This is a genomic window from Streptomyces hokutonensis, from assembly GCF_000376565.1.
In the GTDB taxonomy this organism is placed as follows: Bacteria; Actinomycetota; Actinomycetes; order Streptomycetales; family Streptomycetaceae; genus Streptomyces; species Streptomyces hokutonensis.
This window is the reverse complement of sequence record NZ_BARG01000038.1, coordinates 55,526-109,710: the sequence shown is the minus strand read 5'-3', so window position 1 is coordinate 109,710 and position 54,185 is coordinate 55,526. Positions and strand designations below refer to the sequence as shown.

Sequence of the window (54,185 nt, the reverse complement as noted above, 5' to 3'; positions counted from 1 at the left end):
AAGGTGTGGACGAGCCTGGCCCAATTCGCCGCCCGCTGCGTCCTGTTGACCCGCACCGCACCCGGTCACAACGGGATCACCGCGTTCTTCGTCGACATGGACACCCCCGGCATCACCGTCCGGCCGCTGCGCACGATGCACGGAGTGGACGAGTTCGCCGAGGTGTTCTTCGACGACGTGATCGTGCCCGCCGAGCGGATGCTCGGCCAACCCGGCGACGGCTGGCGTCTGGCGATGGACCTGCTCCCGCACGAGCGCTCCACCTGCTTCTGGCATCGGATCGCCCATCTCTACACCCGACTTGACCGCCTCATGGCCGAGACGAACATCCCCGAAGACGCCGAACTCGGCGCCGCCTACCTGGCGTTGCACACCGTCCGCTGCCGCTCCCACGCCACGCAGCGACGGCTGGCCGAGGGTGAGCGGCTGGGCGCGGAGACGTCGGTCGACAAGGTGCTGCTCGCCACCGCCGAGCAACGGCTCTTCGAGACCGTGCGCGATCTGCTGCCCGGCGTACTGGAGTTGACGGACACGCCGTGGCGCTCGGAGTACCTGTACGCGAAGGCGGCGACCATCTACGGCGGTACGGCAGAGATCCAGCGGAACATCATCGCGCGCCGACTGCTCGACCTGGGGAAGGAGTAGCCGTGGACGCGGCCGAACGGGACCTGCTCGCCGAGACGCTCCGCAAGACGATGTCGGCGGCCTCGGGACAGGCACTGGACACCGCCCTGGCCGACCTCGGCTGGGCCGAACTCCTCGCCGAACAGCCGGACATCGCCGCACCGCTCACCTTCCGCCTGCTGGGCGAGACGGGCGCCCACGCGCCCCTCCTCAACGACGTCCTCCTGAACACGATGGGCCGTCCGCTCGGCGGCACACTCCCGCTGCCGTACACCGGCGGTACGTGGGTCGTCTGGGAGCGCGACGACAGTGCGGCAGGGGCGGCCCTGGACGCCGAACTGCCCCTGCGTTCCGTGCCCGCCGGAGCTCCCGTCCCGCTCGCCGCCGGCCGGGTGGCACTCGGCTGGTGGCTGCTCGGGACGGGCCGCGCCCTGCTCGCGCTGGCCCGTCAACACGCCGTGGACCGCGTGCAGTTCGGCCGCCCGCTTGCCTCCTTCCAGGCCGTACGGCACCGGCTCGCCGAGACCCTCGTGGCGCTGGACGGCGCCGAGGCCACCCTCGTGGCCGCCACCGACGATCTGGGCGCGCTGCTGGCCAAGGCCGCGGCCGGACAGGCGGCGCTGACGGCGGCCCGGCACTGTCAGCAGGTCCTGGGCGGGATCGGCTTCACCGCCGAGCACGATCTCCACCGGCATGTGCGGCGGGCCATAGTGCTGGACGGACTCCTGGGCAGCGCACGGGAGTTGACGCGCGAGGCGGGGGCGCTGCTGCGGACCGGCGGCTCTGCGCCACGACTCGTCCACCTGTGATCGACAAGCTCGTCCGCTTGTGATCGACCGAGGAGTGACATCAGTGACCGATCTATGGAGCGACCTGCTCTCTTGCCTGGACCTCGACGCCCGACCCGGTGCCGTGTACGAGGGCCGCAACCAACAACTCGGCTATCACCGCATCTTCGGCGGGCAGTTGCTCGCCCAGAGCGTCCGGGCCGCCCAACTGGCCTGCCCCGACAAGGCGGTCAAGAGCCTGCACGTGCAGTTCGCGCGGGCCGGACGGCCGCAGGAGCCGGTGCGGTACGAGGTGACGCGTCATCACGAGGGCGGTTCCTTCGCCACGTTGACGGTCGTGGCGCGTCAGACGCAGGGTGTCGCGGCCGTGGCGGCCGTGGCGCTGCACTCCCACGAGGAGGGCCCCGACCAGCAGATCGCGTTCCCGATGCCGTCGGTGCCGGGAGCCGAGCACGACGTGGACCTCTCGCTGCTTCCCTGGGACACCCGGGCCACCGTCGACGTGGACTCGCCGAAGTCGGAACCGCCCGAGTACGACCTGTGGATGCGCACACCGGCGGTGGCGTCTGGACTCGCGCCCGCGTTGACGGCGTACGCGAGCGATCTGAGTCTGATCGGTACGGCGCTTCGCCCGCTGGAAGGGGTCACCCAGCACGATTCGGGAACGGCGTTCACGTCCGCCGTCACCGCGCACACGGTGTGGTTCCACCGCCCTTTCACGACGGACGGCTGGCTGCTCCTGCGCCACCGGAGCCCGCTCGTCGCCCACGGCCGCTGCTACGGCCGGGGCGATGTGCTCACCGCGCAGGGGTCTTTGGTCGCCTCGTTCGCGCAGGAGGCTCTGCTGCGCTTCCGTACGGTCGAGTAAGGCCGCCCCCGCTCAGCGCATCACGGTGCCGCCGTCGACGTTGATGACCTGGCCGTTGATCCAGGCTCCCGCGTCGGACATGAGGTGGGCCACCATGGCGGCGATGTCGTCGGCGCGGCCGTGCCGGGTGCTGCGGGTGCGAGCGAGCAGAGCCTCCAGCAGGTCCGGGTCGGCGCCCTCCTGGATGGCCGGGGTCAGGATCAGACCGGGGGCGACCGCGTTGGCCCGGATGCCCTCGCTGCCCCAGCGGGAGGCGACATGGCGGGCGAGGGCGTTGATGCCCGCCTTGGTCGCCGAGTAGGCGGGACGCGCGGCCTCGCCGGTGAAGGCCGCGATGGACGAGGTGTAGACGAGCGCGCCGCCACCCCGGGCGAGGAGTTCGGGAACGGCGTATCGCGTGACGAGCATGTGGCCCCGCAGGTTGACGGCGAAGGTCCGGTCCCAGACCGCGAGGTCCATGTCGACGACGTCGGTGTCCTTGGAGACCGCGCCCATGTCACCCGCGTTGATGTGCACCGCGTCCAGGCCGCCGTACGTCCGCACAGTGGTCGTCACCAGTTCGCCGACCGAGTCCTCGTCGGAGATGTCGAAGCCCGCCGCGACCGCCTCGCCACCGGCGACACCGATGGCCGAGGCGGTCCGCCTGGCGCCCTCGACATCGAGATCGGCGACGACGACCCTGGCGCCCTCGTCCGCGAGCCGCCGGGCCGACGCGGCGCCCAGCCCGGTGGCCGCGCCGGCGACGAGAACGACCTTCTCCTTCAAGCCCTCCACAGCGTTCCCCTCCTCCCTGTACTTGAGCGCTACGGCGCCGGCACCTCGATGACCGTGGCCGAGCCCATGCCGCCGCCCGCGCACATCGCGGCGACGCCGATGCCACCGCCCCGGCGGCGCAGTTCGTGCACCAGCGTGACCAGCATCCGGGCACCCGTCGCGGCGACCGGGTGGCCGAGGGAGCAGCCGCTGCCGTTGACGTTCACGCGGTCGGGGTCGAGACCGAGCAGCTTCACCGCGGCGACGGGCACGGCGGCGAAGGCCTCGTTGATCTCGAAGAGGTCGACGTCGGAGGTCGAAAGTCCCGCACGGGCAAGGGCTTTGGGGATGACCTTCACCGGGGTGAGGCCCGTCTCGGCGGGGTCGGCGCCGACCGAGGCCCAGGAGCGGACCACAGCGAGTGCGGGCAGACCGAGCCGGTCGCTGGCCACCACCAGCGCGGCGGCACCGTCGTTGGCGCCGCCCGCGTTGCCCGCCGTGATGGAGAAGCCCTCGATCTCCGGGTGGAGCGGCTTGAGCGAGGCCAGTTTCTCCAGGCTCGTGGTGCGGCGCGGGTGTTCGTCGACGGAGAACAGGCCGTGCGGTGTGTCGATGGGCACCAGCTCGGCGTCGAAACGGCCTTCGTCGATGGCGCGAATCGCGTTCTGGTGCGAGCGCAGCGCCCAGGCGTCCATGTCGGCGCGGCTGAGACCGGCCCGTACGGCGGTGTTCCAGCCGACCGTGATCGACATGTCCAGGTTGGGCGCGTCGGGGCGGTCGGGGTGCGTGGGCGGACTCCACGGCTCGACCCACTCCCCGTCCACGCGGAAACGCTGTTTCGGCGAGGTGGAGGCCGAGTTGACGCCGCCGGCGATGACGAGTTCGTCCATGCCCGCGCGGATGCTGCCCGCCGCGCTCTGCACGGCCGCGAGACCGGCGGCGCAGTGACGGTTGTGGGCGAGGCCGGGTACGGCGGTGAGCCCGACGGTGAGCGCCGCGTGCCGGGCCACGACCCCGCCGCCGTACAGGCCCTCGCCGAGGATGACGTCGTCGACGGCGTCCGGATCGAGCCCGTCCGTGGCGGCAGCGGCGGCGACGATGTGGTGGGCCAGGTCGAACGCGGTGGTGTCGCGCAGGGTGCCCTTGACGGCGGTGCCGACGGGGGTACGCAGGGCGGACACGAGGACTGCTTCAGGCATGGGTGGTCTCCAACTCGGCCAGCAGAATGCGGCGCAGCAGCTTTCCGGTCTCGGTCTTGGGCAGTTCGGCGCGGAAGACGATCGTGTCGGGGGTCTTGGAGGAGCGCAGCCGGTCCCTGACCCACTGGCGGACCTCCGCCGCATCGCCCTCGCCGACCACGACGGCCACGATCCGCTGTCCCCACTCGGGGTCGGGCACACCGATCACCGCGGCCTCCACGATCCCGGGGTGGGCGACGAGAACGTCCTCTATCTCGGCGGGAGCGATGTTCTCGCCGCCGCGAATGATGGTGTCGTCGGCGCGACCCTCGATGAACAGATAGCCGTCGGCGTCCAGACGGCCCCGGTCCCGGGTGGGGAACCAACCGTCCGCGTCGAGTGCGCTGCGTCCCCCGTATTCGCCGGAGATCTGATCGCCGCGCACGAAGACCAGCCCTGTCTCCCCGGCACGTGCCGGCTTCCCGTCGTCATCGCGGATCTCGATCTCGACTCCGGGCAACGGCCGTCCCACGGAGCCGAGTCGATCCCGTACGGCCGGGTCGGCGGATGCCAGCGCCTCGCGGTGGTCGTCAGGCCCCAGGACCGCGACCGAGGAAGCCGTCTCCGTCAGACCGTACGCGTTCACGAACCCCGTGCCGGGGAAGATCTCCAACGCCCGCTCCACCACGGGCCGCGGGGTCCTGGCACCGCCGTAGGCCAGGCTGCGGAGTGTGGGCGTGCCGGCGTCGTCCGCCGGGACCTCGGCGACGATGCGGGCCAGCATGGTGGGCACGACGAGTGCGTGGGTGACCTGCTCGCGGCGCGCGGTCTCCAGCCACTCCCCCGCGTCGAAGGCGGAGAGGTACACCAGGCGGCGGCCGGAGTAGAGGTTCGTCAGCAGGTTCATCAACCCGGCCACGTGGTATGGCGGAACGGCCACCAGAGCCGCGTCGCCCTCCTCGGCGGAGGCGAACTCCTGGGTGTTGAGGACGTAGGCCAGCAGGTGGCGGTGGCGCAGCAGGGCCGCCTTGGGTTCGGCGGTCGTGCCGCTGGTGTAGAGGACCACCGCGACGGAGTCCTGGTCCTGGAGCAACTCCGGTACGGCCGTCTCCTCTTCGCTCAGCAGGGCGTCGAGGTCGGCCGGGCGCAGGACGAGGGCGCCGGGGTGGCGGGCCAGAAGGCGGTTCAACTGGTGTTCGCCGAGGCGGTAGTTGAGGGGGATGAACGGGATGCCCGCCAGAGCGGCTCCGAACAGGGCCACCGGGTAGGCGAGGTGACTGGGGCTCAGATAGAGCACGGCCGGGCGGCCCTGGAAGCGGTGCGCGGCGGCGCGGGCGCGGGCGAGCAGTTCCGAGGCGGTCAGGGAGCGGCCGTTCGCCGTGACCACCGGTCGGTCGCCGCCCGAGGCCACCATCTCGAGAATCATGGTTATATTCATGAGAATGCTATTCTCGTCTCACTAGAGCGCTGTTCGCAAGAGAGGAAATCCTTGATGCAGATCAGTGGGAGCTCCGCGGTCGTCGTCGGCGGGGCGGGCGGCCTGGGCGAGGCCACCGTCCGTCGGCTGCACGCGGCGGGAGCGAAGGTCGTCGTGGCCGATCTGGCCGACGAGAAGGGCAAGGCCCTGGAGCAGGAGCTGGGTGTGCGCTATGTGCGCACCGATGCCACCTCCGAGGACGATGTCCAAGCCGCGCTGGCCGAGGCGGAGTCGGCGGGACCGCTCAGGATCTCGGTGGACGCGCACGGCGGCCCGGCGAGCGGCGGCCGGCTGGTCGGCAAGGACGGCTCTCCCCTCGACCTCGCGGGCTTCCGCACGACGATCGACGTGTACCTCACCGGCGTGTTCAACGTGCTACGCCTGGCCGCCGCCGCGATCGCCCGTCAGGAGCCGCTGGACGGCGGCCGGGGTGTCATCGTCAGCACGGCGTCGATCGCGGCGTACGAGGGCCAGATCGGCCAACTCCCTTACGCGGCGGCCAAGGGCGGGGTCGTCAGCATGACCCTGGTGGCCGCGCGCGACCTGTCCCCGCTCGGCATCCGGGTCGTCACGATCGCGCCAGGCACCTTCAACACGCCGGCCTACGGCAAGGCGGGCGACCAGTTGGAGGCCTACTGGGGGCCGCAGATCCCGTACCCGAAGCGCATGGGGCTGCCGGCCGAGTACGCCGGTCTGGTGCAGCACATCGTGGAGAACGACTATCTCAACGGCGAGGTCGTCCGTCTCGACGGCGCTCTCCGGTTCCCGCCGAAGTAGGGGAAGTGACCGACGTGGGCGGATCGTTGAAGGGCAAGGTCGCGTTCGTCGCGGGCGCCAGCCGTGGCATCGGCCGTACGGTCGCGCTGGCGCTCGCCGAGGCGGGCGCCTCGGTCGCGGTCGCCGCGCGCTCCGAGCGGGAGGGCCGGCTGCCCGGCACGATCCACTCGGTCGCGGACCGGATCGTCGCGGCGGGCGGGAGCGCGCTGCCGGTGCCCTGTGATGTCAGCGACGAGGCGTCGGTCGACGCCGCCGTCGCCGCCACGGTCGCGGAGTTCGGCGGAATCGACATTCTCATCGCCAATGCCGGGGTGCTGTGGCTCGGCCCGGTCGAGTCGACGCCGCTCAAGCGCTGGCAGCTGTGCCTGGACGTCAATCTGACCGGGGTGTTCCTGGTGACCCGGGCCGTGATTCCGCACGTACGCGCCCGTGGCGGTGGGTCGTTGGTGGCCGTGACGACCGGCGGGGTGGGCATGACGGACCGGGGCGCCAACGCGTACTGGGTGTCCAAGGCGGCGGTCGAGCGCCTCTATGCGGGGCTCGCCGCCGACCTGCGGAAGGACAACATCGCCGTCAACTGCCTTGCCCCGTCACGGGTGGTGCTGACGGAGGGATGGCAGGCGGGCGGCGGAGGCCGGGAGATCCCGCCGGAGATGGTGGAGCCGCCGGAGGCGATGGCGAGGGCCGCGGTTCTCCTCGCGGGTCAGGACGCGACCGGCCTCACGGGTACCGTCCAGCGCTCGGAATCCCTTGTCTGAACGGCAGTTGGGCCCGCGCGCGTGATGCGCGGCGGGCACGACTGATCGGCGCCATCGGGGGCACACGGAACGACGAGCCGCCGGGGTCACCGGTGGCTCGTCGTCCATTCGTAGGGGTATTCAGATGCTTGCCTTTGTGGCTGCCGCGCTCTTCGTCATCGCCTTCCTCATCCGAGTCACCGAGACATCGACCCAGCTCGTCTTCACCCCGACGAGCCTCATGCTCCTCGGACTGGCCTTCCTCGCCGCGCACTCGGCCGGCCTGGGGACGGGCTGGTCCGCGCGCCGCAGCGGGCGTCGGCGCTGACGTGGTGCGGCGTCACCGGACCGCCGCACACACCCCACCGTCCACGAGAACGTCGATCCCGGAAACGAAAGCGGCCTCGTCGGACAGCAGGAACGCCACCGCCGCCGCGACGTCCTCGGCCCGCCCCGTCCGGCCGAGCGGCGTCCGTTCCACCAATGCGGCCATCGCGGGCTGGGCCGCTGCCTCCTGCCGCCCCTGAGGGGTGTCGATGACACCCGGCGAGACGGAACACGCGCGAGCGCCGTACGGCCCCAGCCGTACCGCCTCCCGCCGTACGAACCGGTGCACCCCGTGCTTGGCCCACGCGTAGGCGAGCCCGGAGTCCTCGACAGCGGGCCCGAGGGCCTCCCGGAGCCGGTCGAGGAAGTCGTCCCGGAGCGGGTCGTCGAGAATCGCCGCTACGGCGGAATCGGCCTCCAGGTTGCCGAGCAGCGGGGCCATCGAGGCGAAGCACACCAGTGCCGTCCCCTCGGTGGCAAGCGGGCGAAGGGCCTCCGCGAGGCGCGCGGTGCCGACGAGGTCGACCTCGAAGATGCGCCGCCAGTCGGCCATCGTCGGTGAGATCCCGGCGGCGTGGGAGACGGCCCTGAGGGTGCCCAACTCGGCTGTAAGGGAGGCGAGTTGGGCGAGTCCGGCCGGGTCGGTGATGTCGAGGACGAAGGGTTCGACCCTCACCTCCCCGTCGGCGGCCGACAGTTCCTTCGCGGCGGCGGTGACGGCCGGTTCGTCGCGGTCCACCAGCAGCAAGGTGTCCACCAGGTCGGTGAGCCGCCGTGCGCAGGCCAGTCCCATGCCGCGCCCGGCCCCGGTCGCGATGCCCACGGTCGTCATGCGGTCCCTCCTCCGTGGCTCCAGTACTTCTCCAAGCCCGGCCGCGCCACCCGGTCCACGAGTTCCACGAGCAGACCGCTGGGCCCGCGCAGGAAAGCGAAGGGCGCGCCCCCGGAGCCGACCCGGCGCGCCTCGGTCACGAATCCCTGCCGGGTGAGTTCGGCGGCGTCGGCGGCGACATCGTCCGACCAGTAGCCGACGTGGTGCACTCCCCCGCCGGCCACCGGCTCCCACAGAGTGCCCGGCACCCGGCGGACGATCTCCAGTCGAGGGAGTGTCCGGGAGTAGGCGCAGCTGATGTCCAGAACTGCGTCTCCTGTCGGCAGCGCCAGCGGCACCGCTCCCCCGATCTCGGCGCACCACTCGTACCCGAACGCGCCCGAGAGCTCGGCCAGGGTCGCTTCGAAGTCCTCGACTACGAGCCCGAGATGGAACTGGTCCTCGGCTCTCACGACTCCACCACCGTCCCGGAAACGTCATGCTCGCCGAGCCGGGGCGGTGGCCCGTAGTCGGGCTCGTACCCGGCGACCCGGACGGGACTGCGCACCAGTCGGAAGTCCCCGGCCGTGACTACGGCCTCGGGGGTGGCGGCGAGCGCCTGCGGCAGGGTCCGTACGGCAGCGGCGGGCACCCCGAGGGGACGCAGCCGCGCCTCCCAGGACACGGCCGTGTCGCCGGCCAGGGCGTCCGTGACGGCGACGAGTACTTCCTCCCGGCGCTCCGCCCGCTCGGCCATCGTGGGGAATCCCTGGAGGCCGGCCTCGGCTGCGAAGGACTTCCAGAAGCCGTCGTGGGTGATGAAGAGCGCCAAGTGGCCCTCGGCCGTGGGGAAGAGCTGGGCCGGCACGTAGAAGGAGTGCGCGCCGAGCGGCAGTCGGCGCGGTTCGACGCCCTCGTTGAGGTAGGCGGAGGCACGGTAGTTGAGCTGAGACAGCATCACATCCCGTAGCGACACCTCCACTTGGCCGCCGCGCCCGGAGACGATGTGGGCGAGGAGTCCCAACGCGGCTGTCAGACCGGATGAGTTGTCGGCGGAGGAGTAGCCGGGCAGGGTCGGCGGACCGTCCGGGTCGCCGGTGAGGGCGGCTACGCCGGTGGCCGCCTGGACCACGTAGTCGAAGGCGGGTTCGTCGCCCGCCGCCAGCCCGTACCCGGTGAGCGCGACACACACGATCCGCTCGTTCCACTTCCGCAGCACGTCGTACGTCAGCCCTAGCCGGTGGATCGCCGACGGCTTGAGGTTGACGAGCAACGCGTGGGCGTCGGCGACGAGTTCACCGAGACCGGCCTGTCCCTCGGCGGTCGTGAGGTCGAGGCGGACGCTGCGCTTGCCGCGGTTGAGGCTGGCGAAATACGCGTCGCTCACCTGGCGGGAGATGTCCCCGCCGGGCGGCTCGATCTTGGTGACCTCGGCGCCGAGGTCGGCGAGCATCATCGTGGCGTAGGGGCCTGCCAGCATGTGGCCGACCTCCAGGACGCGGATGCCGTCCAGCGGTCCGGCGGTCATCGCAGATCCGCGGCGAGGGCGGCGAGCATGTCGCGGGTGCGGTACTTGGAGGCGACCAGCTCGTCGCGGTTGTCGCCGATGGGCAGCAGCCGTACGGACAGGTCGGTGACCCCGGCATCGGCGAAGCGCTGGAAGCGGGCGGCGATGGCGTTCTCGTCGCCGGCCGCGCACAGGTCGCCGATGTCGCGCGCGTCGCCGTACTCGAGCACCCGTTGGTAGTTGGGCGAGATCTCGGCCTCGCCGAGGATCCGGTTGGCGCGCTCGCGGGCCTCGTCGACGCGGTCGGGTGCGCACAGGCAGACCGGGATGCCCGCGACGATCCGGGGTGCCGGGCGTCCGGCGCTCTCGGCGGCCTTGGTGATGCGGGGTACGACGTGTTCGGCGACCGCGCGTTCGTCGGCCATCCACAGGACGGTTCCGTCGGCCCGTTCCCCTGCGAGGCGCAGCATGACCGGGCCGAGGGCGGCGAGCAGGACCGGCAGCCGGGAGACGGGGGCGAGGGTGAGCGGGTTGTGGACGGTGAAGGTGTCGTTCTCGACGTCGACCATGTCCGTTCCGCCGAACGCGGCGTCGAGGACGTCGAGGTAGTCACGGGTGAGCGCGGCCGGTTTCTCGTACGGCAGCCCGAGCATGTCCTGGATGATCCAGTGGTGGGACGGCCCGAGGCCGAGAGCGAGCCGTCCTCCTGCCGCTGCCTGGGCCGAAATCGCCTGGCGGGCAAGGGCGATGGGGTGCTGGGCCTGCAACGGCACGACGGCGGTGCCCAGTTCGATGCGCTCGGTGCGCACGCCCATGAGCGCGATCGCGGTGAGCGCGTCGAAGTCGGTGGGGATCTGCGGCACCCACACGGTGTCGAAGCCGGCCTTCTCCGCCCATGTCACGTCGTCGATCATCCGTGTGACCTTGCGGACCGAGTCCCCGCGCTCGGGCCCGATCATCACTCCGATGCGCACGCTGCCTCCAGGTTTTCGGGTTGCCGCCGGGTCATGGCGAGGTGACGGATGTCAGGGCGCGCATCTCGGTGACGAGGGTGTCGAGCGGTGTGCCCGTGGGGAAGACCGCGGCGGCTCCGGCCGTGAGCAGTTTCGGTACGTCGGCCGGTGGGATGGTGCCGCCGACCACGACGGCGATGTCCTCGGCGCCCGTGGCGCGCAGGGCCTCGATCACGCGGGTGGTGAGAGCAAGATGTGCGCCGGAGAGAATGCTGAGTCCGACGACGGCGACGTCCTCCTGGACGGCGACGGCCACGATGTCGTCGACGCGCTGCCGGATCCCGGTGAAGATCACCTCGAAGCCCGCGTCGCGCAGGGTCCGCGCGACGATCTTGGCTCCGCGGTCGTGTCCGTCGAGCCCCGGTTTGGCCACCAGTACACGGGAGTTCATCAGAACACCACCGGCTGCTGGAACTCGCCCCAGACCGCCTTGAGCGCGGCCACCATCTCGCCGACCGTGCAGTAGGCGTTGGCGCAGTCGATCAGGATGGGCATGAGGTTGTCGGTACCTTCCGCGGCACGGGCCAGTTCGGCGAGGCGTTGCCGTACGAGAGCTGCGTCGCGGGTGGCCTTGACGTCGGCGAGGCGTTTCAGCTGCCGGTCGCGGCCCTCCGCGTCGAGTTCGTAGGTCGCGAGGTCGGGCGGCGGCTCGTCGGAGACGAAGCGGTTGACGCCGACGACGGGCCGGGTGCCCGCCTCTACCTCGCGGTGCAACTGGTAGGCCTCGTCGGCGATGAGGGTCTGGAGATAGCCGTCCTCGATGGCCCGGACCATGCCGCCGTAGCGCTCCAGGTCGTCCATGATCTCGACGATGCAGGCCTCGGTGGCGTCGGTGAGTGCCTCGACGAAGTACGAGCCGCCGAGCGGGTCCGCGACCCTGGCAACGCCCGTCTCATGGGCGAGAATCTGCTGCGTGCGCAGCGCGAGCGTCGCCGACTCCTCGCTGGGCAGGGCGAAGGGCTCGTCCCAGGCGGCCGTGAACATCGACTGGACGCCGCCGAGGACCGAGGCGAGCGCCTCGTAGGCCACGCGGACGGTGTTGTTCTGCGCCTGGGGTGCGTAGAGGGAGGCGCCTCCGGCGACGCAGCCGAAGCGGAACATGGCCGCCTTGTCGCTGTCCGCGCCGTACCGTTCGCGCACGATGGTGGCCCAACGCCTGCGTCCGGCACGGTACTTGGCGATCTCCTCGAAGAAGTCGCCGTGCGTGTAGAAGAAAAAGGAGACCTGCGGGGCGAACTGATCGATCGTCATACGGCCCCGGGCGAGCACCGTGTCGCAGTAGGTGACCCCGTCGGCGAGGGTGAACGCCATCTCCTGTACGGCGTTGGCGCCGGCGTCGCGAAAGTGCGAGCCGGCGACCGAGATGGCGTTGAAGCGCGGTACTTCGGCGGCGCAGAACTCGATGGTGTCGGCGATGAGCCGAAGGGACGGTTCGGCGGGCCAGATCCAAGTGCCCCTGGAGGCGTACTCCTTGAGGATGTCGTTCTGGATCGTCCCGGTGAGTTTGGCGCGGGGCACGCCCGCCCGTTCGGCGGCGGCTACGTAGAAGGCGAGCAGGATCGCGGCGGTGCCGTTGATGGTGAAGCTGGTGCTGATCCGGTCCAACGGGATGCCCTCGAAGAGGACTTCGGCGTCGGCGAGCGTGTCGACGGCGACGCCGACCCGGCCCACCTCCTCGCCGACTTCGGGGTCGTCGGAGTCGTAGCCGCACTGGGTGGGCAGGTCGAGCGCCACCGAGAGTCCGGTGCCGCCCTGTTGGAGCAGGTAGTGATAGCGGCGGTTGGACGATTCGGCGGTGCCGAAGCCGGAGTACTGGCGCAGGGTCCACAGCCGTCCGCGGTAGCCGGTGGCGTAATTGCCGCGCGTGAAGGGGAAGTTGCCCGGCGCGGGCGGATTTGCCTTCACGTCGTCCGGGCCGTAGACCGGTTTGAGGGGCAGGCCGGACGCGGTCCGGACGGGTTCTTCGCCCTGGGGCGGTGTGGGAGGCGTCATCGCAGGAGGTCCTTCATCACCTTTCCGGTGGCGTTCAGCGGCAGTTCCGTCAGGAACTCCACGGTCCGGGGCACCTTGAACCCGGCCATCCGGCGCCGGCTCCACTCGATCAACTCGTCGGCGGTCAGCGGCTGCCGGAGGACGACGAAAGCCTTGCCGACCTGTCCCATGCGTTCGTCGGGGACGCCGATCACGGCGGCCTGGGCGACCGCCGGGTGTTCCATCAGGAAGCCCTCGATCTCGGCCGGGTAGGCGTTGAAGCCGCCGACGATGAACATGTCCTTCTTGCGGCCGACGATCCTCAGATAGCCGCGGTCGTCGAGCGTGCCGAGGTCCCCGGTGTGCAACCAGCCGTCCTGGTCGATGGCTTCGGCGGTGGCGTCGGGGTCGTTGAAGTAGCCGCGCATCACGCTGTAGCCGCGGACCAGCACCTCGCCGTCGTCGGCGATGTGGACCTCGACGCCGTCGCAGGGGGTGCCGACGGTGGTGGCGATGTCCTCGAAGGAGTCGCCGGGGCGGGTGGCGGTGGCGGTGCCCGCCTCGGTCAGGCCGTAGCCCGTCATGATCGAGGTGAAGGGCAGTTCGGTCATCACCCGGCGGATCAGTTCGACGGGGATGTCGGCGGCTCCGGTCACCGCAACTCGCAGTGAGGACAGGTCTCTTGAGCCACGGTCGGTGAGCAGGGAGTGGTAGAGCGTGGGCGGGCCGGGCAGGACCGTCACCCGCTCACGCTCGACCAGGTCGAGGACGTGGTCCACGTCGAAGACGGGCACGGGGAGGATGGTCATGCCGCGGATCAGCGAGGCGACCATGCCCGCCTTGAAGCCGAAGATGTGGAAGAACGGGTTGACGATCAGATAGCGGTCGCCCTCCCTGACTCCGGCCAGGTCGCACCACTCCGCGTACAGGCGGAGCGTCTGGGTGTGGGTCATCAGGACGCCCTTGGGCCGGCCGGTGGTGCCCGAGGTGAAGACGATGTCGCTGACCTGGTCGCCGGTCACCTTCCGCTCGAAGGGTGAACCGCTCGCCAGGAAGCCGGACTTGAGGTCGATGACCGGCACACCGGGCGGTGTCTTGAAGTCCAGGCCGAGGAAGCCCTCCTGGACGAGAACGGCCTTCGCACCGCTGCGCACGATGATGTCGTGCGCCTCGTCCGCCTTGAAGCGGGTGTTGACGGGCACGACCACACCGCCCGCGGTCATCAGACCGAAGGCGGCGACGATCCACTCGGCGGAGTTGGGCGCCCAGATCGCGACCCGGTCGCCCTGCTCCACCCCGGCCGAGGCGAACGCCCCCGCAGCCACGCGCACCCGCTCGACCAGCTCGGTGAACGTGAGGCGGAGCGGGCCGTCCACCACGGCTTCGGCGTCACCGAAGCGGTCGGCCGCGCTCAGCACCATCTGCGGGATGCTCTCCCAGGTCATACGCCGATCAGGCGGGCGAGATTGCCGCCCATGATCTTGGCCTGGTCGGCCTGCTTCATGCCCTGGATCGCGTCGATGTAGGAGACCGGGTCGGCCAGCCCCTCGGGGTGCGGGTAGTCGGACCCGAACAGGACGCGCTCGACGCCGACGACCTCGGAGAGGGCGGCCATGTCCTCCTCCCAGAACGGGCTGATGTGGATGCGGTTCCTGACCTCTTCGACCGGGTCGCCGAGGAAGCCCTTGGGCTGCTTCTTGTAGGTGCTGGCGAGTTGGTCGAGCAGCGGGAGCAGCCAGGAGGAGCCGTTCTCGATGACCGAGACCTTGAGTTCCGGGAAGCGGAACAGGGCTCCGTGGCAGACCCAGGACGCGACCGCGTCGGTGACCGGGCGCCACTCGGACATCATCCGGAAGACCTGCGCCTGGAACGGCGTCATCTCCTGGCTCTTGCCCTCCCAGTCGCTGGAGTAGCGCGAGTAGCCGCTGTCGGAGGAGTGCATGGCGACCAGCACACCCGCCTCCTCGACGCGCTTCCAGAACGGGTCGAACTCCGGCAGCGCGAAGGAGCGCGAGCCGCCGTAGCCGGGGACAGGGGCCGGCCGGACGAGAATCGCCCGCGCTCCGCGCTCCAGGCACCACTCCAGTTCGGCGATCGCCTTGTCCAGGATCGGCAGGCTGATCACCGGGGTGGTGAAGATGCGGTTCTTGTAGTTGAACTGCCAGGTCTCGTGCAGCCATTGGTTGAGGGCGTGCACGACGACATGGATCAGCTCGGGGTCGTCCCGCATCCGTTCCTCGACGAGGCTGGCGAGGGTCGGGAACATCAGGGTCTGCTGGATGCCCAGGTCGTCCATGAGCGCCAGGCGCGGCGCGGGTTCGCGGAACGCGGGGATCGACCGCATCGGCTCGCCGAACAGCTCCCGGTGGGACTTGCCCTCCGGGTTGCCCTCGCGGAAGTAGTCCTCCCAGGCGCCGGGCCGGGCGACGACCTCGAACGTGGGGTTGGGGATGTAGTCGCTGATCTGACCGCGGATGGCGATCTTCGTACGCCCCTTCACCTGCACGTACTGGATGGCGCTCGCGTACTGCTTGGGCAGGTACCGGGTGAGCGCGTCCTCGGTCTCGTACAGGTGGTTGTCCGCGTCGAACAGCGGATACGGCGGCACACGCGATGGCATGAGATCCTCCTTCGCAGATTGCGAGAATCCTATTCTCACTCTTGATGGGCGGCAATATCCTTGCGGAGAACGAACTTCTGGACCTTGCCGCTGGCGGTGCGCGGGAAGTCGTCGACGACGTGCAGTTCCTCCGGCCACTTCTGGCGGGCCAGGCCTGTCGCGGCGAAGTGGGCACGGAGATCGTCGAGGGTGGGTTCGGGCCGGCCGGGCCGCAGTCGTACGACGGCTGCCGCGTGCTCGCCGAGGCGGGCGTCCGGGGCGGCCACGACCGCGGCCTCGGCGACGGCCGGCAGGGCGAGGAGGACCTCCTCCACCTCCAGCGCGCCTATGTTCTCGCCGCCGCGGATGATGATGTCCGCCTTGCGGTCGGTGATCGTGAGGTAGCCGTCCCCGTCGAGCACGCCGATGTCGCCGGTGCGGTACCAGCCGTCCGCGTCGAAGGCGCGCTCGGTGAGGGCGTCGTCGGTGTAGCCGAGACACAGGTCGGGGCCGCGGCTGAGGATCTCGCCGTCCTCGGCGAGCCGGATCTCCACGCCTGCCAGCGCGTCCCCGTCGGTGTAGAGCCGCTTGTCCTCGGGCGCGGTGTGGCTGGAGGCGGTGATCGAGGGGTGTTCGGTGCTTCCGTAGGCGCGGAAGACCGTGATGCCGAGGTCCGCGAGCCTTCTGGTCACCGCATTGGGGACGGCCGCGCCGCCGAGGCCCGCGTACTTCATGCCTGCCAGGTGGGCGGGGGTGAAGTCGGGGTGGTCGAGGAGGCTCGTCATGTAGTAGGCGGCGCCGCCTCCGACGGTGAGTCCGTCGCGGGCCATCAACTCCAGTGCCTGGCCCGGGTCCCAGGTGTCGGCGAGGTTGACCGGACTGCCGTCGAGGACGGGGATCAGGAAGGCGTTGACCATGCCGATGAAGTGGCCGACGGGTGCGGAGGTGAGCTGGTCGCCGCGGTCGGGCGGGTAGCGGCCGGCCAGTTGGCGGGTCTCGAAGCCCAGGGTGTGGTGGCTGTGCACAACTCCCTTGGGGTCACGGGTCGTTCCTGAGGTGAAGGCGATCAGCGCGGGGCCGGACGGATCCGTCGGTACGACGCCGGGTAGCGGTTCGTCGGCGAGCAGGTCGTCGAAGTCCCGCCCGACGACGCCGACCACGGGGATCTTCGCGCTCAGGTCGGGGTCGTAGGAGAGATGGCCGAACCGGTCGGCGGTGACGAAGACCTTGGGTTCGACCGTGTCCAGGATGTAGCCGACTTCCTTGCGTCCGTAGAAGTGGACGATCGGTACCACGACGGCGCCGAGGAACGCGGAGGCCCAGAAGACGGCGGCGGCCTCCATCCAGTTGGGCAGTTGGAGTGCCACCACGTCGCCGGGGGCGACGCCCCGCTCGCGCAGCCCTGCGGCCAGTCGGCGGGCCGTCAGTTCGACCTCGGCGAAGGTGCCTTCCCAGGGCCGTACCGCCGAGTGCACGCGGAACGCGGCGCCCGGGGCGGCCTCCAGTCCCCGCGCCAGCAGGTCACCGATCGTCTCCCCGGTCCACCACCCCTCCGCCTCGTAGCGCCTGACCAGTTCAGCGGGGACAGTTCGCACGACAGGAACTTCCTCTCGTCATTGAGAATTGCACTCTCTCAGAGCGAGAAGGTAAATTCCATACATGGGACGAGACCACGGGTTCCACCCGGTCCGGATCACCCGGATCATCCAGGAGACGCCCGACACCCGGACGTACGTACTCGACGCGCCCTTCCCGTACCGGGCGGGCCAGTTCGTCACGATCAAGGCCTGTGGCACGCTGCGCAGTTACTCGATGTCCAGTTCGCCGGAGACGGACGCCGAGTTGATGACGACGGTGAAGCGGGTGCCGGGCGGTCTGGTGTCCAACTGGATGCACGACCATCTGAACCCCGGAGACGTCCTCGAAACCACGCTGCCCGCAGGGGTGTTCTGTCTGCGGGAGGGCGAACAGGCGGGCTCCGCCCACGAGTTCGCCGCTCCGGTGGTGGCGTTCTGCGGGGGCAGCGGGATCACTCCGGTGCTCTCGCTCGCCAAGTCCGCGCTGGCCGGCACCGGGCGCCCGGTGCGGGTGCTGTCGGCCAACCGGGACGCGGGTGCCGTCATCTTCGCCTCCGCACTGGGCGAGTTGGAGCGGCGGTACCCCGGACGGTTCGAGATCCGGCACCACCTCGACGACTGGGAGGGCTTCGTCACGGCGGACCAGGTACGGGAGTTCGCCGGCGGCGACACGGACGCGGACTTCTACCTCTGCGGGCCCGCGCCCTTCATGGAGCTGGTGGAGAACGCACTGCTCGCCCATGGAGTCGCCCCGGAGCGGATCTTCGTCGAGCGGTTCGCGCAGGCCGCCGATCCACCACCCGAGGACACCCCTGAGCAGGAGGGGACTCTCACCCTCGTGCTCTCCGGCAAGCGGCACACGCTCGCGCAGCGTTCCGGCGAGACGTTCCTGGAGAGCGCGCGTCGGGCGGGTCTGGCCCCGCCGTTCTCCTGCGAGGCGGGCAACTGCGCCACCTGTATCGCCCAAGTCACCGAAGGCGAGGCCAAGATGCGCGTCAACAACGCGCTCGACGAGGACGAGATCGCCGAGGGCTGGGTCCTGACCTGCCAGGGCGAGCCGACCGCGCCGCACGTCACTGTCGTATACGAGGACTGAGGCCCATGGACGTAGATCTCGAACTCGACGAGGGCCTGGCGGTCATCACCATCGACCGCCCGCAGGCCCGCAACGCCATCGCCCCGACCACGATGGACGAACTCGACAAGGTCCTCGACGCGGCCGCGGGTGCCAAGGCCCTGGTCGTCACGGGCGCGGGCGACAAGGCGTTCGTCTCCGGCGGGGACCTGAAGCAGCTCAGTGCGGTCCGGACCGAGGAGGACGCGATGGCCATGGCCCTGCGGATGCGCGGGATCTGCGATCGCATCGCGAACTTCCCGGGACCGGTGATCGCCGCGTTGAACGGGCACGCGTTCGGCGGCGGTGCCGAGGTCGCGGTGGCCGCCGACATCCGGGTCGCCGCCGACGACATCAGGATCGGCTTCAACCAGGTGGCGCTGGCCATCATGCCGGCGTGGGGCGGCGCCGAGCGCCTTGCCCACCTCGTGGGCAGGGGGCGGGCGTTGATGCTCGCCGGGGCCGGGACCGTACTCGGCGCGGACGAGGCGCAGCGTGTCGGGCTGCTCGATCTGGTGCTGCCCCGTGCCGAGTTCACCGAAGGCTGGCGCACTCTGGCCAGATCGCTGGCGACCAACCCCGCGCGGGAGATCAAGCGCGTGATGAGCGGAGCCGTCCCGGAGGAGGAGGCGGCCCGCGCCTTCGCCCGCCTCTGGGTGTCCGACGAGCACTGGCAGGCAGCGGAGAGGGTGATGTCCCGTGGGTGACGCACGAGTTGGGGCGACCGGAGCGAGTGCCGACCTGGCCGACGTACGAGCGCGTCCGGCTCGGGCGGGGGCCGGCGACGGGCGGGTGCGGGTCGAGTCGAGCCCGGTCGGGCCGATCGTCCGGCCGCCGGACGCGAGCGATCTGGTCATCCTGTATCTGCACGGGGACCGGCAGTTGTCGGGTTCGCCGGAGTCGGCGGTCGATCTGGCCGAGCGGCTCGCCCTGCGCACGGGGGCAGTCGTGGTGTGCCCGCGCTACCGTTCGTCGTTCCCGGGGGCGCTGGACGACGTGCACGCCGTGTACAGCTCGTGCCAGGCCCGTGGTCCGGTGGCGCTGGCCGGTGAGCGGCTCGGGGCCGGGCTCGCGGCCTCGCTGCTGGTGCGGCTGCGGGACATGGGGGCGCAGGAGCCGGACTGCGCGGTGCTGAGTTCGGCGCTGCTCGATCTGACGCTGGACGCGCCGAGTCTGCTGTTCAACGCGGCGGCCGATCCGGGCTTCGACATCGACGAACTCCGGCTACACGCGGCCCGGTTCGCGGCCGGCGCCGACCGGACGAACCCGCTGTTGAGTCCGTTGCACGCCAATCTGCACGGGCTGCCGCCGATTCAGCTGCTGGTGGCGGGGACCGATCCGCTGCTGGACGACTCGCTGTCGTTCGCGGCCCGCGCGGCCCGCTCCGGTGTCACGGTGGATCTGCGGGTACGGCCGGACGCGGTGAGTCTGCATCCCGAGAGCGTGACGGCGATGGCCGATTTCATACAGGCGTGGGCCCGAGCAGCACACCCATCACCTCGCGGATGATCTCGGGGTAGTCGGTCTGCTCCTCGTCGAGCATCCACTGCTGCTGGACCCCGTCGAGCATCGCCACCACGGCGGTGGCGGCTGCTCGCGGGGTCAGGCCGCTGGGTACGCGGTCGCCGTAGAGCGCGGTGAGGTACTCGACGGTGTGCTCCTGGATCGCGCGGTAGTAGTCGTGGCAGAACCGCTGTGCCTCGTCGCTGCCGGTGACGCCCTCGGCGACGAGAACGCTGTGTATCTGGGCGAGACCGGGGTTCTTGTGGTCGTGGGTGATGACCTCGGCGAGCAGCCCGGGCAGGTCCTCGCCGGGGTCCGTGTCGAGGGCGGCCAGGTGTTGGCGGGCGAGGTCCTCACGGAGCGCGACGAGGGCGAGGAGCAGCCGTTTCTTGCTGGGGAAGTAGTGCAGGACGCCCTGTCTGGTCAGACCGGCGCGCTCCGCCACGGCGTCGATGGACGCCTTCCTGTAGCCGCGCTCGGCGAAGACCGCCAGCGCGGCGACAAGGATCTCCTCGTATCGGGCCGTCGTCATTGGGGACCCCTCTCACCGCGGCAACACCGATGTGACACTACGGTTGCCGTGGCGATAGGGCGACCCTTCCGGCCATAGCCGAACCGTTGCTCGTCACCGGCCCCGGGGCGGCATCTCGAAGCCGGACACGATCACGGCGTTGGTGTCGGCCGCGGCCTGCCGCAGCGGCTTCGCGCGCCCGTACGTCTCCGACTCGTACCAGGCGCGTGCCGCTTCGACCGAATCGAATTCGAGGACGACGGTACGGTCACCGTGCCACTCGCCCTCGAGGAGCTGCGGTTGTCCGTCGACCGCCAGGACGGACGCGCCGCCCTCGGCCATCGACGGTCCGGCGGCCCGGCTGTAGGCGTCCATCCCGGCCGGGTCCTTGATGGACTCGGTCAGGATGACGTACCCCTTGGGCATGCGTTCTCCTCAACTCATCGAGCGGCCCGGCTAGTTCACCGTGATGGCGCGCTCGGGGCAGCTGCCCGCCGCCTCCCGGACCTGGGCCTCGTACGCGGTGGGGACCTCGGGGGTCAGTACCTCGGCGTAGCCGTCGTCGGTGAGGTCGAAGACCTCGGGGCAGATCGACCAGCAGATGCCGTGGCCCCGGCAGCGGTCCGTGTCGATGACGGCTTTCATCGGGCGGGCTCCTCGGCGAGCGTGAACTCCAGGTTCAGATGGGTGAGTCCGCGCAGGATGTACGTCGGCAGGTACCGGTAGTTCCGTGCCTCGGCGGGGCCGTGCACGCTCTCCGAGATCCTGATGTCGGTCGTACGGTCGAGGATGCGCTCGACGCCCACCCGGGCCTCGGCGCGGGCCAGCGGGGCGCCGGGACAGGTGTGCGGGCCGCGGCCGAAGGCGAGGTGGTGGCGGGCGTTGGCGCGGGCCGGGTCGAAGGTCTCGGGGTCCTCGAAGTGGCGCGGGTCGCGGTTGGCGGCGCCGTTGAGGACCATGAGGGTGGTGCCGGCCGGGATGTCGACGCCGCCCACCGTGGACGCCACGCGCGACAGCCGGAAGTCGCCCTTGATCGGGCTCTCCGTGCGCAGCGTCTCCTCGATGAAGTTCGGGATGAGGTCGCGCTCGGTGCGCAACAGCCGCTGCAGATCGGGGTCTTCGGCGATCAGCTTCAGGGCGTTGCTCAGCAGCCGGACGGTGGTCTCCTGGCCGGCCGCGAAGAGGTTGGTAGCGACGCGGGCCACGTCGGCGACGTCCGGGGTCGAGCCGTCGGAGAACTTCGCGAGGGCGAGTCCCGTGATCACGTCCTCGCGCGGCTCGCGGCGGCGCTCCTCGACATAGGCCGAGAACTGCGCGTACAGGTACTCCAGCGGCGAGTACGCCAGCTCGCCGTCCGTGCTTCCGACGCCGCCCCGCGGCTGGTGTTCGAGGCCCTCCACGAACGTGTTGCGGTCCTCGTCGGGCACTCCGAGCAGGTCGGCGATGACCCGCAGCGTGAAGGGGCCGGCGAACCCGCTGATGAAGTCGCCCTCGCCGGCGGCGAGATACGCGTCCAGCTGGGCGTCGGCGAGGTGCCACATCGACGCCTCGTTCTCCTTGAGGCGGCGCGGGGTGATCATCCGCATCAGCAGACCCCGGTGGTCCGTGTGCATGGGCGGGTCGAGTGTCGGCAACTGGTCGCTCATCGGGAGCTGGTCGCGGTACTGCTCGATCAGCGCGCTGACGTCGACCTCGCCGTCCAGCGGGACCGGGAACCCGGGGAAGGGGCCGGTCACCGAGAGGCAGGACGAGTACGTGTCGGTGTCGTTGAGGACCTGGATCGCCTCGTCGTAGCCCGTCACCATCGTCACGTCGTGGTGGCTCTCGCGCAGCACGGGGCACTTCCCGCGCAGGGCCGCCAAATAGGGATAGGGGTCCGCGACGACCTCGTCGTCCTGGAAGAAGTCGATCGCCTCGAAGTCCTTCACGGTGTGCACGGTTCCCTTCCGTCACCAGTCTGACGACGAGCGACGATATCAATGTTCTCCACTGGCGAGAAGGTTGTTTCCGTTTTCGTGGAGCGGGAGTTGAGGTGCTGTCCGGCGGCCTTGGCCCATGCGGTCGAGGGCCGCGTCGGCCGCCGCGAGTGCGGTGCCCGCCGTGGCGTCCGCCGACTCGGCGAGGTCGGCCAGGAGTCTCACGTCCTTGCGGAGCAGCGGTCCCGCGCGCTCCGCGAGGGGGTCGAGGGTGCCGCCCGCGGACTTCACGCGGTCGAGGGCGAAGCTCGCTCCGCTGCCGTGGAGCACGGCTTCGGCGAGAGCGCCGCGGTCGATGCCGAACTCCGGTGCCAGCGCCAGCGTATCGGCCGCGGTCGCCAAGTTGGCTGTGAACAATAGGTTGTTGAGCAGTTTGGCGATCTGTCCCGAGCCGAGCGGGCCCATGTGGAGCACGGGGTCGCCGAAGGTCTCGAACACCTTGCGGCAGTAGGCGACGGTGCCGGTCTCGCCGCCCGTCATCACCAGCAGCCGACCCTCGGCGGCGGCTCGTCCGCCGCCGCTGACCGGTGCGTCGACGACGGACACGCCGTGCACCTGGGCCCGTTCGGCCAGCCTTCGGCAGGTGTCGGGGTGGACCGTGCTGTGCACGGCGATGACTCCGCCCCTGCGCAGGCCGGTCAGTACGCCCTGCTCACCCGTGACGACCTGCTCGACGTCGGCGTCGTCGACGACACAGACGCACACCAGGTCGCTGGCCGCGGCGAGTTCGACGGGGGACGCGGCCCGCCGGACGGCCGTGTCCGCGAACGCGGCGAGGGTGGCCGGGCGGCGCGCCCAGAGCGCGGTGTCGAAGCCCGCCTCGACGATCCGGCGCGCCATGGGGGCACCCTGACTGCCCAGCCCGATGAATCCGACGCGCATCAGCGGGCCTCCTGGTCGACCTGCTCGGGGGTGTTGTCGGCCGCCACCGCTTCCACGGCGGGCTCCGGTCGCCAGAAGGTGCCCAGCAGTCCCCCGGTCGCCACCACGGCCGCGCCGAGCGCGATCGCGCCGCCGGTCCAGCCGGTCGGGTCGAGGCCGGCCGCTTGGTCGAGGGACCAACGGCCGGGGCCCAGCACCGCGAGCGCCAGGGCGACGACGGCGAGCGTGAGGACGTACTCGTAGCCGTCCTTGAAGACGAAGAACCCGTTGGGCCGGTGGGCGAGCAGTCCCGCGACCAGCATCACGGAGATCACCGCGGCGCAGGCCAGCGGTGTGAGCAGGCCGAGGATCAGCAGGATGCCCGCGCCGACCTCGGTGAGCACGCTCATCCAGGCCTGCAGCACGCCCTGTCTCAGGCCGAGTCCGGTGAACCAGCGGGCGGTGCCCTCGATCCTGCCGCCACCGCGCCAGTGATTCAGCCCGTGCATGATCATGATCAGTCCTACGACCACTCGTACGAGCAGCAGTACGGCGTTGTCGGCGTCGCTCATCCGGCCCTCCTCGGGAGACGGTCGATCCCGTCGTTCTCCCGGGCGAGAACGCACTCCTCGACGAACGAGAGGATCTTCAGGTGGTATCCGGTCGCGGTGCGCCCGATGCTCAAGTTGTGGCCGCTGTCGGCCTGTTCGTCGGTGACGACCCGCGGGGAGGCGGTGAACAGGCTCGCGATGTCGGCCATGGCCGCGGGCCCGGAACTCCACACGCGTTCGTGGTCGCCGAGCGTGTAGTGCACGGGAATCCTCACGTGGGCCGCGACTTCGGCGAACTCCAGGGGCCAGCGGCGGGCCACGGTGCCTTCGTACGGCGGGCCGGGCGACTGGATGCGGGCGGCGCCGACGACCTCGGCCGGATACAGGCGCGACGGCTCCCACAGCAGGTCGCGCAGTCCGGGTCCTGACCGTCTCGGCACGGCCGGGTCGCGCTGCTTGAAGTCGAGGATCTCGACGGCGGCGGGCGCGTGGTGGCGTCCGGTGCCGGCGATCTCCAGGCCGAGAAGGTCGCTGCGCCGTTCGTCACCGGCCATGCGCACGCCCAGGGCGCAGCCGATCGAGTGCGCCCACAGGAAGAGGCCCGCTCCGCGCGGACGCGAGGCGAGCAGCCGGTCCACCACTCCGTAGGCGAGGTCGACGCGTCGCGCCGGGGAAGCCATGCTCTCGCCGTACGGAGCCGAACTCCCGTATCCGGGGCGGTCGATGGCGACGGTGGTGTAGCCGAGTGCCGCTGCCGTGCGCAGGAGGGACAGCCTGGGCTGGTCCGGGTAGTCGAAATAACGGGAGGTCACCGCTCCCCCGTGCAGCGCGACGAGGACCGCGCGCGGTTCGCGAACCTCGCACAGCAGCGCCGACATGGGGATGCCGTCGACGTCGACGACGCGCGAAACGACCTCCGTGGTACGTGGGTTCATCCGTCCGCCCGGAAGAGGATCACGCCGCTCGGGGTGAGTCCGCCGCTGCTCGCCACCGCCACCCGGGCGCCTGCGACCTGCCTCGGCCCGGCCGCGCCGCGCAGCTGGGTGATGGCCTCGTGGACCAGTCCCATGCCGTGGGTGCGGCCGTGGGAGAGCTGTCCGCCGTGGGTGTTCAGCGGCAGTACGCCGTCCCGCGCGATGTTCTTGCCTCCGTCCAGGAAGTCCTTGGACTCGCCGATGCCGCAGAACCCCAACCCCTCCAGCCAGGAGAGGCAGTTGAAGGTGAAGCCGTCGTACAGCTCGGCCACGTCGACGTCCTCGGGGCGCAGCGAGGTGCGGGACCACAAGTGGGCGGACTGGCCCAGCACTTGGGGTTCGTGGGTGAGCGTGCTCTGGTCCCATTCGAGGCGTTCGAGGATCTGGGTGCCGACCGCCTCCACCAGAACGGGTGGTTGGGCCAGGTCCCGGGCCGCGTCCACGGCCGACACGATCACGGCGACCGCTCCGTCGCAGGGGACGTCGCAGTCGTAGAGGCCGAACGGGGTGGTGATCGGCCGGGCGTTGAGATAGTCGTCCATGGTCAGCGGGTCGCGGTAGACCGCCGTGGGGTTGAGTGCCGCGTTGGCCCGCTGGTTGAGGGCGATCCAGCCGAGGGTCTCGCGGGTGGTGCCGTAGCGGTGGAAGTGGCGTTGGGCGTTCTGGGCGAGGGTGTGCGCGGCCGAGGTCGCGCCGAACGGCTTCATCCAGCCGTCCAGTTTCCGCGGCGGGTCCTGCGCGATCCGGCCGCGGCGCACGAGATCGCCGTACGACGCCTCCCAGACCGTGCGGAAGCACAGGACGTGCCGGGCGAGTCCCCCCGCGACGGCGAGCATGGCGGAGATGAGGGAGCCGCAGGGGCCGAAGGTCTCGCTGCCGCCGTTGTACCAGGTGGGTTCGAGGCCGAGGGCGGATTCCAGGGCGGTGACCCCGCCTTCGCCGAAGCCGCCGTAAGCGGTGCCGGCGCCCGGGTAGGTGGCCAGGCCGTCGATGTCGTCGACGGTCAACCCGGCGTCGGCGATGGCCTGTTGGCAGGCCTGGACGGTCAGGGAGACTGGTGGGACCAGGAGGCGGCGGCCGATCCCCGACATGCCGATGCCGGTGATGGCGACCTTGTCCTCGAACTTGTCCGTCGACGCCATCGGCCGTACGCGGCGGGCGAGTTGGCGGGTGTCCACCTCGGCGAGCGGCAACGGGTCGGGGGCCGGGCGTTCGGGCGCCGGGCGGAACAGGGGCAGCCAGGCGTCCTCGACCTGCTCGAAGACGACCTCCATCCGCATGCCCAACTCCAGCTCGTCCGGGGCGCATTCGACGGCGTTGGTGGTGAGCCGGACGCGGGGGTCCTCCTCCAGGGCGACCTGGGCCACGACGTAGGGCGCGGGCAGGCCGGGCAGGGCGAAGCGGTGGTTGACGGTGAAGCCGATCAGCGTCGCGCGGCCGGAGACGGCCCGGACGCCCATGTCGTGGCCGTGGCAGTAGCGGCACACCGGCTGCGGCGGGTGGATGAGGGCCTGGCAGGACCCGCACTCCGTCAGCCGCAGCCGGCCGTCCGCGCCGGAGGTCCAGAAGAACTCGTTCTCCTCCGTGACCACCGGACCGGGGCGCTGACTGTCCGTCATGTGTCGATCCGTGCCGTGGACTTGCGGACGGTGACGGGTTCGGCGAGCCGCTGTTCGTCGCAGAGCTTCTGGAGTTCGGCGAGGGTCTCGTCGAGTCCGGCGCCGAGCCGCTTGCCCGGGGTGAAGGTGGCCGGGAGGTGGCGCATGCCCTGGATGACGCCGATGGTCTCGTAGTGCACGGCGCCCTCGGGGTCGCACTCGTAGTCGGGCATCCGGTCGAGTACGGCCGTCACCATCCGCTTGAACACGGTACGGGCCACGTTGGAACCGATGCAGCGGTGGATGCCGAGGCCGAAGCTGCTGTGGCGGTTGCCCTTGCGTTCCATGTCGATGCGGTCCGGGTCGGGGAAGACCGACGGGTCGCGGTTGGCCATCGCCCAGGAGAGCCAGAGGCGTTCGCCCTCCTTGAACTGGGTGCCGGCGATCTCGCAGTCGGCCGTGATGGTGCGGCCGTCTCCGGGTGCCGGGGTGTAGAAGCGCAGGAACTCCTCGGTGGCGGAGTCCAGCAGGGTCTTGCGCTCACGGCTCAACCGGGTTCGCTCCTCCGGGTGTTGGGAGAGCCATTCGAGTGAGTGGGCGGTGAGCGCGGTCGTGGTGTCGAATCCGCCGCCGATCAACAGGGCGCAGACGCCGAGGAGTTCGCCGTCGTCCGGGTTGCGGCCGTTGATGTCGGCGCGCACCAGCGCGTCCACCAGGCCCGGACGGGGGTTCTTCCGGATCTCCGCGAGCTGGGCCATGAGATCCATGCCCATCTTGCGGCTGAGGTCCAGCACCCGTTGTATGTCGGGCGAGTTGGGCGGTGTGTAGACGGAGGCGTGGGCCGGTTCGTTGTAGATCGTCCAGTGCTCCAGCGGGATGCCCATCATCGCCAGGGTGAGCACGGCGGGGACGATGTTGGCGAGGTCGTCGACGAAGTCGATGTACCCGGACTCGATCTTCTCGTCGATGCTTGCGCGGACGACCTCGTCGACGAACGGGACCCAGCGCTGGATCGCGGCCGGCGACAGATACGGGTTGAGGGTCTGCCGGTAGTGCCGCTGGTCCGGCGGGTCCATCTCCAGGAAACCGCCCTGGGCCTCGCGGGCGCGGGGCGGCGGGGGGATGGAGATGCCCTTGTAGCCGCGCCGCTCCCCTTTCACGTCATGGTCGTTGGAGAGGAACTCGGCGGACCGCGCGAGTTCGAACACCTCACGGTTGCCGCTGGCGACCCAGTGGCCGCCGTGGGCCTCCGTCCAGGCGATCGGGCACTGCCCGTGCAGTTCGTGGGTGATGTCCTCGAACCGGTCGCGGTAGTCGGGGGTGTGCCGGTCGAAGTGCACCAGGTGGTGCTTGCGGCCACCGTCGTCGTCGACGGCCGCTTCTTCCGTGGTCATGCGGAGTCCTCTCCTGCTCGGTGGTTGAGGTGGGGGGTCAGGAGATGAGGGAGATCGCCCGCTCCGGACAGGACAGGACCGCCTCGCGGACGTCCGCCTCCTGATCGGCGGGGACTTCTTCCGCTACGACCGAGGAGTGCCCGTCGATCTCGCTGAGTTCGAAGGTGTCCGGTGCGCGCATCGCGCAGAGCGTGTGGCCCTGACAGCGCTCCGGGTCGACTCGTACCTTCACGGTCCTTCCTTCCTGCCGTGGTGAACGGGGGGCGTGGCGTGGCTACTTGAGGTCGGACAGCGACTTGCCGACGTCGGCCAGGGTCGGCGGCTTGCCGTAGTTCCCCTTGAACTTGTAGGCGGGCGCGTCGCAGCGGTAGACGCCCTCGGTGGGCTTGAAGTCGGCCGGTACCCAGCCGCTGGTGGTGGCCTTCTCGACGTTGAAGCACTTCAGGGGCTCGTCGGGCGAGGAGAGGTTGACCGAGGCGTGGAGCCCTCCCCCGGTCCAGTCGGTCTGCTTCTTGGCGTTCTCGAGGACACAACTGCGGGTCAGCTCGGCGCAGTCGCGGGCCGAGGTGGCGAACAGCAGCCAGCTGGAGAAGGCCTGCATGGCGGGCAGGGTGAGCTGCGCGTCGGGCGCGTACTTCTTGAACAGGGCGACCATCTCCTTCGTCGCCGGGTTGTCGTCGGCCTTCTCCAACGGGTATCCGTTGATGGAGGCGAAGTTGGTCTGGGTACCGAGCGCGGGACCGGCCAGCTTGAGGAAGGCGGGACCGTAGGCGTTGCTGTTCGCGTCGATCCAGTCGAGCTTGTAGTCGATGTTGGTGAGCGCCTGCTCCAGCTTCGCCAACTGGGTGAAGTCACCCAGGAAGACGAGTCCCTTGACCTTCTTCGTCTTGATGGACTGGGCGTACGGCGTCCAGTCGGAGACCCCCTGTGCGGGGTAGAGGTCGGAGTAGGTGACCTTGCCGCCCATCGCGGTGAGGACTTCCTTGTCCTGGGCCGCGAGGAGCTTGGTGATGGGCACGTCTCCGGTGATGATGCCGACGCCGCTCGCGGACGACGGGTACGCCTCCTTCAACAGCCAGGAGAAGTAACCGGCGTAGGGCGAATAGCCCGTCGAGGCGCCCATGGACATGACCTGGAGGTCCGCGCCGATCTCGGAGGTGACCTGGGCCGGGAACTCGGGCAGCAGGCACTTCAGGCGGGTCTTGACGCCCAGGCCGTCGAGGGCGGCGCCGCCGCCCACCTCGAAGAAGTCGGTGCGGCAGGCCCCGATCATCTGCTGGTTGACCTGCATGAGCGCGGAGTCGTGCGTCACGGGTGTGATCTTGCGGCCGTTGATGCCGCCGGCCGCGTTGCACCAGGAGGTGAAGACCTTGGCCGCGTTCACGAACTCCGGGTTCTTGGTGAACCCGACGTCGCTGAAGACGCCGACCTTTATCTCGGAGCTGGTGACGCCCTGGCTGCTGACGGTCTTGGCCGTGCCCTTGCCGCAGACGGACTTCAGCGTGCCGAAGTCCGCGGTCGCCGTGTCGGCGGCTCCGGTGGTCGAAGGGCTGGTGGTGTCCGCGGACTTGGTGCGGCCGGAACATCCGGCCGCGGCCGCGAGGGCCAGGACCAGTGCGGGGATGAGCAAGCGTCTCATCGGTTCTCCTCGTTGAGAATGTGAGTCCCGCTGTCGGGTGATCAGGTGACCGCGCCCGCCGCCTTGAGCGCGATGATGCGGTCCCAGTCCAGGCCCAGTTCGAGGAGGATCTCCTCGGTCTGGGCGGCGAACTCGGGCGCGGGCCCGAGCCTGGGGGCTTGCACGTCGAACTGCACGGGGCTGCTGACCAGTTCGAGCTCCCCTGCGCGGAGCAGGTACTCGTTGGCTCTGATCTGCGGGTCGTCGCCCACTTGCAGGGAGTCCTGCACCGGGGCCCACGGCCCGGCCAGAGTGGCGAAGCGCCGGCTCCACTCCGCGAGGGTGCGGGTGGCGAGGACCTCGCGCAGGATCTTGACGGCCTCCGCCGTGTTGGCCACGAGGTGCTCGGCCGTGTCGAAGCGTGGGTCGTCGGCGAGTTCGGGGCGGTCGATGTGCCGGCACACATCGGCCCAGAACTTGCCTGGCTGCATCATGACGAACGCCAGGTGATGGCCGTCGGAGGTCTCGTACAGCCCGGACAGGGGGTTCGCGACGGATCCGTGGGTGCCGACGGGCGGCGGGATCCAGGGCTTGCCGAGGTGCAGGGAGAGCGCGGTGGCATGGCCCATCGCCCACAGCCCGCTGCCGAGCAGGGAGACGTCCACGACCGAGGGTTCACCGGTGCGTTCGCGTTTCAGGAGCGCGGCCGCGATGCCGCCGGCGAGGTTGGTGCCGGAGATGGTGTCGCCGTAGGCCGGTGACGGCGGGTTGATGATGCCGTCCGTGCCCTCGGGGGTGATGCTCGCGGCGGTGCCGGCGCGGGCCCAGAACGCCGTCATGTCGTAGCCACCCTTCCCCGCTTCCGGTCCACGCGGCCCGAAGGCACTGCCCCGGGCGTAGACGATGCGGGGGTTGACGGTACGGATGTCGTCGACGTCGATGCCGAACTTGTCCCGGTGGCCGGGAAGGAAGCTGGTCAGGAACACGTCGGCGTGCCGGGCGAGTTCGTACAGCACCTCCTTGCCCTCGGGCCGGGAGATGTCGAGGCCGAGGCTGCGCTTGCCGCGGTTGGCGTGCTCGACGTTGGGGTTGGGGTCGCCCTCGACGCGCATCGTGCCGGTCTGGCGGAGGCCGCGCTGCGGGTCGCCGGTGACCGCGTGCTCGATCTTGATGACGTCCGCTCCCCAGTCGGCGAGGACGGCTCCCGCCGAGGGCACGAAGCCGTACATGGCGACTTCGAGGACGCGGATTCCGTCGAGCGGCATCATGACCGGACCACGACCGCGAAGGACTTGTACTCCAGGAACTCCTCCAGGCCGGGCACTCCGCTCTCCCGGCCGATGCCCGACTGCTTGTAGCCGCCGAACGGCACGTCGGCGGCGAAGTAGTTGCCGCCGTTGATGCTGAAGGTGCCGGTGCGGATCCGGCGGGCGAGGGCGATGGCCCGCTCGTCGTCGCCGCTCTGGATACCGCCGGAGAGACCGAAGACGGAGTTGTTGGCGATGCGGACGGCGTCGTCATCGTCGTCGTACGGAATCACCACCAGGACCGGGCCGAAGACCTCGTCCTGGGCGATCTCGCTGTCCGGGTCGACGTTGCTGAGGAGCGTCGGCCTGTAGAAGAAGCCGGGGTCGACCTTCTCGCCACCGGTGACGAGGTTCGCGCCGGCGGCTACGGCCCGCTGCACCATCCCGTCGACCTTCTCGCGCTGGCGCTCGCTGATGAGCGGGCCCGCGAAGGTCTTGGGGTCGGCGGGGTCGCCGAGCGGGATGCGGGCGAGGCCCGCGGCCACCTTCTCGACGAGCTCGTCGTGGTGCTCCCGGGGCACGAGCAGTCGGGAGGTGAGCGCGCAACCCTGCCCGGAATGGGAGCAGATGGTGCCGGCCGCGAACATGGCGGCGGTGGCGAAGTCCGCGTCGTCCAGGACGATCATCGCGGACTTGCCGCCGAGTTCCAGGAAGACCTTCTTCACCGTACGGCTGGCCGCTTCCATGATGCGGCGGCCGGTCGCGGTGGAGCCGGTGAAGGTGATCATGTCGACGTCTGGGTGCGTGGTGAGCGTCTCGCCGACGTCGGCACTGGAGGACGTGAGGACGTTGACCACGCCGGGCGGGAAGTCCGTGTGCTCGGCGATGAGTTGACCGAGGAAGAGGGTGGTCAGCGGGGTGTCCGGCGCGCCCTTGAGGACGACCGTGCAGCCGGCCGCGAGCGCGGGGGCGAGCTTGGCGAGGGCCAGTTGGTTCGGGTAGTTGTACGCGATGATCGCGGTGACGACCCCGGCGGCCTCCTTCTCCACCCAACGGCGGTGGCGCTGGCCGCGGATCTCGACCTCGCCCAGCTCCTCCGTCAGCGGGTACTTGCGCAGCAGGTCCGCGTAGAACCGCACCAGCTTGACGGGATCGTCGAGTTGGGGGCCGTAGGTGAGCATACGGGGCGCGCCGACCTCGGCGATCGTCAGCTCGCGCAGCTCCTCGACATGGTCGAGGAGCGCCTGGTGCAACTGGTCGAGACAGCGGATGCGCAGCTGTACGTCGGTGGACCAGGCGGTGGTGTCGAAGGCGGCCCGCGCGGCTGCTACGGCGGCTTCGGCCTGGGCGGTGGTGGCCTCGGGGGCGTGTCCGTAGACCTCGCCGGTGGCGGGGTTGAGGGAGGGGAACGTCCGCTCCCCGTCGACCAGTTGGCCATTGATGAGCAGGCGGGTCACAGCCGCACCACCTGTCCGCCGTCCACGCTGATGGTCTGGCCGGTCAGCCAGCCGGCGTCGTCCGAGAGCAGGAACAGCACGGTGGGCGTGAGGTCGCCGGGGGTGCCCATCCGTTTGATGGCCAGGGCCTGGGTCATCCGCTGCTGGAACTCGACCGGTACGACGGTGGCCGTGGCCTCGGTGTCGGTGGGGCCGGGGGCGATGCCGTTGACGCGGATGCCCCGGCCGCCGAGTTCGGCGGCGAGGGACGCGGTGAGGTGGTTGATGCCGATCTTGGCCAATCCGTAGTAGCCGCTGGCCATGTAGGCGGCGGCGGAGGACTGGTTGACGATCGCGGCGCCCTCGCCCAGGTGCGGGACGACGGCCCGGGTGACGTACAGGGCGCCCATCAGGTTCACCTGGATGAAGCGGTTGAGGTAGTCGAGGTCGACGGTGGTCAGGCCCTCGCGCCGCATGCTGTGGTAGATCGCCGCGTTGTTGATCAGGTAGTCGATGCGGCCGAACTCGGCGACGGTGGCGGCGGCCAGTGCGTCGGCCGAGGCGGGGTCTCCGACGTCGACCTTGACGAAGAGCGCGGAGTCGATGTCCTTGGCGACCCGCTGCCCCTGCTCCTCGTTGATGTCCGCGACCACGACCCGTGCGCCCTCGGCGGCCAGCGCCCGGGCGTAGTCCTCGCCGATTCCCTGTCCCGCTCCGGTGACGATCGCCACCTTGTCCTGGAACCGCATCCTGTTCTCCTCGCATGGATGGGCGGCTTGCTCCAATGAAGCGGAAACTACATTCTCCTTATACGCGAATCAACCATCCGGAAGCGAGAATGTCATCCTGACCGATGGCTGACAGATGCACGGAGTGCGGCGAACAGCCCCCGCCTGCGCGGGACTTCCGGAAGCACCGGAGACGAGAATACGCTTCTCAGATCTGGAAGGGAGATTTTCATGATCGAGACGAAGGGGGTTCCGGCATGAGGACAGCCCTCGTCACAGGCGGCGGCTCCGGCATCGGACTGGCCATCGCACAGCGCCTGGAGGCCGACGGTCTCCAGGTCGCCACCCTCGACCTCAATCCGTCCGACAGGGGCTTCTCCCGGAAGGCCGACGTCTCCGACCGGGCCCAGGTGGACGAGGCCCTGACCGAGATCCGCGAACAGCTCGGCCCGGTCACGGTTCTGGTCAACGCGGCGGGGATGGAGGGCTACAAGCGCTTCGCCAACCTGACCTTCGAGGCCTGGCAGCGGGTCATCGACGTCAACCTCAACGGCGTCTTCCACTGCGTCCAGGCGGTCCTGCCGGACATGGTGGAGGCCGGCTGGGGACGGATCGTCAACATCTCCTCGTCCAGCGCGCACTCCGGCCAGCCGTTCATGACGCACTACGTCGCCGCCAAGTCCGCGGTCAACGGGCTGACCAAGGCGCTCGCCCTGGAGCTGGGCCCGCAGGGCATCACCGTGAACGCGGTACCGCCCGGCTTCATCGACACGCCCATGCTCCGCCGCTCCGAGGAGCGTCAACTGCTCGGCGGGACGGTCGAGGAGCACATCCAGCGCACTCCGGTACGGCGGGTCGGGCGCCCGGAGGACATCGCCGCGGCCTGCGCCTTCCTCGCCTCCGAGGAGGCCGGCTACATCACCGGCCAGATCCTGGGCGTGAACGGCGGGCGGAACACGTGAGCGAGAACGGCGAGACCACCGCCGAGAACGGCGTCCGCATCCCGCCGGTGCCGTACGACGAGTGGGACCACGACCTGTTCTCGGTCATCAACCCCGACAAGAAGCTGCCGGAGGCCAACGTCCTGGGGATCTTCCAGCGGCATCCGGCCCTGGCCCGGGCGTTCCTGACGTTCAACATGCACCTCAACACCACGACCCTCCCGGTGCGCGTCCGCGAGCTGGCCATCATGCGCGTGGCCTGGCGGCGGGGCAACAGATACGAGTGGGCGAGTCACGTCCTGATCGGCCGGAAGTACGGGGTGACCGAGGCCGAGATCGAGGAAGTCCGCACCGGCGCCGACACCTTGCTCAACCGCGCGGTGGACGAACTGGACACCGACTCGGGCCTGTCGGACGCGACCTACGCGGCGCTCGCCGTCGACCTGGACGAACACCAGCTCATGGACCTGGTCTTCACCATCGGCGCCTACACGATGCTCACGATGGCCCTCAACACCTTCGGTGTGGAACTCGACCCCGTGATCTCGGAAGAGAACTTCAGTTTCCCAAAACGAGAATGGTATTCTCACAAGCGAGAGGGGTGATCCCATGCCACACTTCGCCAAGCCGGCGGCCGGGAGCTGGACCGAGAACTACCCCGAGCTGGGCACGAGCCCGGTGAACTACGAGGACTCCATCGACCCCGCGTACTACGAGGCGGAGAAGGAGGCGATCTTCAAGAAGACCTGGCTGAACGTCGGCCGGGTCGAGCAGGTCCCCAAGGTCGGCAGCTACTTCACGAAGGAGCTGGCCGTCGCCGACACCTCACTGGTGATCGTGCGGGGCAAGGACAAGGAGATCCGCGCCTTCCACAACGTGTGCCGCCACCGCGGCAACAAGCTCGTGTGGAACGACTACCCGGGCGAGGAGGTCAAGGGCACCTGCCGCCAGTTCACCTGCAAGTACCACGCCTGGCGCTACAGCCTCGACGGCGATCTGACCTTCGTCCAGCAGGAGAAGGAGTTCTTCGACCTGGACAAGGCGGACTACGGCCTCAAGCTGGTCCGCTGCGAGGTCTGGGAGGGGTTCATCTTCGTCAACCTCGACCCGAACGCCCAGCCGCTGAAGGAGTATCTGGGCGAGTTCGCCAAGGGACTCGAGGGCTACCCCTTCCACGAGATGACCGAGGTCTTCACGTACAAGGCCGAGATCGGCAGCAACTGGAAGCTGTTCATCGACGCGTTCGCGGAGTTCTACCACGCCCCCGTCCTGCACATGAAGCAGGCCGTCAAGGACGAGGCCGACAAGCTCTTCAACGTCGGGTACGAGGCGCTGCACTACGAGATCCACCCCCCGCACTCGATGATCTCCTCCTGGGGAGGCATGTCCCCGCCCAAGGACCTGACCATCGTCAAGCCCATCGAACGCGTCCTGCGCAGCGGCCTGTTCGGGCCGTGGGAGGCGCCCGACATCGAGGGCCTCGACCCGCTTCCCCCCGGCCTCAACCCGGGCGGACACCGCGCGTGGGGCAACGACTCCTTCGAGTTCTTCCCCAACATGACCCTGCTGATCTGGAAGCCCGGCTGGTACCTGACGTACCACTACTGGCCGACGGCGGTGGACAAGCACCTCTTCGAGGCCAACCTCTACTTCGTGCCCGCCAAGACGGCGCGCGAGCGGCTGAAGCAGGAACTGGCGGCGGTGACGTTCAAGGAGTACGCGCTCCAGGACGGCAACACGCTGGAAGCCACCCAGACGATGCTCAAGAGCCGGGTCGTCACCGAATTCCCGCTCTGCGACCAGGAGTTGCTGCTCCGCCATCTGCACAAGACGGTCGCCGACTACGTCAAGGAGCACACCGATGCTGCCCAGTGAGTTCGCGGTGCTCGAACCGTTCAGCGAGTGGGTCCTGGAGTCCGAGCGCGAGCGGTACAGCAAGCGCCTGGCCAGCCCCATGGAGGAGATGCAGGCCTTCTACGACGCCGCGTTCCCGCTCCTGAAACAGGCCTCCGACCACCTCGACAAGTTCCCGCTCTCCGAACTCCCGGAGCAGGAGCGCAACTTGCTGCTCCTGATGTTCTCCCTGGTGAACGTGTCGTTCCCGGTCGAGGTCTGGAAGCAGGCCCGGGTGCCGGACAGCGGGGCCGCCTATATGGACCTCGTCGTCGAACCGAAGGTGTGACAGGTCGTGCTCACGCTCAGAGCGGCGCGTGTACTGCACGTGGAGACGGGCGAGTTGGAGTCACCGGGCCTGGTGACGGTCGACGGCGACCGCATCGTAGGCGGCACCGGCGACAACGAGGTTCTCGACCTCGGTGACGTGACCCTCCTGCCCGGTCTCATGGACATGGAAGTCAACCTTCTGATGGGCGGCCGGGGAGAGACGCTCGCGTTCTCCCCCGTCCAGGACGACCCACCGCTGCGGATGCTCCGCGCGGTGGGCAACGCCCGGCGGACCCTGCGCGCGGGGTTCACCACGGTCCGCAATCTCGGGCTGTTCGTGAAGACGGGCGGCTATCTGCTGGACGTCGCGCTGGCCAAGGCCATCGACGCCGGCTGGATAGACGGCCCGCGGATCGTGCCCGCCGGTCACGCCATCACACCCACCGGCGGGCATCTCGACCCCACGATGTTCGCCGCGTACGCCCCCGGAATCATGCCTCTCTCCCTGGAGGAGGGCATTGCCAACGGTGTCGACGAGGTACGCAAGGCCGTCCGCTACCAGATCAAGCACGGAGCACGGCTCATCAAGGTCTGCGCGTCCGGGGGCGTGATGTCCCACACGGGCACCCCCGGTGCGCAGCACTACTCCGACGAGGAACTGCGGGCCATCGTCGACGAGGCCCACCGGCGCGGACTGAAGGTGGCGGCCCACACCCATGGGGCCGACGCCGTCCGCTCGGCGGTGGAGGCGGGCATCGACTGCATCGAGCACGGCTTCCTGCTCGACGACGACACCATCGCGCTGATGGCGGAGAGGGGTACTTTCCTGGTGCCGACCACCGCTCTCATCGACGGGATGGACATGTCCCACTCCGCGCCCGAACTGGTGGAGAAGGCCGCCGAGATCTTCCCCCGGGCGAAGACCGTGGTGTCCAGGGCCGGGAAGGCGGGTGTCCGGATGGCGCTCGGCACCGACGCGCCGGCGATTCCGCACGGCCGCGGCGCCCAGGAGCTGATCGCCCTGGTCGACCGCGGGATGACTCCCCTGGAGGCGCTCCAGTCGGCGACCGTCAACGCGGCGGAGCTCATCGACGCCGACGACCGGGGCCGTATCGCGGAGGGGCTGCTCGCCGATCTGATCGCGGTGCCGGGCAATCCGCTGGAGGACGTCTCCGTGATGGCGGACGTCCGGTTCGTGATGAAGGGCGGGAAGGTGTTCCGCGACGAGCGCCGCTGACACCAACGCCCTTTTGCGCTGGGCGAGTTGATCAGATCAGTGGCCCGTCGAGCGGCCGTAGCATCCGCAGGATCATCTCCACCGTGCGCTCGACCGGGCGGTTGCGGGCCGTGACCGTGGACAGGAGGGTGCGGGTCAGTACGGCGCCGAGGAGCATGTCGAAGACGTCGTCCGGGTCCACGGCGGGGTCGACGGTCCCGGTCGGCGCGGCGCGCAGGATCTCCTGGAACTGCGGTCGCGCCGACACCCGCAGCAGCATCTCGGGCGGCCGGGGGCGGGTCGACGTCTGGGAGTGCGCGAAGAGCCCGGCCGCGGCGGCCCGGGCGGCGGGTGCGCCGAAGGCCGCCAAGTAGGCACGGATGAACCGTCGAAGATCACGGCGGAGGTCCCCCGTCGGCCGGACGCTCAGCGGGCTGAGTCCGGGGAACGTGGCCTCCTCGATCAGCTCGATCCGGGACGGCCAGCGGCGGTAGATGGCGGAGGCGTGCACCCCCGAGTGCTCGGCCACCGCCTGGATCGTCGTCGCCTCGAAGCCACGCTGGACGAGCAGTTCACGCGTTGCCGCGAGGGCCCGCTCGTTGATGCTCGTGTCACGTGGACGGCCCGGGGCGCGGCGGGGTTCTGCCATGGCGGTGATTGTAGTGACCGGGCCATGTCCCGCCAATTATAGGAGACGGTCTTCTGTAATTCCCGCCGTGTGGCTACAGTCCGAAGGAGACGGACTTCGGGGAACTTCGAAGATCGGAGGAGAGCCTGATGCGTGCTGCGGTGCTGCGTGGCGGGACGGTCGAGGCGCGGATCGTCGGCGATCCGGTCCCCGGACCGGGGCAACTCCTCGTCCGCTCGCTGGCGTGCGGGATCTGCGCGTCGGATCTGCACTTCATGGACCATCCGGAGGCGGGCGCCGACGACGACAGCGGGATGTCGACGTACGACCAGGACGTCGACATCGTGATGGGGCACGAGTACTGCGCCGAGGTGGTGGGCTACGGCCCCGGCACCGAGCGGCGGATCCCGGTCGGGACGCGGGTGAGTTCGCTGCCCGTGCTGAACACGCCCGCAGGGCGCAGGATCATCGGCCAGAACCCCGAATCACCTGGTGGGTTCGGCGAGTTGTTCCTGTTGACCGAGGCCATCACCCGGGTCGCGGTGTCGGAGCTGCCGAGTGAGATCGTGTGTGTCGCCGACGCGATCTCCGTGGGCTGGTCGACCGCTTCCCGCGCCCAACTGACCGCGCGTGACGTGCCGTTGGTCATCGGCTGCGGCGCCATCGCACTGTCGGCTATCGGCCGGCTCAAAAGCCTCGGCGTCGGCCCGATCGTGGCGGCCGACCTGGTCGCGTCGCGTCGTGCGACCGCGCTGGCGATGGGTGCCGATGTGGTCGTCGACCCGGGCGAGGTCTCGCCGTACGAGGCATGGCGCAACGCGGCCGGTCCGCAGGCGAGTTGTGTCGTGTTCGAGTGCGTCGGCGTGCCGGGTGTTCTCGACTCGATCATCAAGGGGTGTGAGCGCGGCACCCGGATCTTCTCCGTCGGCGGTCCGCCCGAGGGCGACCATCTGCACACCCTGACCGCCAAGCGGAAGGGGCTCAACATCCAGTTCGGGGGCGGTCCTTCGATGGACCACTGGGACGAGGCGTTCCGGGCCGTCTGCTCCGGCAGCCTCGATGTCGGGCCGATGCTCGGCCACTCCGTCGGGCTGGACGGGGTTCCGGCGGCGCTCGACGCGGCACGGGACGCCGATGGTCCGGCCCGCATCATCGTCGTACCAGGGAGTTGAACCCACTCATGAGCGAGAGCGACGAACTTGCCCAACTGCGTTCCACAGTCGAGGCGTTGACGGCGAAGGTGCGCGCCTTGGAGGACCAGGTCGAGATCACTCAGCTCGTCGCCCAGTACGGGCCGGCGGTCGACAGCGGTTCGGGAGAGGCCGCCGCGGCGCTCTGGACCGAGGACGGTGTCTTCGACGCGATCCCCCATCTGCGGATGGAGGGCCGGGACGGCATCGTCGGCATGGTGCACGGCCCGGGCCACCAGAGCGTGATCCACAACGGCTGCGGCCATGTACTGACCGCGCCGCACGTCGTCGTGGACGGCGACCACGCGACCGGCCGCAGCCATGCGCTGCATCTGCGGTGGGACGCCAAGGCCGGACGGTTCTGGGTGTTCCAGGTCTCCGCCAACACCTGGCGCTGGGTGCGCACTTCGGAGGGGTGGCGGATCACCGAGCGGGTCAATGCCAACCTCGACGGCAGCGACGGGCCGCGTGCGATGTTGGCACCGTCCTCCAATTCCGTGGCGCTGGAGGAGAGTTGAGGATCGGGTTCATCGGGTGGGGGCGGATGGGGCGGCCGATCGTCGAACGGCTGTCGGCCGCCGGGCATGACGTCACGGTCCTTGTACGTCGTCCGGAGGCCCGGGAGGCTGCCCAGGAGAGCGGGCTCGCGTCGGCCGACACGGTCCGGGCGACGGTCCGCGACGCCGACGCGGTGCTGGTCACCGTACTGAAGGACGAGCAGGTGCGAGCGGTCTGCCTCGGCACGGACGGCGCCCTCGCGGCCATGAAGCCGGGAGCGACGCTCGTGCAGCACACGACCTCCGATCCGGCCACCGCACAGTTGCTCGCCGAGGCGGGCGCGGAGCGCGGTGTCGGGGTGCTGGACGCCGCGCTCTCTGGCGGTCCGCACGACATCGCGGCGGGCCGTCTCACCCTGTGGGTCGGTGGGGACGAGGCTCAACTGGACGCGATGCGCCCGCTGTTGGAGACCTACGCCTCGCCGGTCATGTTTGTGGGGCCGGCCGGGAACGGGCAGCGGGTCAAGCTCGTGAACAACGCCCTGTTCGTGGCGCAGGTCGGGCTCGCGGTCGACGCGGTGCGGGTCGCAGGTTCGCTGGGCATCGACGAGAAGGCGATTCTCGCCGCGCTCCAGCACGGCAGCGGCGCCAGTCGCGCGCTCGGTGTCGTCGTCAGCGGGGGTTCGGTCGACGCGGTAGCGGAACGGCTGGCGGACCTGATGAGCAAGGACGTCGACGTGGTGCGCGAGGTGGCGCGGAGCGCCGGCGCCGACCTGGGGATCATCGGGACCGTGCTGTCGTCGGACGCGGTCGAGAAGAAGGTTCTCGGTTCACCTTGAATGATCTGCCCGATCTCTCTGATCTGCCTGATCCGAATGAGGAGTGAGAAGTGACTGAATCGCTCGCCGCCAAGTACGGGCCGTGGGGTGTCGTCGCCGGCGGATCGGACGGAGTGGGTGCCGCGTTCGCCCACCGGATGGCCGCCGACGGAATGAACGTCGTGCTGGTGGCCCGGCGGCTGCCCGTGCTGGAGGAGTCCGCCGACGAGATCCGCGCCCGGTACGGCGTCGAGGTCCGCGCCGTCGCCCTCGACCTCAGCTCCCCCACTGCCTTGTCGGAGTTGGAGCGGGCGACCGCCGGTCTGGAAGTCGGTCTGTTCGTGTACAACGCGGGCAGCGACGACCGCAGCGTCCCGTTCCTCGACAAGGATCTCGACGTCCACCTGGGGCTGGTGCGGCGCAACTGCACGGCCGTACTCGAAGCGGCGTACCGTTTCGGCGCCCCGATGGTGGCGCGCAAGCGGGGCGCCGTGGTCCTGGTGACCTCGGGCGCGGCCTGGGCGGGTGGTGCCACGCTCGCTGCGTACGGCGCCACGAAGGCGTTCGACCTGATCCTCGCCGAGAGCCTGTGGGCGGAGTGGCAGGGCAGCGGGGTGGACGTCCTGGGGCTGGTGCTCGGCAGGACCGACACCCCGTCCCTGCGGCGGACGCAAGAAGTCCAAGGGGGCTCGTACGGCGGCGACTTGGCCGACCCGGACGACGTGGCCGCCGAGGCGCTCGCCCATCTCTCCGACGGTCCGACCTGGATCTGCGGCAGCCCCACCCCGACCGGCGGTTCACCGTTCGGGGCGCTGAGCCGCCGTGACGCGGTCCTCGCGATGAGCCGGGGCGCGACCGCGCATCGCGAGTGATGCGCGGTCGGGCCATCGCCTACTGCTCCTTGAGGCGTTCCTTCATGCCGTCGAGCTTCGTGAGAATGGGATACCCGGAGACGCTCAACGCGTTTCCGTGTCCCGTCTCGTGGATGTCGAACACGGACTGGATGGCCGCGTAGAAGCCCTGGACGTCGAGGCTCTGGTTGACGGCGCGCTTGGCCTGGCGGAGGCCGAAGGACGGCATGCGGGCGATCTGCCGGGCCAACTCCATTGCTTCGATGTCCAGTTGGTCGAGGGGGACGACCTTGTTCACCATGCCGACCTTCTCCGCCTCCTCGGCGGTGACGGCCCGTCCGGTGAAGAGGATCTCCTTCGCCTTGCGCGGGCCCAACTCCCAGGTGTGACCGTGGTATTCGACTCCCCCGATGCCCATGTGCACGACGGGGTCGGAGAATTCGGCGTTCTCGGCGGCCACGATCAGATCGCAGGGCCAGCACAGCATCAGTCCGCCGGCGATGCACTTGCCCTGGACCGCGGCGATCGACGGCTTGGGGACGTTGCGCCAGCGCAGCGTGTATTCCAGGTAGCGGCGGGACTCGGCGGCGTAGATCCACTCCAGGGTGATCTCGCTCGGGGCCGGCCAGCGGTCCTTGAGGTCGTGGCCGGAGGAGAAGTGTTTCCCGTTGCCCCGCAGGAGAATCACCTTCACCTCCTCGTCGGCGGCGGCCCGGCTCCAGGCGGCGTCCAGCGCGTCGAGGAGCACCGCGTTCTGGGCGTTGGCGACCTCGGGCCGGTTCAGGGTGATGACCGCGACCTTGCTGTCGACCTCGTAGAGGACCTCGTCCGTGTCCGCTGCGTCTGCCGCTGTGTCTGTCATGGGTCCCGTCTTCCGTCGGCTCTATCGGGGCAGGCCGAGGATGCGCTCGGCAATGATGTTGCGCTGGATCTCGGAGGTGCCGCCGGCGATCGTCCCGCCGAAGCTGCGCGCGTACCGCTCGAACCAACTGGCGGTGAACGCCTCGATGTTCATATGGGTGTACGGCCCGGTCTGCACCGGATGCAGCAGCGCCTCGGTCCCGTGGTGTTCGAGGGCGTGCAGTTCGGCGCTCTGCGCGGCCTCGGAGCCGAGCAGCTTGAGCACCGAGATCTCCACCGGGTTCCGGTCGGCCCCGAGCAGCCGATAGCCGAGCAACCGCAGTGCCTGGACGTCCATTTGGAGCGTCGCGTACCACTCCTCGTCACAGGGCGAGTCCTGGATCAGGCCGTCCATGCGCTCGGCGTAGTGCACCCAGAGCAGGGTCCGTTCGTGGCCGAGCGAGCCGTTGGCCACCCGCCAGCCCTCGTTGAGGGGGCCGACGAGGTTCTCCTTGGGGACGCGGACGTCGGTGAAGAACACCTCGTTGAAGTCGAGGTCGTCGGGTGCGGCGATCGATCCGAACGGCCGCCGGACCAGGCCTTCGGAGGCGGTGGGGATCAGTAGGACGCTGATGCCCTTGTGCTTGGGGGCGTCGGGGTCGGTGCGGACGAAGGTGAGCAGGACGTCGGCATCGTGCGCGCCGGAGGTCCACACCTTCTGCCCGTTGACGACGAAATGGTCGCCGTCGAGGACCGCACGGGTGCGCAGCCCCGCCAGGTCGGAGCCGGCTCCGGGCTCGCTCATGCCGAGCGAGGCGGTGATCTCGGCGCGCAGCAACGGTATGGCCCAGTCGCGTTTCTGCTGCTCCGTCCCGAAGGTGAGCAGCGAGGCCGCGATGATGTTCAGACCCTGCGGGTTGAAGCTGTGGTAGATCCGCCGTCTGGACAACTCCTCCAGGTGGGCGACGACTTGGGGCAGGGTGGCGTTGCGTCCGCCGTACTCGGGCGGCTGGGCGGGCAGCAGCCAGCCCTCGTCGAAGAGGGTGCGCTGCCAGCGCCGGGCCCAATCGGGAATGTCCGCGCTGGACTTGGAGCGGACGGTGGCCTCTTCGGGGGTGGGCAGGTGGGTGTCGAGGAAGGCGCTGAAATCGGCGCGGAACTTCTCGACCTCGGGGTCGGGGGCCAGCCTCATACCAGCAGCGCCTTCCTGTGCTCGGACGCCGTGCCGAGGAGCAGGTCCCCGGCCTTGGCCCGCTTGAGATGGATCTGCAGCTCGTTCTCCCACGTGTAGCCCATGGCGCCGAAGAGCTGGAACCCATTGCGGAAACACACCCGTTGGCAGTCCCCGGCGGCGGCCTTGGCCATCGCGACGGCCCGGCCGCGGCGCGGGTCGTCCTCGGCGATGGTGAGCGCGGAGAAGTAGGCCAGCACCTTCGCTCGTTCGATGGCGACGTACATGTCGGCGGCCTTGTGCTTGACGGCCTGGAACGAGCCGATGGGCACGCCGAATTGGTGTCGTTCCTTCACATGGGCGACGACCAGGTCGAGGATGCGCCGGCAACTGCCGACGGTGCTGACCGCGAGGCCCATCAGGGCCAGGTCCGGTACACCGGCGACCAGGTCCGGTGCGTCCACCCGGGCGACGTGCAGGGTCGGGTCGAACACGGACAGCCGCTCGGCCGCCAGGTCCTTTCCGTCCCGTACGACCACGCCCTCGGAGGTGAGCAGGGCGATCTCGTCCGCGCGGTCGGCGTCGAGGACGAACCGGCCCTCCCCGTCGAAGACACCGGTGCCCGAGCCGCGCGGCAGCCGTCCGGCCAGCGGTGCGAACCAGGTGGCGGTGGCGAGGAAGGGCGTCGGGTCGGCGGCGTAGCCCAACTCCTCCAGCACGATGGCGAGTTCCACCGGAGGGGCTTCGAGCCAGCCCAACTCCAAGTAGGTGTCCCAGAGTTGGTCCTCGGGCAGCGAGCGCGTCCTGGTGACCGTTTCGCGGACCACTCGCTGGAGCAGCCGCTGCTCGTCGTCGAACTCAAACTCCATGCGCGACCTCCAGAAGGACCTTGCCGATGGCGCGGCGCCCCAGGCTGAGGGCCGCGGCGACTTCGGCGAGCGGATAGACGGCGTGGACGCGGGGCCGGATCCGTCCGGCGGCGAACAGTCCGTGGAGTTCGGTGCGGGCGGCGACCAGGTCGTCCCGCCGGTGCCGCGCCCAGCCGCCGAGGTCGAAGCCGTGGACGCTGACGCCCTTGAGCATCGGGAGGTTGAGCGGGATGCGCGGGATCTCCCCGCTCGCGAACCCCACGCTCACGAACCGTCCGCCCCAGCGCATCGCCCGCAACGCCTCCTCCGCGTACGGCCCGCCGACCGGGTCGATCACGACATCGGCGCCGCCCGCGTCCCGCAGGCTCCGCTTCAGATCGTCGTAGGGCAAGGCGACGTGCGCGCCCTGCTCGGCGCACACCGCCCGCTTCTCCGCCGTCGAGGCGACGGCGACGACCTCCGCGCCGAGCAGTGCGGCGAGTTCGACGGTGGCGAGGCCCACCCCGCCGGCCGCGCCGAGGACGGCCACCCGCTCGCCGTGCTGTACGTCGGCGACCAGGCGGAGCGCGTCGAAGGCGGTGGCGTGGCTGACCCCGAAGGCCGCGGCTCGCTCGGTGGGGATGCCCTCCGGGATGCGGCTCAGGCCGGCGGGGCGGGCGGTGACGCGTTCGGCGAAGGCGCCGACGAACATCGAGCCGAAGACCCGCTCGCCCTTCTCGAATCCGTACGCCGAGGCGGCGACCACGCCGGCGAACTCGCTGCCCGGGGTGAAGGGCGGCTCCGCCTTCACCTGGTAGGCGCCGTCGATCACGAGGACGTCGGCGAAGTTGACGGCGGCGTAGTGCACGTCGACGGGGATGCCGCCGTCCGGCCACGCCAACTCCCCTTCAGCGAAGGGTGGTTCGGGAATGTCCTCAACGACGACCGGGCCGCCGACGGCGTTGCAGCGGGCCGCTCTCATAGCCGGGTCGTGGCGGCGAGCTCGGCCGCCTGGGCGGCCATCTGGAGGACGACGTCGCCGTAGTGGGCCATCTTGGGGTTGCCGCCCTCGCCCCTCACATGCCGGGCGTAGCCGCCCTCCAGCACTACGGCCATCTTGAACCGGGCGAGGATGACGTAGTAGTCGATCTCGCCGACGTCCCGCCCGCTGACCTTGGCGTAGTGCTCCAGCACGTCGGTGCGGTCGGGCATGCCGGTGTAGTCGACGTAGCCCTTCTGGGTGCGGTCCTCGTCGGCGTCCGGCCAGCCCATGATCACCCAGCCGAGGTCGAGCAACGGGTCGCCCACGGTGGCCATTTCGAAGTCGACCAGGGCCGCGAGTTCGGCGGGCGCGCCGTGCCGGAACATGACGTTGGCGAACTGGTAGTCGCCGTGGATGATGCCCGGTGTCCAGTGGGCGGGACGGTGTTCCCGCAGCCAGGCGGCGGCCTTCTCCAAGCCGGGGATCTCGCGGAACTTGAACTTGGCGAGGTGGGCCAGCCAGCGGTCGACCTGTCTGTCGTGGAAGCCGTCCGGGCGGCCGAAGCCCTCGAGTCCCTGGGCGCGCCAGTCGACATTGCCCAACTTGGCGATGCCCTCGACGAGTTGGTACGCGAGGCCGGGGCGAAGCGACAGGTCGCTGAGGAACGGCTCGGGCCAGCCGCCGGAGTTCATCGGGGACCAGCCGTCGACGTGCGCCATGAGGTAGAAGCAGGAGCCGAGCACGCTCGTGTCGTCGCACACCGCGATCGCCTCGGGGTGCGGGACGTCCGTGCCGTTGAGCGCCTTGAGAACGCGGTATTCGCGGAGCATGGTCTCGTTGCGCCCCGGCGGAACCTTCTCCGGCGGCTTGCGCAGCACCATGCTCTGCTCGCCGCGCCGGATGCCGTAGATGTCGTTGGAGGTGCCCCCGGAGATGTACGACGTCTCGACGGGTTCGCCGGGGGCGATGCCCTGGTCGTCCAGCCAGTGGGCGAGGGATTCCGTGTTGGCGAGCGTCACAGCAGGTCCTCCAACTGCTTCCGGGCCCATTCGCGGCGGGTGGGCAGGTGCTGGGTGGGCCACAGGCCGGGGGCGGCTTCGTAGCCGCGCAGGACGTCACGGGCGACAGTGATCTTGTGGACCTCGGTGGGGCCGTCGACGACGGCCATGACGGCGGCGCCGTTCCACATGTCCGAGAACGGCATCTCGTTCGACACACCGAGGGCACCGTGCAGATGCATCGAGCGGTAGACGATGTCGTGCAGCACCTTGGGTGTGAGGAACTTGATGGCGGCGATGTCCTTCCGGACCCGCTTGTAGTCCTGGTAGCGGTCGATCTGCCAGGCGGTGTGGAGCACGAACAGCCGGAACTGGGCGAGTTGGGCGTAGGAGTCGGCGATGTCGGCCCGTACGAGTTGCTTGTCGGCCAGCAGACTGCCCTGGGTCTCGCGGGACAGGGCCCGCTCGGCCATCATGTCCAGCGCCTTCTGGCTCTGGCCGACGACCCGCATCGCGTGGTGGACACGGCCACCGCCGAGCCGGGTCTGGGCGATCGCGAAGGCCTGGCCCTCGCCGCCGAGCAACGCGTCCGCGGGGACGCGGACGCCGTCGTAGGCGATGAGTGCATGCATGCCCTCGTCGGTGGCCTCGCCCATGATGCCGAGGTGGCGCTCGATGCGGACGCCGGGGGTGTCGCTGGGCACGAGGAACATCGACATGCCCTTGTAGGGGCTGACGTCGGGGTTCGTCACGGCCATGACGATGACGAACTTCGAGGTGCGGGCGTTGGAGGAGAAGAACTTGCGGCCGGTGATGACCCAGTCGTCGCCGTCGCGCTCCGCGCGGGTGGTGAACATCGTGGGGTCGGCGCCGGCCTGGGGTTCGGTCATGGAGAAGCAGGAGAAGCACTCGCCCTCCAGCAGCGGCTGGAGGTAGCGCTCCTTCTGTTCGTCGGTGCCGTAGCGGGCGATGATCTCGGCGTTCCCGGTGTCGGGGGCGGCGGTGCCGAAGATGACGGGGGCCCAACTCGACTGGCCCAGGATCTCGTTGATCAGCGCCAGCTTGACCTGGCCGAAGCCGCGCCCGCCGAGCTCCGGGCCCAAGTGCGGTGCCCACAGGCCCTCGTCGCGGACCTGTTGCTTCAACGTCCTGACGACAGGGCCGAGTTCGTCGTCGAGCGGGTGGTAGGCCCGGTCCGGATACAGCAGGTCCAGGGGCTCCACGCGCTCGGCGCGGAACCGCCTGATCCACTCCAGCTTCTCCTCGAACTCCGGCTCGGTGGAAAAGTCCCATGCCATGTCAGACGAACCTCCTGCCAACCCGGACGAATGTCGGTGAGAATATCATTCTCATCTCACGCAAGTAAGAGTCTCGGAACTTGCAGTGCGGTCTTCGGTAGGGGAAGCCGGAGTGTTACCGCTGAAGTGGAGTATCGTTCTTCATGTGACAGCTGTCCCCGAAGAACAACCAGCCTGGCGCCAGCGCGCCGTTGAGCGTTCCACCCGTGCCGCCAAGCTCCGCGCCGAACAACGTGTGCAGCGCTTCCTGGACGCGGCGCAGGAACTGATCGCGGAGAAGCGGACGACGGACTTCACCGTCCAGGAGGTCGTGGACCGCTCCAAACAGTCACTGCGCAGCTTCTACCAGCACTTCGACGGCAAACACGAGCTGCTGCTCGCTCTGTTCGAGGACGCGTTGTCCAAGTCGGCCGCCGAGATCCGTGAGACCGCCGGCTCCGAGTCGGATCCGCTCCAGGCGCTGCGGCTCGCGGTGGAGATGCTCTTCGAGCAGTCGCTCTCCAACCCCGGTGTGGAGCGCCCGCTGTTCAGCGACTTCGCGCTGCAACTCCTCGTGAAGCACCCCTCGCAGGTGGCGACCGCTCATCTCCCCCTGCTCACGGTGTTCACCGAGTTGGTGGAACAGGCCGAGGACGCCGGCGCCATCCCCGCCGGGAAGCCTCGCCGTCAGGCCTCGATCCTGATGCAGACGGTCATGTTCGTCGCACAGGGCAACGGCGTTCCGGCCGGCAGCCATGCCGCGGCGGTCAGCGCCGAGGAGGTCTGGCAGTTCTGCCTCGGCGGCCTCTCGGGCGTTCCGGTGCGCAACTGACGATCCTCCATGCATAGTTGACGCGTAATTGACGCTCTCCGAAGCGGAGAGTACGGTTCTCGCCCACCGATCGGGAGGTGGGCGATGACCGAGCCGCTACGGCATGGAGTACAGCGCTACCGGGTCGTGCAGTGGGCCACGGGGAACATCGGTGCCCGCACGATGCGTGCCGTACTGGAGCATCCGAAGCTGACCCTGGCCGGCGTGTATGTCCACACGCCGGCCAAGTCGGGCCTGGACGCGGCTGAGTTGAGCGGCGGAGAGTTCGGCACGACCGGGATTCTCGCCACGCACGACATCGACGAGATCCTGGCGCTCGACGCCGACTGCGTCCTCTACACCCCGCGCGCCTGCGACTTCGACGAGGTGTGCACGCTGCTCTCGTCAGGTGTGAACGTCGTGTCGACGCGCGGCGAGTTCCATCACGCGCCCAGCCTCGACCCGGTCGTGCGGAAGCGGATCGAGGACGCGTGCGCGGAGGGCGGGACCTCCGTCCACAGCACGGGCAGCAGCCCGGGGTTCATCACGGAGGCCCTGCCGATCGTCCTCACCTCGATCCAGCGGCGGCTCGACGCGCTGACGATCGACGAGTTCGCGGATCTCTCCCAACGGGACTCCCCCGGGCTGCTGTTCGAGGTGATGGGCTTCGGGCAGCCCCCTGCCGCATTCGGCGAACAGCGGCTGACCGGGCTGCGCGACAGCTTCGGCCCGTCGCTGCGCCTGCTGGCCGAGGCGCTGGGGACACCGCTCGATTCGGTGGAGGCGACCGGTGAGGTCGCGCTCGCCCGGCGCTCGACCACGATCGCGGCGGGCACCCTGGCGGAAGGGACGGTGGCCGCGCAGCGGATCACGGTCTCCGGTCTGCGCGAAGGCCGCCCCCTGCTGCGGTTCCGCGCCAACTGGTACTGCACCACCGACCTCGATCCCGCCTGGGACCTGCGTGCCACGGGCTGGCACGTCTCGGTCGAGGGAGACGCGCCGCTCGACATCGACCTGCGCTTCCCCGTGCCCCTCGACCGGATGGCCGCGATGTCCCCCTCCTACACCGCGAACCGCGCGGTCAACGCCGTCCCCTTCGTCTGCGCGGCGACCCCCGGAATCCGCACCACGGCCGACCTGCCGCAGATCGTCGCCGACCTCGGCTGAGGCGGGTGCGATCCCCGCCCAGTGCTGACCATGCTCAGGCGGTGGTCGCCGGTGCGGCTGCCTCCGGCTCGCTCTCCTCGTCGATCGCGTAGTTCAGGAAGTCGTCGACCATGCGGTGGAACAGCGTTGCCAGTTGCTGGAGTTCGTCCGTCGACCACTCGGAGAGGGCCATCTGCATTCCGCGCGCACCGGCGTCCCGGACGCTGGCGACGGCCTTCTCGCCGGCCTCGGTCAGCTCGATCCGCTGGGCGCGGCGGTCGTCGGGGTCGGGCACGCGGGTGACGTAGCCGGACTTCTGCAGCTGCTGGACCGTGCGGGTCACATGCGAGGCCTCGACGCCGAGGCGGTTCGCCAGTTCCCCGGGGCGCAGCGGCTCGGAGTCCGCGACCTGCCGCAGCAGCGCCACCGCCGCACGGTCCAGCGGCACACCGGCGAGGGCCATGAGCCGGTCGTGCTGACGGGCGCGCGTACTCAGGTAGGTGATCCGAGTGAGAGCTCGCTCGATCTCGGTCACCTCCGGAGAGGCGGGGGCGGTAGGGACCGGTGGTGTGGACATGAGACCCACTTTACCATATTGTTGCGTAACTCAAGTAAGTTACGGCGTGCGTTTACCCCGTATACGGCGGAGAGAGTACGTCACCCGTAGACCGCCATCGGCACCGACGTCACCAGCGCTTCTGGCTCGCGAAGAATCGCCCGAAGAAGTCCGCCTTGGGCGCGTCCGCCAGTGCGAGCGCGCCGAACCGGTCGCCGAGTTCCATCGTGATCGGGAGACGGTGGTTCGCCGCGGGCCAGTGGGTGAGGCCATGGCCGTTCGGGTCTCCGTGGGTCACGAAGTTCACCACGTAGTCGGACAGGGTGTCGGCGACCGCACGGTCCGCGTCGGTCCAGGGCAGGTTGGTGGCGTAGAGGTTGTCGAAGACATAGTTGATCTCCGAACCGTGGTACGCGCCACGGGAGTTGGGACCGGTCGCCGTCGGCGGGACATGCTCCCAGTAGTACGTGAACACCGGACTCTTGGCCGTCTTCGCCCACTCGGCCGCCCACAGGTTCGCGGAGACGCGCGAGCCCTCGCGGGCGGAGGCGTTGCGGGCCTGGCCCGCCTCCGTGTCGGTGGTGGCGGGGTAGAGCGCCAGGAACTCGTCGGCGAGAGTGCCGTATTCCTTCTCGACGGTGGCCAGATAGTCGGCGAGCTTCACGGTCGGGCTCGGGGAGGCGCCGTTCTCGTCCTTGTTGCCGCCGGCCAGTACCGGTACGTCGTTCAAGTGGCCGCCCGCCAGGGCCTGTTCGTACGTCCACGGCTTGACCCAGCCGTCGAGGACCGGGCGGAACTCCGGCGGGTTGCCGTTCACCGGCCCGCTGACCGTGGTGTCGTTGGCGTTCTGACCCGCCATCAACTTGTCGCTCGCCAGAGCGCGGAGAGCGTCGAGCGAGGTGGCGCCGAGTGCGGCGGCGTACGCGGTGCCCTGGCTCTCGGCCGTCTCCAGAGTGCGGTACGACGCTGCCAGCGCGGCGATCTCGGGGTCGCCGGTGGCGCGGGCGCCGCCGCTCTCGGAGATCGCGCCCTGGAACAGGCCCTTGGCGAGCGGGGAGTAGATGAGGTGCATCACGGAGGCGCCGCCCGCCGACTGGCCTGCGATCGTCACCCGGTTCGGGTCGCCGCCGAACGCGGTGATGTTGCGCCGTACCCAGCGCAGGGCCGAAATCTGGTCCAGGAGACCGTAGTTGCCGGAGGCGTGGTGGCCGGACTCGGCGCCGAGTTCGGGGGTGGCGAGGAAACCGAACGCGCCGGTGCGGTAGTTGAGGGTCACCACGACCAGACCCTTGGCGGCGAGTCCGGCGCCGTCGAAGCCGGGGTCGGAGGCGTAGCCGCCGGTGAACCGGCCGCCGTAGATCCAGACCAGGACCGGGCGCTTCTCGCGTGAACTCGCGGCTCCGGTCCAGACGTTGAGGTTGAGGCAGTCCTCGCTCATCGTGACGGAGGCCGAACCCGTCACCTGCTGCGGGCAGATGTCCCCGAAGGTGTCCGCGACGCGTACGCCCGTCCAGGAGTCGGCCCGCTGCGGCGGGCGCCAGCGGTTGGCGCCGGCCGTGGTCGCGGCGTAGGGCAGGCCCTTGAACACGGTGACGCCGGAGACCAGGGACGCCACGCCGGACACCCGGCCGGCGTCGATCCGGAGCGGGCCCGTCAGCGGGGTCGCGGAGCTGTCGCGGTCCGCCGCGTCGGCGCCGGTCGCGGTGCCGACGAGGGCGGCCGTCGCGGCGGCGGTCAGCGTCCCGTTGAGGAAGGTCCGGCGGTTCATGGCGTTCGAAAGCATGGGGGGCTCCCTGGTCCAGGTACTTGCGAACGTAAATTCCGCCGACCGGGAGCGCCAACAATATTGTCAACTTCAGAGCAGATCCACAGCATGCTCCCGCAGCGGCCCCACGGACAGCCCGCGGATCGCGCAGGTGTCGAGGATGCGGGGCACCGCGCCGAGGGTGGCGCGCCAGGAGCCGGGGGCCGAGGTGCAGTCGGAGTCGTGCAGCAGGATCGTGCCGCCACCGCGCAGGTCCGCGGTGACCGTGCGGTGGACCGACTCCGGTGTGGCGCGTGCCCGCCAGTCCTCGCCCCAGGCCGTCCACAGCACCGGCGTGAGGTCGAGGCGGCGGGCCGCGAGGTGGGCGGCGGTGGACATCACGCCGTAGGGCGGGCGGAAGAGCCGTGGTGTGCGGCCGGTGAGCTCGCCGACCGTGTCGCGGGCGCGGGCCAGGTCGTCGAGGGTGGCACGCGGGCCGCGCAGCAGGAGGGGGCGGTGGAGCCAGCCGTGGACGGCGATCTCGTGTCCGGCGGCGGCGATCTCGCGGACCAGGCCGGGGGCGCGTACCGCCTGATTGCCGAGGAGGAAGAAGGTGGCGCGGACCCGGCGCTCGTCGAGCAGGCGCAGGAACAGGGGGGTGGAGAGCGGGTCCGGTCCGTCGTCGAAGGTGAGTGCAACGTGGTCGGGTCGGCCGCGGCCGGAGAGGCGGGGCATGACGCGGTTGCGGAGCGGGCCGTAGGTGGACAGGACGGGGGCGGCGTACGCGGCGGCTGCGAGCAGGGGCAGCGCGGGGAGCGCGGTGCGGAGGAGGCGGGCGGCGGTCATGCGGGGCGTCCCGTCGCGGGGCCCGCGGCGGACGCGGTGGCGGGGTCGGGGTCGGGCGGCGCGAGACGAGCGGCCGTAGAAAGAGGGCGTACGACTGTCACGAGCGGTCTCCCTTCGCATGGGCCTCGTGAGCCGTGTGGAGTTCGTGGTGTCCGTCGCCCGGGTCGTCGAAGTCGAGGCTCTTGCCTATGGCGTGCATCAGGCCCGGGCCGCCGTCGGTCGTGGCGACCGCCGTGCCGACCGCGCCCGCCCAGACCGCGCAGGCCAGGGCGGTGGTGGTCGCGAGCCGCAGGGCGGTCGGACGGACCGGCCTGGTCCGGCGGGCGGTGATCGGGGTGGCGGGGCCGGCGCCGGCGCGGCAGACCCGTACGGTCTCGGCGGCGGGGCCCCGGTCGGCGCCCGTCGCCTGCTCGTGGTGTGCGGCGTCCTTCCCGGCAACCCGGTCCGGTTCCCCGCCCGCGAACAGTGCGAGCCCGGCCTCCCGTTGCAGCAGCCCGCGCGGACCGTCGATCAACTCGGCCAGTACGTGCTTGAGTTGGGCCGGGTCCTGGATCCACGCGGCGACGCCCGCCTGGTCGAGGGCGGACGCGTTGGTCAGGCCGTGGCCGGGTATGCAGCCGTAGCTGGCGACGGGCAGGCCGGCGGCGAAGGCCTCAAGGGAGGTCAGTCCGCCGGCGTTCTGGACCAGGACGTCGGCGGCGTGCATCAGGCCGGGCATGTCGTCGACCCAGCCGTGGACGTGCTCGATGCCGTCCGCGCGGAGCTGTGCGGCCAGTTCCTCGTTGCGGCCGCAGACCACGACCGGTACGGCCGCACCGCAGTCGCGCAGTTCGCGGGCGACCTGCCGTACCGGGCCCACGCCCCAGGAACCGGCGACCAGCAGGGCCAGCGGCGCGTTCGCGGGCAGGCCGAAACGGGTGCGGGCCGCGGTGCGTTCCGTCGCGTCCACGGGGTGGAAGCGCGGGTCGGCGACCGGGCCGCACACCCGTACGTCGTGTGCGCCGGCGGCGCTGGCCTGGGCGGCGGGCACGGCGTGCAGTGCGAGGTGGACGTCGACGCCTTCGGCCACCCACAGCGGGTGCACGGAGAAGTCGGTGAGGTAGGTGAGGACGGGCACGGTGAGCCGACCCGCGAGCCGGAGGCTGCCCAGGACCCGGCTCGCGCCCGGGTAGGTCGAGACGACGGCGCCCGTGTCGGCGGGCAGGGCGCGCAGCAGCCTTCCCTCGGCGGAGCGCAGCAAGGCGCGTGCGACGGGGCCGCCGCCTCCGGCGCGTTCGGTGCTGCTGTAGATCCGCTGGTAGAGCCAGGGTGTCCGGACGAGCATGCGGTGGTAGCCGTCCCGGACGAGCCGGCCGAGCCGGGCGGGCAGCACGTCCAGCAGGTCGAGCCGGTCGACCGCGAGTCCGGCCGCGACCAGGCGCCGTTCCAGCTCGGCGGCGGCGCCGTCGTGACCGGCTCCGACGCTCGCCGAGACGATCACGATCCGCTCGGCCGCCGACGGACGGCTGGGCGGGGTCGTCTGGCGGGGGCGCAGGGTGGCGACCGCGAGGGCGCGCAGATGCACCGTACTTCCGAGGTGGGGCATGGGCTTTTTCCTCCGCAGGTGGAGTGGAGCGGCGAAACTCTACAACATGTAGTAGGTAAGGTCGTACAACATGTAGTAGATCGCGAACGCAAAGGCCTGCCCGACCCCGACCGGTCGCTTCGAGCCCTTGACGCACTTCCTACAGGCCGTAGTAGGTCGGCGGGTAGGCTGGGACGCCGAGCGGTGAAAGGCGGTGGGGTGAACAGTGCATGATCGGCAGAGCGACGAACCCGGCGCGACGTCCGGCAGGCGGGCGCGCGGTGAACTGGAGAGCGGTGTCCTCGCCGCGCTCTACGGAGCCACCGAACCGCTGACCGCCCGCCAGGTCAGGGACGGACTGCCCGGGGACCTGGCCTACACCACCGTGCTGACGATCCTTTCGCGCCTGTACGACAAGGGGATGCTCGTCCGGCATCGCGCGGGCCGCGGGTACGCGTACGCGCCCGCCCGCGACGAGGCGACGCACACGGCGGAGCGGATGCGTTCCCTGCTGGAGCACGGCGCCGACCGCGAGGCGGTGCTCACCCGCTTCGTCTCCGAACTGTCCGAGGAGGACGAG

The 54,185-nt window shown here is 70.0% G+C and carries 58 protein-coding genes (2 of these 58 running past the window's edge); 21 read left to right on the top strand and 37 right to left on the bottom strand.

Annotated features, from left to right (window positions below; all coding sequences use genetic code 11):
* The 3 genes in view from SSP08S_RS23080 to SSP08S_RS23070 are tightly spaced (at most 43 nt apart) and all read left to right on the top strand, a layout consistent with a single transcriptional unit that may run on beyond the window.
* Positions 1 to 645, top strand: partial view of an acyl-CoA dehydrogenase family protein gene (locus SSP08S_RS23080; protein ID WP_019070006.1) — the 3' portion only. Its footprint begins 471 nt before the window's first position; the window shows 645 of its 1,116 coding nt (coding positions 472–1,116); its start codon lies beyond the left edge, outside the window; it ends in the stop codon at positions 643 to 645.
* Positions 646 to 647: 2 nt separating this feature from the next.
* Complete coding sequence (locus tag SSP08S_RS23075) at positions 648 to 1,433, top strand: acyl-CoA dehydrogenase family protein (protein ID WP_019070005.1); 786 nt, start codon at positions 648 to 650, stop codon at positions 1,431 to 1,433.
* A gap of 43 nt (positions 1,434 to 1,476) precedes the next feature.
* Positions 1,477 to 2,280, top strand: coding sequence for an acyl-CoA thioesterase (locus SSP08S_RS23070; RefSeq protein ID WP_019070004.1), 804 nt, complete (start codon positions 1,477 to 1,479; stop codon positions 2,278 to 2,280).
* 12 nt (positions 2,281 to 2,292) lie between these two features.
* On the opposite strand, the gene SSP08S_RS23065 is transcribed toward SSP08S_RS23070, so the two are convergent.
* Genes SSP08S_RS23065 through SSP08S_RS23055 form a run of 3 tightly spaced genes read right to left on the bottom strand, consistent with a single transcriptional unit; the run spans position 2,293 to position 5,637 of the window.
* Complete coding sequence (locus tag SSP08S_RS23065) at positions 2,293 to 3,054, bottom strand: SDR family NAD(P)-dependent oxidoreductase (RefSeq protein WP_019070003.1); 762 nt, start codon at positions 3,052 to 3,054, stop codon at positions 2,293 to 2,295.
* A 29-nt stretch (positions 3,055 to 3,083) separates the two neighbouring features.
* On the bottom strand, positions 3,084 to 4,232 hold the full coding sequence (locus tag SSP08S_RS23060; RefSeq protein WP_019070002.1) for a thiolase family protein: 1,149 nt from the start codon (positions 4,230 to 4,232) through the stop codon (positions 3,084 to 3,086).
* Positions 4,225 to 5,637, bottom strand: a complete 1,413-nt coding sequence (locus SSP08S_RS23055) for a class I adenylate-forming enzyme family protein (RefSeq protein ID WP_019070001.1) — start codon at positions 5,635 to 5,637, stop codon at positions 4,225 to 4,227. Before SSP08S_RS23055 ends, SSP08S_RS23060 begins: the two co-directional genes overlap by 8 nt.
* A 66-nt stretch (positions 5,638 to 5,703) precedes the next feature.
* Between SSP08S_RS23055 and SSP08S_RS23050 the strand changes: the two genes are divergently transcribed.
* The 3 genes from SSP08S_RS23050 to SSP08S_RS23040 all read left to right on the top strand — a co-directional run bounded on the left by SSP08S_RS23050 (position 5,704) and on the right by SSP08S_RS23040 (position 7,530).
* Positions 5,704 to 6,465, top strand: coding sequence for an SDR family NAD(P)-dependent oxidoreductase (locus SSP08S_RS23050; RefSeq protein ID WP_019070000.1), 762 nt, complete (start codon positions 5,704 to 5,706; stop codon positions 6,463 to 6,465).
* A 5-nt stretch (positions 6,466 to 6,470) separates the two neighbouring features.
* A complete protein-coding gene (locus tag SSP08S_RS23045) occupies positions 6,471 to 7,223 on the top strand; it encodes an SDR family NAD(P)-dependent oxidoreductase (RefSeq protein WP_019069999.1) in 753 nt (250 codons plus the stop codon).
* A 136-nt stretch (positions 7,224 to 7,359) separates the two neighbouring features.
* On the top strand, positions 7,360 to 7,530 hold the full coding sequence (locus SSP08S_RS23040; protein WP_406449724.1) for a hypothetical protein: 171 nt from the start codon (positions 7,360 to 7,362) through the stop codon (positions 7,528 to 7,530).
* 12 nt (positions 7,531 to 7,542) lie between these two features.
* On the opposite strand, the gene SSP08S_RS23035 is transcribed toward SSP08S_RS23040, so the two are convergent.
* The 9 genes from SSP08S_RS23035 to SSP08S_RS22995 are packed head-to-tail and all read right to left on the bottom strand — an operon-like array spanning position 7,543 to position 17,025.
* Positions 7,543 to 8,361, bottom strand: coding sequence for an SDR family oxidoreductase (locus tag SSP08S_RS23035; protein ID WP_019069997.1), 819 nt, complete (start codon positions 8,359 to 8,361; stop codon positions 7,543 to 7,545).
* Positions 8,358 to 8,813, bottom strand: coding sequence for a VOC family protein (locus tag SSP08S_RS23030; RefSeq protein WP_019069996.1), 456 nt, complete (start codon positions 8,811 to 8,813; stop codon positions 8,358 to 8,360). Before SSP08S_RS23030 ends, SSP08S_RS23035 begins: the two co-directional genes overlap by 4 nt.
* Complete coding sequence (locus SSP08S_RS23025) at positions 8,810 to 9,868, bottom strand: CaiB/BaiF CoA transferase family protein (RefSeq protein WP_019069995.1); 1,059 nt, start codon at positions 9,866 to 9,868, stop codon at positions 8,810 to 8,812. The genes SSP08S_RS23030 and SSP08S_RS23025 overlap by 4 nt, the downstream gene beginning before the upstream one ends.
* The gene (locus tag SSP08S_RS23020; protein ID WP_019069994.1) at positions 9,865 to 10,821 is read right to left on the bottom strand and encodes an LLM class F420-dependent oxidoreductase; all 957 of its coding nucleotides are present in this window, start codon (positions 10,819 to 10,821) and stop codon (positions 9,865 to 9,867) included. Before SSP08S_RS23020 ends, SSP08S_RS23025 begins: the two co-directional genes overlap by 4 nt.
* 31 nt (positions 10,822 to 10,852) lie before the next feature.
* Positions 10,853 to 11,251, bottom strand: coding sequence for a cobalamin B12-binding domain-containing protein (locus SSP08S_RS23015; protein ID WP_019069993.1), 399 nt, complete (start codon positions 11,249 to 11,251; stop codon positions 10,853 to 10,855).
* Positions 11,251 to 12,852 (bottom strand): methylmalonyl-CoA mutase family protein, encoded by a 1,602-nt coding sequence (locus SSP08S_RS23010; protein ID WP_019069992.1) that lies wholly within the window; start codon positions 12,850 to 12,852, stop codon positions 11,251 to 11,253. The genes SSP08S_RS23015 and SSP08S_RS23010 overlap by 1 nt, the downstream gene beginning before the upstream one ends.
* Entirely contained in the window at positions 12,849 to 14,276 is a 1,428-nt protein-coding gene (locus SSP08S_RS23005; RefSeq protein ID WP_019069991.1) for a FadD3 family acyl-CoA ligase, read from the bottom strand. The genes SSP08S_RS23010 and SSP08S_RS23005 overlap by 4 nt, the downstream gene beginning before the upstream one ends.
* Positions 14,273 to 15,451 carry an amidohydrolase family protein gene (locus SSP08S_RS23000; protein ID WP_026178744.1) on the bottom strand — a complete coding sequence of 393 codons (1,179 nt, stop codon included), beginning with the start codon at positions 15,449 to 15,451 and terminating at the stop codon, positions 14,273 to 14,275. Before SSP08S_RS23000 ends, SSP08S_RS23005 begins: the two co-directional genes overlap by 4 nt.
* A 35-nt stretch (positions 15,452 to 15,486) precedes the next feature.
* Entirely contained in the window at positions 15,487 to 17,025 is a 1,539-nt protein-coding gene (locus SSP08S_RS22995; protein ID WP_019069989.1) for an AMP-binding protein, read from the bottom strand.
* A gap of 64 nt (positions 17,026 to 17,089) precedes the next feature.
* On the opposite strand from SSP08S_RS22995, the gene SSP08S_RS22990 reads away from it, so the two are divergent.
* The 3 genes from SSP08S_RS22990 to SSP08S_RS22980 are packed head-to-tail and all read left to right on the top strand — an operon-like array spanning position 17,090 to position 19,630.
* A complete protein-coding gene (locus SSP08S_RS22990; RefSeq protein ID WP_019069988.1) occupies positions 17,090 to 18,103 on the top strand; it encodes a ferredoxin--NADP reductase in 1,014 nt (337 codons plus the stop codon).
* A 5-nt stretch (positions 18,104 to 18,108) separates the two neighbouring features.
* Positions 18,109 to 18,828 (top strand): enoyl-CoA hydratase/isomerase family protein, encoded by a 720-nt coding sequence (locus SSP08S_RS22985; RefSeq protein WP_019069987.1) that lies wholly within the window; start codon positions 18,109 to 18,111, stop codon positions 18,826 to 18,828.
* Positions 18,821 to 19,630, top strand: coding sequence for an alpha/beta hydrolase fold domain-containing protein (locus SSP08S_RS22980; RefSeq protein WP_245607938.1), 810 nt, complete (start codon positions 18,821 to 18,823; stop codon positions 19,628 to 19,630). Before SSP08S_RS22985 ends, SSP08S_RS22980 begins: the two co-directional genes overlap by 8 nt.
* Here SSP08S_RS22980 and SSP08S_RS22975 read toward each other — a convergent pair.
* The 14 genes from SSP08S_RS22975 to SSP08S_RS22910 form a co-directional block, all read right to left on the bottom strand.
* Complete coding sequence (locus SSP08S_RS22975) at positions 19,584 to 20,156, bottom strand: TetR/AcrR family transcriptional regulator (protein ID WP_019069985.1); 573 nt, start codon at positions 20,154 to 20,156, stop codon at positions 19,584 to 19,586. The genes SSP08S_RS22980 and SSP08S_RS22975 overlap by 47 nt on opposite strands.
* A 93-nt stretch (positions 20,157 to 20,249) precedes the next feature.
* Complete coding sequence (locus SSP08S_RS22970; RefSeq protein WP_019069984.1) at positions 20,250 to 20,561, bottom strand: DUF1330 domain-containing protein; 312 nt, start codon at positions 20,559 to 20,561, stop codon at positions 20,250 to 20,252.
* Between the two features lie 30 nt (positions 20,562 to 20,591).
* Entirely contained in the window at positions 20,592 to 20,780 is a 189-nt protein-coding gene (locus tag SSP08S_RS22965; protein ID WP_019069983.1) for a ferredoxin, read from the bottom strand.
* Positions 20,777 to 22,072: a cytochrome P450 gene (locus SSP08S_RS22960; protein ID WP_019069982.1), complete on the bottom strand. Its 1,296-nt coding sequence runs from the start codon at positions 22,070 to 22,072 to the stop codon at positions 20,777 to 20,779. Before SSP08S_RS22960 ends, SSP08S_RS22965 begins: the two co-directional genes overlap by 4 nt.
* Positions 22,073 to 22,111: 39 nt before the next feature.
* Positions 22,112 to 22,993: an NAD(P)-dependent oxidoreductase gene (locus tag SSP08S_RS55700; RefSeq protein ID WP_019069981.1), complete on the bottom strand. Its 882-nt coding sequence runs from the start codon at positions 22,991 to 22,993 to the stop codon at positions 22,112 to 22,114.
* On the bottom strand, positions 22,993 to 23,544 hold the full coding sequence (locus SSP08S_RS22950) for a DoxX family protein (protein WP_019069980.1): 552 nt from the start codon (positions 23,542 to 23,544) through the stop codon (positions 22,993 to 22,995). The genes SSP08S_RS55700 and SSP08S_RS22950 overlap by 1 nt, the downstream gene beginning before the upstream one ends.
* A complete protein-coding gene (locus SSP08S_RS55695; RefSeq protein ID WP_019069979.1) occupies positions 23,541 to 24,458 on the bottom strand; it encodes an alpha/beta hydrolase in 918 nt (305 codons plus the stop codon). Before SSP08S_RS55695 ends, SSP08S_RS22950 begins: the two co-directional genes overlap by 4 nt.
* Entirely contained in the window at positions 24,455 to 26,116 is a 1,662-nt protein-coding gene (locus SSP08S_RS22940) for a thiolase C-terminal domain-containing protein (protein ID WP_019069978.1), read from the bottom strand. The genes SSP08S_RS55695 and SSP08S_RS22940 overlap by 4 nt, the downstream gene beginning before the upstream one ends.
* Entirely contained in the window at positions 26,113 to 27,489 is a 1,377-nt protein-coding gene (locus tag SSP08S_RS22935) for a cytochrome P450 (protein ID WP_019069977.1), read from the bottom strand. Before SSP08S_RS22935 ends, SSP08S_RS22940 begins: the two co-directional genes overlap by 4 nt.
* A 37-nt stretch (positions 27,490 to 27,526) precedes the next feature.
* Entirely contained in the window at positions 27,527 to 27,721 is a 195-nt protein-coding gene (locus tag SSP08S_RS22930) for a ferredoxin (protein ID WP_019069976.1), read from the bottom strand.
* A 42-nt stretch (positions 27,722 to 27,763) separates the two neighbouring features.
* Entirely contained in the window at positions 27,764 to 29,128 is a 1,365-nt protein-coding gene (locus tag SSP08S_RS22925) for an ABC transporter substrate-binding protein (protein ID WP_019069975.1), read from the bottom strand.
* Between the two features lie 41 nt (positions 29,129 to 29,169).
* On the bottom strand, positions 29,170 to 30,375 hold the full coding sequence (locus SSP08S_RS22920; RefSeq protein ID WP_026178743.1) for a CaiB/BaiF CoA transferase family protein: 1,206 nt from the start codon (positions 30,373 to 30,375) through the stop codon (positions 29,170 to 29,172).
* The gene (locus SSP08S_RS55690) at positions 30,372 to 31,811 is read right to left on the bottom strand and encodes an aldehyde dehydrogenase family protein (protein WP_019069973.1); all 1,440 of its coding nucleotides are present in this window, start codon (positions 31,809 to 31,811) and stop codon (positions 30,372 to 30,374) included. The genes SSP08S_RS22920 and SSP08S_RS55690 overlap by 4 nt, the downstream gene beginning before the upstream one ends.
* Positions 31,808 to 32,539, bottom strand: coding sequence for an SDR family oxidoreductase (locus SSP08S_RS22910; RefSeq protein WP_019069972.1), 732 nt, complete (start codon positions 32,537 to 32,539; stop codon positions 31,808 to 31,810). Before SSP08S_RS22910 ends, SSP08S_RS55690 begins: the two co-directional genes overlap by 4 nt.
* 236 nt (positions 32,540 to 32,775) lie before the next feature.
* Between SSP08S_RS22910 and SSP08S_RS22905 the strand changes: the two genes are divergently transcribed.
* The 5 genes from SSP08S_RS22905 to SSP08S_RS22885 are packed head-to-tail and all read left to right on the top strand — an operon-like array spanning position 32,776 to position 36,859.
* Complete coding sequence (locus tag SSP08S_RS22905) at positions 32,776 to 33,480, top strand: SDR family NAD(P)-dependent oxidoreductase (protein ID WP_019069971.1); 705 nt, start codon at positions 32,776 to 32,778, stop codon at positions 33,478 to 33,480.
* On the top strand, positions 33,477 to 34,064 hold the full coding sequence (locus SSP08S_RS22900; protein ID WP_019069970.1) for a carboxymuconolactone decarboxylase family protein: 588 nt from the start codon (positions 33,477 to 33,479) through the stop codon (positions 34,062 to 34,064). The genes SSP08S_RS22905 and SSP08S_RS22900 overlap by 4 nt, the downstream gene beginning before the upstream one ends.
* Before the next feature lie 4 nt (positions 34,065 to 34,068).
* On the top strand, positions 34,069 to 35,334 hold the full coding sequence (locus SSP08S_RS22895) for an aromatic ring-hydroxylating oxygenase subunit alpha (protein WP_019069969.1): 1,266 nt from the start codon (positions 34,069 to 34,071) through the stop codon (positions 35,332 to 35,334).
* The gene (locus SSP08S_RS22890) at positions 35,321 to 35,641 is read left to right on the top strand and encodes a hypothetical protein (protein ID WP_019069968.1); all 321 of its coding nucleotides are present in this window, start codon (positions 35,321 to 35,323) and stop codon (positions 35,639 to 35,641) included. The genes SSP08S_RS22895 and SSP08S_RS22890 overlap by 14 nt, the downstream gene beginning before the upstream one ends.
* A gap of 6 nt (positions 35,642 to 35,647) precedes the next feature.
* Complete coding sequence (locus SSP08S_RS22885) at positions 35,648 to 36,859, top strand: metal-dependent hydrolase family protein (RefSeq protein WP_019069967.1); 1,212 nt, start codon at positions 35,648 to 35,650, stop codon at positions 36,857 to 36,859.
* Between the two features lie 31 nt (positions 36,860 to 36,890).
* On the opposite strand, the gene SSP08S_RS22880 is transcribed toward SSP08S_RS22885, so the two are convergent.
* Positions 36,891 to 37,487 carry a TetR/AcrR family transcriptional regulator gene (locus tag SSP08S_RS22880; RefSeq protein ID WP_019069966.1) on the bottom strand — a complete coding sequence of 199 codons (597 nt, stop codon included), beginning with the start codon at positions 37,485 to 37,487 and terminating at the stop codon, positions 36,891 to 36,893.
* A 128-nt stretch (positions 37,488 to 37,615) separates the two neighbouring features.
* Here SSP08S_RS22880 and SSP08S_RS22875 point away from each other — a divergent pair, with 128 nt between their 5' ends.
* Genes SSP08S_RS22875 through SSP08S_RS22860 form a run of 4 tightly spaced genes read left to right on the top strand, consistent with a single transcriptional unit; the run spans position 37,616 to position 40,843 of the window.
* On the top strand, positions 37,616 to 38,638 hold the full coding sequence (locus SSP08S_RS22875) for a zinc-binding dehydrogenase (protein ID WP_019069965.1): 1,023 nt from the start codon (positions 37,616 to 37,618) through the stop codon (positions 38,636 to 38,638).
* 8 nt (positions 38,639 to 38,646) lie between these two features.
* Complete coding sequence (locus SSP08S_RS22870; protein ID WP_019069964.1) at positions 38,647 to 39,174, top strand: nuclear transport factor 2 family protein; 528 nt, start codon at positions 38,647 to 38,649, stop codon at positions 39,172 to 39,174.
* Positions 39,171 to 39,992 carry an NAD(P)-dependent oxidoreductase gene (locus SSP08S_RS22865; RefSeq protein WP_026178742.1) on the top strand — a complete coding sequence of 274 codons (822 nt, stop codon included), beginning with the start codon at positions 39,171 to 39,173 and terminating at the stop codon, positions 39,990 to 39,992. The genes SSP08S_RS22870 and SSP08S_RS22865 overlap by 4 nt, the downstream gene beginning before the upstream one ends.
* A 50-nt stretch (positions 39,993 to 40,042) precedes the next feature.
* Positions 40,043 to 40,843, top strand: coding sequence for an SDR family NAD(P)-dependent oxidoreductase (locus tag SSP08S_RS22860; protein WP_019069962.1), 801 nt, complete (start codon positions 40,043 to 40,045; stop codon positions 40,841 to 40,843).
* A 19-nt stretch (positions 40,844 to 40,862) separates the two neighbouring features.
* Here the strand turns inward: SSP08S_RS22860 and SSP08S_RS22855 are convergent, their stop codons facing one another.
* Genes SSP08S_RS22855 through SSP08S_RS22830 form a run of 6 tightly spaced genes read right to left on the bottom strand, consistent with a single transcriptional unit; the run spans position 40,863 to position 46,959 of the window.
* On the bottom strand, positions 40,863 to 41,684 hold the full coding sequence (locus SSP08S_RS22855) for an enoyl-CoA hydratase (RefSeq protein WP_019069961.1): 822 nt from the start codon (positions 41,682 to 41,684) through the stop codon (positions 40,863 to 40,865).
* A gap of 21 nt (positions 41,685 to 41,705) precedes the next feature.
* The gene (locus SSP08S_RS22850; RefSeq protein ID WP_019069960.1) at positions 41,706 to 42,854 is read right to left on the bottom strand and encodes an acyl-CoA dehydrogenase family protein; all 1,149 of its coding nucleotides are present in this window, start codon (positions 42,852 to 42,854) and stop codon (positions 41,706 to 41,708) included.
* Entirely contained in the window at positions 42,851 to 43,702 is an 852-nt protein-coding gene (locus tag SSP08S_RS22845) for an acyl-CoA dehydrogenase family protein (protein ID WP_019069959.1), read from the bottom strand. The genes SSP08S_RS22850 and SSP08S_RS22845 overlap by 4 nt, the downstream gene beginning before the upstream one ends.
* Entirely contained in the window at positions 43,692 to 44,663 is a 972-nt protein-coding gene (locus SSP08S_RS22840; RefSeq protein WP_019069958.1) for an NADPH:quinone oxidoreductase family protein, read from the bottom strand. The genes SSP08S_RS22845 and SSP08S_RS22840 overlap by 11 nt, the downstream gene beginning before the upstream one ends.
* Positions 44,660 to 45,682 (bottom strand): phosphotransferase family protein, encoded by a 1,023-nt coding sequence (locus SSP08S_RS22835; protein WP_019069957.1) that lies wholly within the window; start codon positions 45,680 to 45,682, stop codon positions 44,660 to 44,662. Before SSP08S_RS22835 ends, SSP08S_RS22840 begins: the two co-directional genes overlap by 4 nt.
* The gene (locus tag SSP08S_RS22830; protein WP_019069956.1) at positions 45,679 to 46,959 is read right to left on the bottom strand and encodes an acyl-CoA dehydrogenase family protein; all 1,281 of its coding nucleotides are present in this window, start codon (positions 46,957 to 46,959) and stop codon (positions 45,679 to 45,681) included. The genes SSP08S_RS22835 and SSP08S_RS22830 overlap by 4 nt, the downstream gene beginning before the upstream one ends.
* 145 nt (positions 46,960 to 47,104) lie before the next feature.
* On the opposite strand from SSP08S_RS22830, the gene SSP08S_RS22825 reads away from it, so the two are divergent.
* Both SSP08S_RS22825 and SSP08S_RS22820 read left to right on the top strand, forming a co-directional pair.
* Complete coding sequence (locus SSP08S_RS22825; protein WP_043259619.1) at positions 47,105 to 47,770, top strand: TetR/AcrR family transcriptional regulator; 666 nt, start codon at positions 47,105 to 47,107, stop codon at positions 47,768 to 47,770.
* An 84-nt stretch (positions 47,771 to 47,854) separates the two neighbouring features.
* Positions 47,855 to 48,916: an NAD(P)H-dependent amine dehydrogenase family protein gene (locus SSP08S_RS22820; protein ID WP_019069954.1), complete on the top strand. Its 1,062-nt coding sequence runs from the start codon at positions 47,855 to 47,857 to the stop codon at positions 48,914 to 48,916.
* A gap of 34 nt (positions 48,917 to 48,950) precedes the next feature.
* Here the strand turns inward: SSP08S_RS22820 and SSP08S_RS22815 are convergent, their stop codons facing one another.
* The 4 genes from SSP08S_RS22815 to SSP08S_RS22800 all read right to left on the bottom strand — a co-directional run bounded on the left by SSP08S_RS22815 (position 48,951) and on the right by SSP08S_RS22800 (position 53,626).
* Positions 48,951 to 49,472, bottom strand: a complete 522-nt coding sequence (locus tag SSP08S_RS22815) for a MarR family winged helix-turn-helix transcriptional regulator (RefSeq protein ID WP_026178741.1) — start codon at positions 49,470 to 49,472, stop codon at positions 48,951 to 48,953.
* Between the two features lie 109 nt (positions 49,473 to 49,581).
* A complete protein-coding gene (locus SSP08S_RS22810) occupies positions 49,582 to 51,234 on the bottom strand; it encodes a carboxylesterase/lipase family protein (protein ID WP_019069952.1) in 1,653 nt (550 codons plus the stop codon).
* 72 nt (positions 51,235 to 51,306) lie between these two features.
* Positions 51,307 to 52,041: a polysaccharide deacetylase family protein gene (locus SSP08S_RS22805; RefSeq protein ID WP_019069951.1), complete on the bottom strand. Its 735-nt coding sequence runs from the start codon at positions 52,039 to 52,041 to the stop codon at positions 51,307 to 51,309.
* A gap of 97 nt (positions 52,042 to 52,138) precedes the next feature.
* On the bottom strand, positions 52,139 to 53,626 hold the full coding sequence (locus SSP08S_RS22800) for a glycosyltransferase (RefSeq protein WP_019069950.1): 1,488 nt from the start codon (positions 53,624 to 53,626) through the stop codon (positions 52,139 to 52,141).
* 205 nt (positions 53,627 to 53,831) lie between these two features.
* Between SSP08S_RS22800 and SSP08S_RS22795 the strand changes: the two genes are divergently transcribed.
* On the top strand, positions 53,832 to 54,185 hold the 5' portion of the coding sequence (locus SSP08S_RS22795; RefSeq protein WP_019069949.1) for a BlaI/MecI/CopY family transcriptional regulator. The gene runs 72 nt beyond the window's last position; only the first 354 of its 426 coding nucleotides appear in the window; it begins with the start codon at positions 53,832 to 53,834; its stop codon lies off the right edge, out of view.

Excerpts from the sequence above, each read along its gene's own strand:
- SSP08S_RS22965 (WP_019069983.1), bottom strand. The coding sequence starts at position 20,780 with ATGAAAGCCGTCATCGACACGGACCGCTGCCGGGGCCACGGCATCTGC.
- SSP08S_RS22800 (WP_019069950.1), bottom strand. The coding sequence starts at position 53,626 with ATGCCCCACCTCGGAAGTACGGTGCATCTGCGCGCCCTCGCGGTCGCC.
- SSP08S_RS23035 (WP_019069997.1), bottom strand. The coding sequence starts at position 8,361 with ATGACGACCGTGGGCATCGCGACCGGGGCCGGGCGCGGCATGGGACTG.
- SSP08S_RS22890 (WP_019069968.1), top strand. The coding sequence starts at position 35,321 with ATGCTGCCCAGTGAGTTCGCGGTGCTCGAACCGTTCAGCGAGTGGGTC.
- SSP08S_RS22970 (WP_019069984.1), bottom strand. The coding sequence starts at position 20,561 with ATGCCCAAGGGGTACGTCATCCTGACCGAGTCCATCAAGGACCCGGCC.
- SSP08S_RS22880 (WP_019069966.1), bottom strand. The coding sequence starts at position 37,487 with ATGGCAGAACCCCGCCGCGCCCCGGGCCGTCCACGTGACACGAGCATC.
- SSP08S_RS22845 (WP_019069959.1), bottom strand. The coding sequence starts at position 43,702 with ATGGAGTTTGAGTTCGACGACGAGCAGCGGCTGCTCCAGCGAGTGGTC.
- SSP08S_RS22830 (WP_019069956.1), bottom strand. The coding sequence starts at position 46,959 with ATGGCATGGGACTTTTCCACCGAGCCGGAGTTCGAGGAGAAGCTGGAG.
- SSP08S_RS22985 (WP_019069987.1), top strand. The coding sequence starts at position 18,109 with ATGGACGTAGATCTCGAACTCGACGAGGGCCTGGCGGTCATCACCATC.
- SSP08S_RS22940 (WP_019069978.1), bottom strand. The coding sequence starts at position 26,116 with ATGACGGACAGTCAGCGCCCCGGTCCGGTGGTCACGGAGGAGAACGAG.
- SSP08S_RS23010 (WP_019069992.1), bottom strand. The coding sequence starts at position 12,852 with ATGACGCCTCCCACACCGCCCCAGGGCGAAGAACCCGTCCGGACCGCG.
- SSP08S_RS22850 (WP_019069960.1), bottom strand. The coding sequence starts at position 42,854 with ATGAGGCTGGCCCCCGACCCCGAGGTCGAGAAGTTCCGCGCCGATTTC.
- SSP08S_RS22805 (WP_019069951.1), bottom strand. The coding sequence starts at position 52,041 with ATGACCGCCGCCCGCCTCCTCCGCACCGCGCTCCCCGCGCTGCCCCTG.
- SSP08S_RS22870 (WP_019069964.1), top strand. The coding sequence starts at position 38,647 with ATGAGCGAGAGCGACGAACTTGCCCAACTGCGTTCCACAGTCGAGGCG.
- SSP08S_RS22950 (WP_019069980.1), bottom strand. The coding sequence starts at position 23,544 with ATGAGCGACGCCGACAACGCCGTACTGCTGCTCGTACGAGTGGTCGTA.
- SSP08S_RS23025 (WP_019069995.1), bottom strand. The coding sequence starts at position 9,868 with ATGACCGCCGGACCGCTGGACGGCATCCGCGTCCTGGAGGTCGGCCAC.
- SSP08S_RS23015 (WP_019069993.1), bottom strand. The coding sequence starts at position 11,251 with ATGAACTCCCGTGTACTGGTGGCCAAACCGGGGCTCGACGGACACGAC.
- SSP08S_RS22895 (WP_019069969.1), top strand. The coding sequence starts at position 34,069 with ATGCCACACTTCGCCAAGCCGGCGGCCGGGAGCTGGACCGAGAACTAC.
- SSP08S_RS22975 (WP_019069985.1), bottom strand. The coding sequence starts at position 20,156 with ATGACGACGGCCCGATACGAGGAGATCCTTGTCGCCGCGCTGGCGGTC.
- SSP08S_RS55695 (WP_019069979.1), bottom strand. The coding sequence starts at position 24,458 with ATGAACCCACGTACCACGGAGGTCGTTTCGCGCGTCGTCGACGTCGAC.
- SSP08S_RS23005 (WP_019069991.1), bottom strand. The coding sequence starts at position 14,276 with ATGACCTGGGAGAGCATCCCGCAGATGGTGCTGAGCGCGGCCGACCGC.
- SSP08S_RS22855 (WP_019069961.1), bottom strand. The coding sequence starts at position 41,684 with ATGACAGACACAGCGGCAGACGCAGCGGACACGGACGAGGTCCTCTAC.
- SSP08S_RS22820 (WP_019069954.1), top strand. The coding sequence starts at position 47,855 with ATGACCGAGCCGCTACGGCATGGAGTACAGCGCTACCGGGTCGTGCAG.
- SSP08S_RS23000 (WP_026178744.1), bottom strand. The coding sequence starts at position 15,451 with ATGCCATCGCGTGTGCCGCCGTATCCGCTGTTCGACGCGGACAACCAC.
- SSP08S_RS23055 (WP_019070001.1), bottom strand. The coding sequence starts at position 5,637 with ATGATTCTCGAGATGGTGGCCTCGGGCGGCGACCGACCGGTGGTCACG.
- SSP08S_RS22990 (WP_019069988.1), top strand. The coding sequence starts at position 17,090 with ATGGGACGAGACCACGGGTTCCACCCGGTCCGGATCACCCGGATCATC.
- SSP08S_RS22840 (WP_019069958.1), bottom strand. The coding sequence starts at position 44,663 with ATGAGAGCGGCCCGCTGCAACGCCGTCGGCGGCCCGGTCGTCGTTGAG.
- SSP08S_RS22925 (WP_019069975.1), bottom strand. The coding sequence starts at position 29,128 with ATGAGACGCTTGCTCATCCCCGCACTGGTCCTGGCCCTCGCGGCCGCG.
- SSP08S_RS22810 (WP_019069952.1), bottom strand. The coding sequence starts at position 51,234 with ATGCTTTCGAACGCCATGAACCGCCGGACCTTCCTCAACGGGACGCTG.
- SSP08S_RS22815 (WP_026178741.1), bottom strand. The coding sequence starts at position 49,472 with ATGTCCACACCACCGGTCCCTACCGCCCCCGCCTCTCCGGAGGTGACC.
- SSP08S_RS22910 (WP_019069972.1), bottom strand. The coding sequence starts at position 32,539 with ATGCGGTTCCAGGACAAGGTGGCGATCGTCACCGGAGCGGGACAGGGA.
- SSP08S_RS22875 (WP_019069965.1), top strand. The coding sequence starts at position 37,616 with ATGCGTGCTGCGGTGCTGCGTGGCGGGACGGTCGAGGCGCGGATCGTC.
- SSP08S_RS22905 (WP_019069971.1), top strand. The coding sequence starts at position 32,776 with ATGAGGACAGCCCTCGTCACAGGCGGCGGCTCCGGCATCGGACTGGCC.
- SSP08S_RS22935 (WP_019069977.1), bottom strand. The coding sequence starts at position 27,489 with ATGACCACGGAAGAAGCGGCCGTCGACGACGACGGTGGCCGCAAGCAC.
- SSP08S_RS23060 (WP_019070002.1), bottom strand. The coding sequence starts at position 4,232 with ATGCCTGAAGCAGTCCTCGTGTCCGCCCTGCGTACCCCCGTCGGCACC.
- SSP08S_RS23050 (WP_019070000.1), top strand. The coding sequence starts at position 5,704 with ATGCAGATCAGTGGGAGCTCCGCGGTCGTCGTCGGCGGGGCGGGCGGC.
- SSP08S_RS55700 (WP_019069981.1), bottom strand. The coding sequence starts at position 22,993 with ATGCGCGTCGGATTCATCGGGCTGGGCAGTCAGGGTGCCCCCATGGCG.
- SSP08S_RS22920 (WP_026178743.1), bottom strand. The coding sequence starts at position 30,375 with ATGATGCCGCTCGACGGAATCCGCGTCCTCGAAGTCGCCATGTACGGC.